General features: G+C 49.0%; 48 protein-coding genes (2 of these 48 cut by a window edge). 38 read left to right on the plus strand and 10 right to left on the minus strand.

Annotated features, from left to right (window positions below; genetic code table 11):
* From BM184_RS07730 to BM184_RS07785, 12 genes are all read left to right on the plus strand, one after another.
* A protein-coding gene (locus tag BM184_RS07730; RefSeq protein WP_409373510.1) for a CpsD/CapB family tyrosine-protein kinase crosses the window boundary here: on the plus strand, positions 1-351 show its end. It extends 381 nt beyond the left edge of the window; the window shows 351 of its 732 coding nt (coding positions 382-732); its start codon lies beyond the left edge, outside the window; it ends in the stop codon at positions 349-351.
* A gap of 372 nt (positions 352-723) precedes the next feature.
* A complete protein-coding gene (map, locus tag BM184_RS07735; RefSeq protein WP_086629612.1) occupies positions 724-1,473 on the plus strand; it encodes a type I methionyl aminopeptidase in 750 nt (249 codons plus the stop codon).
* 200 nt (positions 1,474-1,673) lie between these two features.
* Positions 1,674-2,414: a YveK family protein gene (locus BM184_RS07740; RefSeq protein ID WP_086942955.1), complete on the plus strand. Its 741-nt coding sequence runs from the start codon at positions 1,674-1,676 to the stop codon at positions 2,412-2,414.
* 13 nt (positions 2,415-2,427) lie between these two features.
* The gene (locus BM184_RS07745) at positions 2,428-3,165 is read left to right on the plus strand and encodes a CpsD/CapB family tyrosine-protein kinase (RefSeq protein ID WP_086629616.1); all 738 of its coding nucleotides are present in this window, start codon (positions 2,428-2,430) and stop codon (positions 3,163-3,165) included.
* Complete coding sequence (locus tag BM184_RS07750; RefSeq protein WP_220674371.1) at positions 3,162-3,962, plus strand: tyrosine-protein phosphatase; 801 nt, start codon at positions 3,162-3,164, stop codon at positions 3,960-3,962. The genes BM184_RS07745 and BM184_RS07750 overlap by 4 nt, the downstream gene beginning before the upstream one ends.
* Positions 3,963-4,413: 451 nt before the next feature.
* Positions 4,414-5,649, plus strand: coding sequence for an LCP family glycopolymer transferase (locus tag BM184_RS07755; protein WP_168173244.1), 1,236 nt, complete (start codon positions 4,414-4,416; stop codon positions 5,647-5,649).
* A 71-nt stretch (positions 5,650-5,720) separates the two neighbouring features.
* Positions 5,721-6,662, plus strand: coding sequence for an LCP family glycopolymer transferase (locus BM184_RS07760; RefSeq protein WP_245830698.1), 942 nt, complete (start codon positions 5,721-5,723; stop codon positions 6,660-6,662).
* Between the two features lie 170 nt (positions 6,663-6,832).
* The gene (tnpA, locus tag BM184_RS07765; protein ID WP_086988838.1) at positions 6,833-7,318 is read left to right on the plus strand and encodes an IS200/IS605 family transposase; all 486 of its coding nucleotides are present in this window, start codon (positions 6,833-6,835) and stop codon (positions 7,316-7,318) included.
* 369 nt (positions 7,319-7,687) lie between these two features.
* Entirely contained in the window at positions 7,688-8,737 is a 1,050-nt protein-coding gene (locus BM184_RS07770; RefSeq protein WP_177208590.1) for a glycosyltransferase family 2 protein, read from the plus strand.
* Between the two features lie 34 nt (positions 8,738-8,771).
* Positions 8,772-9,746, plus strand: coding sequence for a glycosyltransferase family 2 protein (locus tag BM184_RS07775; protein WP_086942959.1), 975 nt, complete (start codon positions 8,772-8,774; stop codon positions 9,744-9,746).
* Positions 9,747-9,823: 77 nt separating this feature from the next.
* Positions 9,824-11,347, plus strand: a complete 1,524-nt coding sequence (locus BM184_RS07780) for a lipopolysaccharide biosynthesis protein (protein WP_177208591.1) — start codon at positions 9,824-9,826, stop codon at positions 11,345-11,347.
* Complete coding sequence (locus tag BM184_RS07785) at positions 11,316-12,176, plus strand: glycosyltransferase family 32 protein (protein WP_256213074.1); 861 nt, start codon at positions 11,316-11,318, stop codon at positions 12,174-12,176. The genes BM184_RS07780 and BM184_RS07785 overlap by 32 nt, the downstream gene beginning before the upstream one ends.
* A gap of 108 nt (positions 12,177-12,284) precedes the next feature.
* Here the strand turns inward: BM184_RS07785 and BM184_RS07790 are convergent, their stop codons facing one another.
* The gene (locus BM184_RS07790) at positions 12,285-18,539 is read right to left on the minus strand and encodes a polysaccharide deacetylase family protein (protein WP_086942962.1); all 6,255 of its coding nucleotides are present in this window, start codon (positions 18,537-18,539) and stop codon (positions 12,285-12,287) included.
* 451 nt (positions 18,540-18,990) lie between these two features.
* Between BM184_RS07790 and BM184_RS07795 the strand changes: the two genes are divergently transcribed.
* The 13 genes from BM184_RS07795 to lacG all read left to right on the plus strand — a co-directional run bounded on the left by BM184_RS07795 (position 18,991) and on the right by lacG (position 35,899).
* Positions 18,991-20,088, plus strand: a complete 1,098-nt coding sequence (locus BM184_RS07795; protein ID WP_086942963.1) for an LCP family glycopolymer transferase — start codon at positions 18,991-18,993, stop codon at positions 20,086-20,088.
* Positions 20,089-20,147: 59 nt separating this feature from the next.
* A complete protein-coding gene (galE, locus tag BM184_RS07800) occupies positions 20,148-21,158 on the plus strand; it encodes a UDP-glucose 4-epimerase GalE (protein WP_086942964.1) in 1,011 nt (336 codons plus the stop codon).
* Positions 21,159-21,461: 303 nt separating this feature from the next.
* Positions 21,462-22,046: an SH3-like domain-containing protein gene (locus BM184_RS07805; RefSeq protein WP_086942965.1), complete on the plus strand. Its 585-nt coding sequence runs from the start codon at positions 21,462-21,464 to the stop codon at positions 22,044-22,046.
* Positions 22,047-22,067: 21 nt separating this feature from the next.
* A complete protein-coding gene (locus BM184_RS07810) occupies positions 22,068-23,645 on the plus strand; it encodes a GW dipeptide domain-containing protein (protein WP_256213075.1) in 1,578 nt (525 codons plus the stop codon).
* A gap of 412 nt (positions 23,646-24,057) precedes the next feature.
* Positions 24,058-24,942, plus strand: a complete 885-nt coding sequence (galU, locus tag BM184_RS07815) for a UTP--glucose-1-phosphate uridylyltransferase GalU (protein WP_086942967.1) — start codon at positions 24,058-24,060, stop codon at positions 24,940-24,942.
* A 91-nt stretch (positions 24,943-25,033) separates the two neighbouring features.
* The gene (locus BM184_RS07820) at positions 25,034-26,077 is read left to right on the plus strand and encodes a glycosyltransferase family 2 protein (protein ID WP_086942968.1); all 1,044 of its coding nucleotides are present in this window, start codon (positions 25,034-25,036) and stop codon (positions 26,075-26,077) included.
* 21 nt (positions 26,078-26,098) lie between these two features.
* Positions 26,099-27,205 (plus strand): glycosyltransferase family 1 protein, encoded by a 1,107-nt coding sequence (locus tag BM184_RS07825; RefSeq protein ID WP_245830701.1) that lies wholly within the window; start codon positions 26,099-26,101, stop codon positions 27,203-27,205.
* On the plus strand, positions 27,202-28,272 hold the full coding sequence (locus BM184_RS07830; RefSeq protein ID WP_086942969.1) for a hypothetical protein: 1,071 nt from the start codon (positions 27,202-27,204) through the stop codon (positions 28,270-28,272). Before BM184_RS07825 ends, BM184_RS07830 begins: the two co-directional genes overlap by 4 nt.
* Positions 28,273-28,292: 20 nt before the next feature.
* Entirely contained in the window at positions 28,293-29,345 is a 1,053-nt protein-coding gene (locus tag BM184_RS07835) for an EpsG family protein (RefSeq protein ID WP_086942970.1), read from the plus strand.
* A 186-nt stretch (positions 29,346-29,531) separates the two neighbouring features.
* Entirely contained in the window at positions 29,532-31,997 is a 2,466-nt protein-coding gene (locus BM184_RS07840) for a GW dipeptide domain-containing protein (RefSeq protein WP_086942971.1), read from the plus strand.
* A gap of 444 nt (positions 31,998-32,441) precedes the next feature.
* Positions 32,442-32,759, plus strand: coding sequence for a PTS lactose/cellobiose transporter subunit IIA (locus tag BM184_RS07850; RefSeq protein WP_016173973.1), 318 nt, complete (start codon positions 32,442-32,444; stop codon positions 32,757-32,759).
* Between the two features lie 5 nt (positions 32,760-32,764).
* Positions 32,765-34,480: a lactose-specific PTS transporter subunit EIIC gene (locus BM184_RS07855; protein ID WP_218151008.1), complete on the plus strand. Its 1,716-nt coding sequence runs from the start codon at positions 32,765-32,767 to the stop codon at positions 34,478-34,480.
* A 15-nt stretch (positions 34,481-34,495) separates the two neighbouring features.
* Positions 34,496-35,899, plus strand: a complete 1,404-nt coding sequence (lacG, locus tag BM184_RS07860) for a 6-phospho-beta-galactosidase (RefSeq protein ID WP_086942973.1) — start codon at positions 34,496-34,498, stop codon at positions 35,897-35,899.
* A gap of 331 nt (positions 35,900-36,230) precedes the next feature.
* Here the strand turns inward: lacG and BM184_RS07865 are convergent, their stop codons facing one another.
* Positions 36,231-36,917, minus strand: coding sequence for an HAD family hydrolase (locus tag BM184_RS07865; protein WP_177208596.1), 687 nt, complete (start codon positions 36,915-36,917; stop codon positions 36,231-36,233).
* Between the two features lie 2 nt (positions 36,918-36,919).
* A complete protein-coding gene (locus tag BM184_RS07870) occupies positions 36,920-37,699 on the minus strand; it encodes a DeoR/GlpR family DNA-binding transcription regulator (RefSeq protein WP_016173977.1) in 780 nt (259 codons plus the stop codon).
* 449 nt (positions 37,700-38,148) lie between these two features.
* Between BM184_RS07870 and BM184_RS07875 the strand changes: the two genes are divergently transcribed.
* Positions 38,149-41,097 (plus strand): GW dipeptide domain-containing protein, encoded by a 2,949-nt coding sequence (locus BM184_RS07875; protein ID WP_086942975.1) that lies wholly within the window; start codon positions 38,149-38,151, stop codon positions 41,095-41,097.
* A gap of 239 nt (positions 41,098-41,336) precedes the next feature.
* Here the strand turns inward: BM184_RS07875 and BM184_RS07880 are convergent, their stop codons facing one another.
* Positions 41,337-42,038, minus strand: coding sequence for a metal-binding protein ZinT (locus tag BM184_RS07880; protein ID WP_086942976.1), 702 nt, complete (start codon positions 42,036-42,038; stop codon positions 41,337-41,339).
* Between the two features lie 325 nt (positions 42,039-42,363).
* Positions 42,364-42,990: an FMN-dependent NADH-azoreductase gene (locus BM184_RS07885; RefSeq protein ID WP_086942977.1), complete on the minus strand. Its 627-nt coding sequence runs from the start codon at positions 42,988-42,990 to the stop codon at positions 42,364-42,366.
* A 194-nt stretch (positions 42,991-43,184) separates the two neighbouring features.
* Here BM184_RS07885 and BM184_RS07890 point away from each other — a divergent pair, with 194 nt between their 5' ends.
* From BM184_RS07890 to BM184_RS07900, 3 genes are all read left to right on the plus strand, one after another.
* Positions 43,185-44,342 carry an acyltransferase family protein gene (locus BM184_RS07890; RefSeq protein WP_177208592.1) on the plus strand — a complete coding sequence of 386 codons (1,158 nt, stop codon included), beginning with the start codon at positions 43,185-43,187 and terminating at the stop codon, positions 44,340-44,342.
* 74 nt (positions 44,343-44,416) lie between these two features.
* Positions 44,417-45,391, plus strand: coding sequence for a glycosyltransferase family 2 protein (locus BM184_RS07895; RefSeq protein WP_086942979.1), 975 nt, complete (start codon positions 44,417-44,419; stop codon positions 45,389-45,391).
* Positions 45,384-45,782 (plus strand): GtrA family protein, encoded by a 399-nt coding sequence (locus BM184_RS07900; protein WP_177208593.1) that lies wholly within the window; start codon positions 45,384-45,386, stop codon positions 45,780-45,782. The genes BM184_RS07895 and BM184_RS07900 overlap by 8 nt, the downstream gene beginning before the upstream one ends.
* 260 nt (positions 45,783-46,042) lie before the next feature.
* Here BM184_RS07900 and BM184_RS07905 read toward each other — a convergent pair whose 3' ends face one another.
* Complete coding sequence (locus BM184_RS07905) at positions 46,043-46,804, minus strand: SDR family oxidoreductase (RefSeq protein ID WP_086942981.1); 762 nt, start codon at positions 46,802-46,804, stop codon at positions 46,043-46,045.
* Between the two features lie 167 nt (positions 46,805-46,971).
* On the opposite strand from BM184_RS07905, the gene BM184_RS07910 reads away from it, so the two are divergent.
* The 4 genes from BM184_RS07910 to BM184_RS07925 all read left to right on the plus strand — a co-directional run bounded on the left by BM184_RS07910 (position 46,972) and on the right by BM184_RS07925 (position 50,191).
* Positions 46,972-47,622, plus strand: a complete 651-nt coding sequence (locus BM184_RS07910) for a YdcF family protein (RefSeq protein WP_086942982.1) — start codon at positions 46,972-46,974, stop codon at positions 47,620-47,622.
* 366 nt (positions 47,623-47,988) lie between these two features.
* Entirely contained in the window at positions 47,989-49,218 is a 1,230-nt protein-coding gene (locus BM184_RS07915) for an AAA family ATPase (RefSeq protein WP_086942983.1), read from the plus strand.
* Positions 49,208-49,822 (plus strand): RloB family protein, encoded by a 615-nt coding sequence (locus BM184_RS07920; RefSeq protein ID WP_086942984.1) that lies wholly within the window; start codon positions 49,208-49,210, stop codon positions 49,820-49,822. Before BM184_RS07915 ends, BM184_RS07920 begins: the two co-directional genes overlap by 11 nt.
* A 114-nt stretch (positions 49,823-49,936) precedes the next feature.
* Complete coding sequence (locus BM184_RS07925; RefSeq protein WP_086942985.1) at positions 49,937-50,191, plus strand: hypothetical protein; 255 nt, start codon at positions 49,937-49,939, stop codon at positions 50,189-50,191.
* 291 nt (positions 50,192-50,482) lie between these two features.
* Here BM184_RS07925 and BM184_RS15665 read toward each other — a convergent pair whose 3' ends face one another.
* The 4 genes from BM184_RS15665 to BM184_RS07945 form a co-directional block, all read right to left on the minus strand.
* The gene (locus BM184_RS15665; protein WP_086942986.1) at positions 50,483-51,196 is read right to left on the minus strand and encodes a LysM peptidoglycan-binding domain-containing protein; all 714 of its coding nucleotides are present in this window, start codon (positions 51,194-51,196) and stop codon (positions 50,483-50,485) included.
* A 369-nt stretch (positions 51,197-51,565) separates the two neighbouring features.
* Positions 51,566-51,799 carry a DUF2922 domain-containing protein gene (locus tag BM184_RS07935; protein ID WP_068622645.1) on the minus strand — a complete coding sequence of 78 codons (234 nt, stop codon included), beginning with the start codon at positions 51,797-51,799 and terminating at the stop codon, positions 51,566-51,568.
* 57 nt (positions 51,800-51,856) lie between these two features.
* A complete protein-coding gene (locus BM184_RS07940) occupies positions 51,857-52,063 on the minus strand; it encodes a DUF1659 domain-containing protein (protein ID WP_068561036.1) in 207 nt (68 codons plus the stop codon).
* Positions 52,064-52,154: 91 nt separating this feature from the next.
* The gene (locus BM184_RS07945) at positions 52,155-52,694 is read right to left on the minus strand and encodes a sigma-70 family RNA polymerase sigma factor (RefSeq protein ID WP_086942987.1); all 540 of its coding nucleotides are present in this window, start codon (positions 52,692-52,694) and stop codon (positions 52,155-52,157) included.
* 275 nt (positions 52,695-52,969) lie between these two features.
* Between BM184_RS07945 and BM184_RS07950 the strand changes: the two genes are divergently transcribed.
* From BM184_RS07950 to ntdP, 5 genes are all read left to right on the plus strand, one after another.
* The gene (locus tag BM184_RS07950; RefSeq protein ID WP_086942988.1) at positions 52,970-54,016 is read left to right on the plus strand and encodes a competence protein ComK; all 1,047 of its coding nucleotides are present in this window, start codon (positions 52,970-52,972) and stop codon (positions 54,014-54,016) included.
* Positions 54,017-54,133: 117 nt separating this feature from the next.
* On the plus strand, positions 54,134-54,946 hold the full coding sequence (locus BM184_RS07955; protein WP_177208594.1) for a general stress protein: 813 nt from the start codon (positions 54,134-54,136) through the stop codon (positions 54,944-54,946).
* A 163-nt stretch (positions 54,947-55,109) separates the two neighbouring features.
* The gene (gene recX / locus BM184_RS07960; RefSeq protein ID WP_086942990.1) at positions 55,110-55,946 is read left to right on the plus strand and encodes a recombination regulator RecX; all 837 of its coding nucleotides are present in this window, start codon (positions 55,110-55,112) and stop codon (positions 55,944-55,946) included.
* On the plus strand, positions 55,946-57,220 hold the full coding sequence (mutY, locus tag BM184_RS07965) for an A/G-specific adenine glycosylase (RefSeq protein WP_245830702.1): 1,275 nt from the start codon (positions 55,946-55,948) through the stop codon (positions 57,218-57,220). Before recX ends, mutY begins: the two co-directional genes overlap by 1 nt.
* 123 nt (positions 57,221-57,343) lie before the next feature.
* A protein-coding gene (ntdP, locus tag BM184_RS07970; RefSeq protein WP_068561041.1) for a nucleoside tri-diphosphate phosphatase crosses the window boundary here: on the plus strand, positions 57,344-57,671 show its 5' portion. It continues 218 nt past the right edge of the window; the window shows 328 of its 546 coding nt (coding positions 1-328); its start codon is at positions 57,344-57,346; its stop codon lies off the right edge, out of view.

The raw sequence follows: 57,671 nt of genomic DNA on the forward strand, positions 1-57,671 counted from the left end.
GAAGTCGAAGGTTTATCGATCCTGACTGGAGGACCGGTGCCACCGAATCCGGCTGAATTGCTTTCCAGCAATCGGATGAAGCAACTTGAAAAGGATGTAGCTGAGCGGTTCGACCTCGTGATATACGACACTCCGCCCTTGCTTGGATTCACCGATGCACAGATACTAGCCGGACGGGTGGACGGGACTGTCTTCGTCGTGCATTACGGTGAGAACACGAAGGAGGACGTCCTGAAGGCGGCTGATTCGTTGAAGATGGTCAACGCCAACGTGTTGGGTGTCGTTTATAACCGGGCTCCCGGCGGGCAAAAAGAACATAGCTATTATTATGGCTATCATGATGAAGAATGATTTGTATATATAGGTGCGTTTGGATGTTTTGAAGCAGGGCGGTCTCGGATGAGGTCGTCTTTTTTTGTGGGATAATCGTTACTTTCGGTTCGGCCGCCTCAGCTCCGGGGAGAGCGTCGCTCGTCGGAGTTCCCTCCCCGGAAAAGGCTCTCCTCCGGGGAGGGAACTTTCGCCGGAGGAGAGCCTCGTGACGGTGCCTTACCTCCGGCGAAACCGGCGCTGACCGGAGGAGCCGGTCCCTACGCATACTTCAGCTCCGGGGAAGCCATCAAACAGGCAGGAATTTCATCACTGGATGAAAATTATTTAGCCATCCCACTCATTTAATGTATAATAAGAAAGAATACTTTATAGGAAGAGGATAGAATACATATGATAACTTTAAAATCTGAACGCGAAATTCAAGCTATGGAAGAGTCAGGCGCTATCCTGGCGGGGATCCATGAAGAATTGCGCGGTTTCATCAAGCCGGGTTTGACGACTATGGAGATCAATAACTTTGTGCAGGCACGCATCGAGGCGGCTGGCGCCATCTGCGAACAAATCGGTTTCGAAGGGTACGAATATGCGACCTGCACGAGCGTCAACGACGAAATCTGCCACGGCTTCCCGGGCAAATATGTGCTGAAGGACGGCGATCTGATCAAGGTCGATACGGTCGTGAACTACAACGGCGCCATGTCCGATTCTTGCTGGAGCTATGCGGTCGGCGAGGCTACGCCGGTAGTCAAACATCTGATGGAAGTGACCGAGAAAGCATTGTATCTGGGCATCGAGCAGGCGAAAGCCGGCAACCGTGTCGGCGACATCGGCCATGCGATCCAGACTTATGTCGAAAGCGAAGGGTTCTCTGTCGTACGCGAATTCATCGGTCACGGCATCGGACCGACCATGCATGAGAGTCCATCCATTCCGCATTACGGCGAAGCCGGAAAAGGCCTGCGCCTGAAGGAAGGCATGACGATCACGATCGAGCCGATGGTCAACACAGGAGCTTGGAAGTCCAAAATGGACGATAACGGCTGGACAGCCCGCACCAAAGACGGCGGCTTGAGCTGCCAATTCGAGCACACAATCGCGATCACCAAGGAAGGCGCGAGAGTGTTGACACAGCAGAAATAAGGCAAGGGCTTTAGATGTGGAGGCCCTGAATAATAATTCAGGGCTTTTTTCACGCTTAATTTCAAAAAAATAATTATAGTTATTTCAAACATAATATAGTAAACTATTTTAAAGTGAGGAAATGTGGCTTCATCAGCCAAATTTACTTAATTACGGTGCTATCAGTAGCTATTCAAGAGATTTTTCGCAGGAGGGAAATTATGGAAGAAGAAATATCGTTAGGCGAAATTTTTGCAATATTAAAACAACGGATCGGGTCCATCATCACTTGGAGTTTAACTGGACTACTATTGGCTGCGCTGTATACATTCTTTTTTGTGACACCGTCATACCAATCCACATCCAAAATCGTCGTGAATCAGACCCAGAATGCTGAACAGGCGATTACGAACACGGACATCCAGACGAATCTGAGTTTGATCAATACCTACCAAGGAATCATCAAAGAACCGATCATATTGGAGGATGTCATCACCAATACGGGTTCCAAACTTACGATTGGAGAGTTGCGCAATAAATTGACAGTCCAGACGGAAGACAGTTCTTTGGTGTTCGGCATCACAGTTGCCGATGAGAATCCATTTACTGCCGCAGAACTGGCAAATGCAACGGCATCCTCTTTTGAACAAAAAATTGGTGAGATCCTGGATGTAAACAGCGTGACGATTTTATCCCAGGCTGTCGCAAATCCGGATCCGGTTTCCCCGAATACACCAATGAACCTTGTTTTGGGACTTTTGGTCGGGATGATGATTGGTGTGGGACTTGCGTTTCTGGCCGAATTTATGGATAAGACAGTCAAGGACGAAAAATTCCTTGAGCAATTAGGCTGGTCTAACCTAGGATCCGTTTTACAAATGACGGAAGAGGAATTATCCTCAACAAGATTTGTTCAAGTTACATCCGAAGTAAAATCGCGTAAAGCGAAACGACGCGTATAGGAGACGATAGGATATGTTTGGAGATAGTAAAAAAAAGATAAAGAGATTGGATAGCCAACAACGAAAAGGCCTGAGTTTGATTTCAAGGTTGCGCCCTAAGTCGGTGATCGCTGAGCAATATCGTACCATCCGTACGAATATCCAATTCTCCATGATTGACCGCGATGTGAAATCCATCGTAATGACTTCTTCAGGTCCTTGGGAAGGGAAATCAACGACTTCTGCGAATCTGGCTTCAGTCTTTTCCGACCAAGGAAAGCGCGTGCTGCTGGTGGATGCTGATTTGCGTAAGCCGACGGTACAACGAACATTCGGCTTGAGTAACGTGGAAGGGTTGACTACCTTATTGAGCAGCCCTGAGCAGCCTCCATCTGAAGTCATTCAACAAATTGTTGGAACAGAGTTGCACACATTGACAAGTGGACCGATTCCACCCAATCCATCGGAACTGTTGAACTCTAACCGCATGAACACCTTGATGAAACAATTTGAGGAAATGTACGATATTATCATTTATGATATGCCTCCAGTGACATCAGTGACTGATGCGCAAATTATGGCTTCTAAAGCTGATGGAGTTGTCTTTGTGGTCCGTTACGGTGTGTCGCAAAAAGACTCTGTTTTGAACGCAAAGGAATTGTTGGAAATGGTAAACGCCAATATTTTGGGTGTTGTTTTCAATGGCGTCGAGAAAAGAAATGACCAATCTTATTACGGATATGGTTATACAAGCGAGGAGGCTACGAATTGATAGACCTTCATTGTCATCTCCTGCCTGGTGTCGATGACGGAGCCCGAACGCTGGAAGATTCCCTTGCAATGGCACAAAAAGCTGTTGCAGAAGGGATCACTCATATCCTAGTGACACCGCATCATAACAATGGGAAATATTTGAATCCCAAAGCTGCTGTGGTGGCGGCTACGGAAGCTCTTCAAACCGAATTGGACAACCGAGGAATTAATCTCACACTATACCCGAGTCAAGAAGTCCGTATCAATGGTGATCTACTGAAAGACATTGAGAATGAGGACATTTTATTCGTCGATGAAGAAAGTCGCTATTTATTGATTGAATTTCCGACATTGTCGATTCCAGAGTATACTGAAGTACTATTCTTTCAACTAAGACAAAAAGGCATCACGCCAGTCATCGTTCATCCTGAGCGGAACCAGGCGATCATTGATGATCCAAATATATTGTTACCTTTCATTGAGAGGGGTGCGCTGGCACAAGTGACAGCCGCCAGCTATATGGGGGTATTCGGCAAGGATGTTGCACGCGTAAGTTGCCGCTTGATCGAAGCCAATTTAGTGCATATCATTGCGTCAGATGCGCATAATACCCGAGGAAGAGGCTTTTATTATCAAAAAGCTTTTGCCCAACTGGAAAAACAGTTTGGACCGGAAAAGGTTCGGTATTTCAAGGAAAATGCCAAACATCTGCTGAATGGTGATGCGATGCATACGGAAGCCCCGGTAGAGGTAAGTGCAAAAGGGAAATGCAGCCGTTTAAATAAAGTGAAGTTCAGCTTGTTTAACTTCAGATAGCATGCTGTTTTCAGAACAACAGCATGCGCAAGCTGGACAATCCATTTTAAATCTGCGATAAAAGTTTGTTTGATATCTAAACTATTGTTTTTCGCCCTCCATCCAGAATCAGTCTGAAGAACAGCTTTCCGCGTTCTTCAGACTGATTTCTTTTGTTTCAGAGGGAATTAGGTCATCCTGTTTGGCTTGTTTATTTCGGTTGTGTTACTAATGACGAAAGCGTCTTGAATGTTCTGTAGTTTATTGATAATATTATTAAGATTCTATGACAAGTGCCCGCGGAAGGACAAGTGGGTTGCTTTTGTGTAGAAAGAGACATTATTTAGATGTATGTTCAATAAAATACTTAATGAAAGACTATTGCTGGCAAGTACGAATGGATCAGGGATTATCCTGCTGGACGATTGTAGTGAGCACTAATTTTCTTTCAAGAGAAAGAGGAACGACACAAATGAATGAAACCAGAAAAAGCAGACAGGGGAAAAAACGAATCTTGAAGACCGTCTTATCCATTCTGATGATTGCGATGATCGGCGTTATCGCCTACATGTTCAAAGCATATTCCGATATCGGCAGCACCGCTGAATCGATTTACAATGAGGTGAGTGTTGTAGAGATGCGAGAAGAGTCGATTGAAGTCGAAACAGCCACTCAGCCGATCTCCTTCGTATTATTGGGGGTTGACACCGGTACCGCTGAAGAGGAGCGGACGGAGACTGGACGGAGCGACACGATCATCGTCTGTACTGTGAATCCCAACACAAAGACAACTACTCTCTTGAGTATCCCGCGTGATACCTATTCGGAAATTATGGGATATGGCGATCTCTATGATTATTATGGCGACTATTATGACAAAATGAACCATGCCTATGCTTTCGGAGGCACGGAAATGTCGATCAATACGGTTCAAGAGTTCCTGAATATCCCAATCGATTATTACGTTGAAGTGAATTTTGATGGGTTGGTGGATATCGTCGATGCAGTCGGGGGAATCGAAATCACGAGCCCGTTGACTTTTGATTTCTACGGACCACAGTTTATTGAAGGTGAAACACGTATTCTCACAGGATTCGAAGCCCTTCAGTTTGCACGCATGCGCAAGCAAGACCCGGATGGTGATCTTGGGAGACAAAAGAGACAACAGATGGTCATCAAAGCCATACTGGACAAGGTTCTGACAATGGGGACAGTCGTGAATTACAAAAACATCCTGACAACTTTGGAAGATAATGTCCAATTGAACATGTCCTTGGATGAAATCATTTCGATCGCCAGTGGCTACCGCAAATCGATGGAGACTTTCCAGCAGTTTTATGTAGAAGGACAGGAAGTCTACATCGACGAGATTTATTATTATTATGTAGATCCTGAAGAACGCTTGCGCCTTTCGAATATCCTGCGGACGGAACTGGAATTGCCTGAAGTTTCACTGGAAGATATCTCAACTTCTGCCAACGAACTTGATTTTGAAACGCAGCAATATGAAACGGACTCATCCAGCACAGATACAACGTATGATTCTTCAACTTATGGTCAAAGCGATGTTTATACGCCGAACTATTCCGACCCGTATTCTGAAGAAACAGTTACGGAGGAGACCTATACCGAAGAGTACTATTATGATGAAACGGATACTTATTACGAAGAAGATCCTTACGCATCAACTTATGATTCAAGTTATTGATCACTAAAATCAGCGAACACAGTTTCAATGGAGACTGTGTTTTCTTGTGAGGAAAGAGAAGGGGAATGCAAATGTCTGAAAAAAGAAAACGTAAGCGCAAAAAAAGATGGGGTTTAAGAATATTTTTCAGTGTGCTGGCTGTATTATTATTGACCGCGGGTGGATATGTTTATTCCGTCTATAGGAATCTGAACAAAACAACCGACACGATTTATGCCCCAGTAGAAACCCAAGCGGTTAGGGAAGCGGGGGTTGATTTGACGCAACAGACGCCGATTTCGATTTTGCTGATGGGGATCGATAATGGTGCCGAGGGGAGAACCGAGGCCGGAAGATCAGATTCCATGATTGTGGTTACAATCAATCCTAAAACGCAAACAACAACGATGGTAAGTATCCCAAGAGACACTTTTTCGGAAATAGTCGGCAATGACTCTTACGACAAAATCAACCATGCCTACTGGTTCGGTGGAGCCGAAATGGCAATCAATACGGTCCAGAAATTATTGGGTATACCGATCGATTATTACGCATCCATCAATATGGAAGGTTTAAAACAGATGGTTGATGCAGTAGGCGGAATAACGGTCGATAGTCCACTTGGATTTACATCAAGAGGCTATACTTTCGTGGAAGGTTCAAATCAAATGGATGGCGATGCTGCACTGGCATTTTCCCGCATGCGGGAAGAAGACCCGACGCAAGACACTGGCCGACAAGACCGCCAGCGCTTGATCATCGAAGCAATCATCCAGAACCTCATTCAGACAGACATGCTGTTGAGTTATCAAGATATTTTGCATTCCTTGTCCGCTAATGTAGAAACCAACCTGCAGATGAGCGATTTTCTGGCGTTGCAACAAAATGGATATGTTTCTGCTGCAGCGAACATTAAACAAGACCATTTAGGCGGCGTGGGCGGTTTGCGGAATGACGTCTATTACAGTTTCGTGGATGGTGCTGAACTGAACCGCGTCCAAGAGGTATTGAAAACGGAACTGGAATTGCAATAAGAGCTGAAAGACGAGATGAGCTGTCTCGTCTTTTTTGTTGTGGAAATGAAAACCATGGGCTAGGCCCATGGTTCCGGAGAGCTTCCAGCGGTGTATTAAAAAATCCTCGCTAAGTGCTAGAATATATTTGGTTCGCCAACCAATATTCATGACTTAGGAGGATTCTTTATATGTCTCAAGACAAAAATAGTTTAGCACATACCACTTGGAATTGTAAGTATCACATAGTTTTTGCGCCCAAATACCGGAGGCAAGCAATTTACGGAAAGATAAAACAAGATATAGGAGTCATACTTCGGCAGTTATGCGAAAGAAAAGGTGTAGAAATAATCGAAGCGACCGCCTGTGTGGATCACATCCATATGTTGGTAAGCATACCGCCCAAGATAAGCGTTTCATCGTTTGTAGGCTATCTAAAAGGGAAAAGTAGCCTTATGATATTTGATAGGCACTCCAATCTAAAATATCGATATGGAAATCGCAAATTCTGGTGCACAGGATATTATGTCGATACGGTGGGGAGAAACAAGAAGGTCATTCAAGAATATATACGCAACCAAATTCAAGATGATATAGTGGCAGAACAATTAAGCCTATTAGAGTACACGGATCCATTTACAGGCGAAGAAGTTCGTAAGAGTAAAAAGAAAAAATAAGAGCCAGACCTTTAGGTCTAGCCCGTGACAGTAGTACAATTGGCGAACCATTCAGAGCCCCTTTAGGGGTTGGTTAGTAACAAAGGCTTTCAGCCGTAGAGCAAACCACCCGTTCACACGGGTGGTTTTGATTGCAATCAAACTGAATTAATCCTGCGACGCCGTTCGATGAGCGCATTGATTTCCGAAAGCAATCCTCAAAAGATACGCAACTTGCTTTTACAATTTCGTTAAGATTGTTATTTTTCCTTTTTCATTCTTAGTAATTACCTTATACTAGAAGGTAATGGGCTTGTTGCGCGCACCACAGGTGAAAGTGCGGCGCTAGCCAATACATCCTGCACAGCAGGATCGGGAGGAGGACCTAGGTTGAAACCAAGGGTCAGCATCATCGTGCCGGTCTATAATGCGGCACCTTATTTAAATCAATGCGTCAGCAGTCTGACAAATCAGACGCTGAAGGAAATCGAAATCATACTGATAAACGACGGTTCTACCGATGACAGCCTAGCTGTCTGCGTGGCGCTCGCCGCCACAGACGATCGGATCCGCCTGATCGATAAGCCGAATGGCGGCGTTTCGGAAGCACGAAACGACGGTCTGCGCGCAGCGGTCGGAGATTATGTGGGCTTCGTCGATCCCGATGACTGGGTGGATACAGAAATGTATGAACGCATGCTTTCGGCGCTGACGACGGCACAAGCGGACATCTGTATGTGCAACTATGTCAAGGAGTCGAAAGAAGGCACTGTGCCCGTCCTAATGAAACAGACAGGCGCCATCGAAAAGGCAGCTATACTCGATGATATCGTCGCAAACGTCATCGCCAAGCCAAGCTTCCGAAGCGGTGAAACGGACATCATGGGCAGCGTCTGCCGGCTTTTGGTCAGCCGCGCGCTGCTCGAAAAGGAGAATATCTGGTTCGACAAGGAGGTCGCCTTCATGGAAGACTTGCTTGTCTGCGTCGAAACTTTCTTGAAATGCGAGCGCATCGCCATCGATGCTGGTGCCTATTACCATTACCGTGTCCACGATAGTTCTACAGTGATGGCCTATAAACCGCATTTCCATCAACGGCAGAAACAGGCTTTCGCGAAACTGCAGGAGCTGCTGGTGCGCGAAGGCAAAGCTGCCGAATTGGCAACGCGTCTTGCCAACCGCTACATCATCATTGCTTTGCTGTCGTTGGCGAACGAGGCGCACAAAGACAATCCGGTGTCGTTCCGCGAGAAAATCCGCAACATCGATAAGATTCTGGCAGATGACGAATTAGCCGCCACACTTGGAAAAATCGATTTGGATGCAGTGGAGTCCCGCAAAAAGCTGGAACTGAACCTGATGAAGCGAAAAGCGAGCGTGACACTTTATTTCTATTACAGTGTATTCAACAAAATAAAGGCCGCCTTGGGCAAAGGCTGATTAGCCACCAAGGGCAATAAGAAAGGGTATTGAGATGAGTGAATTGATCAGCATCATCGTGCCGGTCTACAAAGTCGAGGCTTATTTGCCCCGCTGCGTGGATTCGATTTTGGCACAAACATACAAAAATCTGGACATCATCCTGGTGGACGATGGATCTCCGGACAACAGCGGCAAAATCTGCGATGCCTATGCCGAAAAGGACAGCCGCATCACGGTCATCCATCAAGCGAACGGCGGGCTGTCGGACGCCCGCAACGCCGGCATCGCTGTAGCGAAGGGGGCTTACCTGACCTTCCTGGACAGTGATGATTGGGTTCCGAAAGAGTACATTGCCTATCTGTACGATCTGTTGAAGGAAACCGGCAGCGCCATTTCGCTCTGCAATTTCCTTAAGACAACAACAGAGGCGTTGCCAACGGCGACCGAACCGGAAATGGTCACGGTCATGAAGAACGACGCTATTCTGGCGAAATACATCGACTTGGGCGATGACTTCCATCCACAACTGGTCATGGCCTGCGGGAAACTGTTCGAGGCAAGCCTATTCAAGACAATCCGTTTCCCAGTGGGCAGACTGCATGAAGACGAGTTCACGACCTACAAGCTGTTCCATTTTGCGCCGCAGACAGTGATTTCGAAAAAGCCGCTCTACTATTATTGGCAACGCGAGGACAGCATCATGGGAGAAGCTGGCTTCCGGCTGCAGAACAAACTCGATTATATGGACGCGTTGGTTGAACGGGCAGCCTTTTTCCACGAGGTGGGCAGGCCGGAACTGAGTGACCACACCTACAAGTCGCTGTTTTCCGAAGCTTTATCCGTCAATCTGCAATTGGATGCACGCAAGGAGACCGAGGCGAAAAAAACGGTCAGGGGCATCCTCAAACAGGCACGCAATGCTTTGAAACGCACTGGCCGTTCGAAATTGGCCTTTTTGTACAATACCTACCTGTCCTATGAAAGGCCGATCGCTTTGGCTTACCGCACTTATAAAAAAATGAAGTAATCAGGAGAATGCTTTCGGCGGCTCCCGATTATTCCGGTGCCGCTGCAGCTTTTTTCCTGAATGAAAAGAGGGTTACAGTGGATAAAAACAAACAATTCGCCATCAATATGATTGCCCAGGTCGTCGGCTTCGTCGTGATGATGGGGATCAGCTTCCTGTTGACCCCGTTCGTTGTGGAGCATGTCGGCAGTGAGGCGTATGGGTTCGTCGGTTTGGCGAACAACTTCGTCAGCTACGCGCAGGTCATCACCGTTGCGTTGAACTCGATGGCCAGCCGCTTCATCACAATCAAAATCACCGAAAATGATGTGGAAGGGTCGAACCGCTATTTCACTTCGGTTGTCGTCGCAAATATCTTTACGGCCTTGGTATTGAGCGTTCCGTCGGCCATCATCATCCTGAATCTGAACAAGATCGTGAACGTTTCCGATGCAATTCTGATCGACGTGCAATGGTTGTGGGCATTCATTTTCCTTAATTTCCTGGTCAGCATCATCTCGTCGACATACAGTGTGGCGACATTCGTCCGCAACAAACTGTACTTGACTTCGCTGCAGGGCATCATCTCCAATATCCTGCGGGTAGCGGTGCTGATCGCAGCATTCAGCTTTTTCGTTCCATCAGTCTGGTATGTCGGCCTGGCCGCATTTGTGGCCACCGTCTACGTATACATCTGGAATGTCTATTACACGCGCAAATTGACTCCCGAAATCAAGGTTCGGAAGCGATACTTTGATATGAAAGTCATCAGAGTGCTGCTGTCCTCCGGTATCTGGAACAGTTTCACGCGGTTGAGTTCGATCCTGTCGACCGGTCTCGATCTGTTGGTGACGAACCTGTACGTCAGTTCGGCCGCAATGGGTGTGCTCTCGGTCGCCAAGACGGTTCCGAGTGCAATCCTGACTTTGTTCGGGACTTTGGCAAGCGTCTACGCGCCTCAGCTGACGATCAGCTATGCAGAGAATAATTACAAGGAAATGAAGAACCAATTGATGTCTTCAATCAAATTCCTCGGCCTGTTCGCCTGCATCCCGGTAGCAGCGCTGTTCGCTTACGGGGAAATCTTTTACAAATTATGGGTGCCAACCCAGGATGCGCATCTCTTGTACATGCTGACGATTTTGTCCTGCATCGAGTTTATGTTCGTCTTGCCGTTGGAAGGGCTGTGGAACCTCTTTACAGCCACAAATAAGGTCAAACAGACTTCCATTTACATGTTCGCCAACTCGATCGTTACGATCAGCATTGTCTTGGTGGCATTGCAGTTCACAACCGATGACACATTGAAGCTGTATATCATTGCTGGGACGAGCACAGCCTTTGCAGTGATCCGCTCCCTGTTCTTCCTGCCGATTTACGGGGCGCATTGCCTCAACATCAAATGGACAGCCTTCTATCCATCCATCTTGAAGAACACCTTGTCGGTCATCGTGGCTTCGGTCTTCTCGCTGTTGGTCCGGAACTTCCTGATCATCGACGGCTGGATGATGCTGATATTTGCCGGTATCCTGACGAGCATCTTTGCAATCGGCTTCAACTTCATCGTCCTTTTGAATAAAGAGGAACGGTCTGCGGTCGTCAAAAAAGTGTTGCGCAAATAAAAGAGAACGGAAGGGGAAACTCATGACGAAGATACCAAAAATCATCCATTACTGCTGGTTCGGCGGCGCGCCGATTCCGGAAAAAGACAAAGCCTGCATCGAAAGCTGGAGGAAATTCTGTCCGGATTATGAAATCATCGAATGGAACGAAAGCAATTATGACATAGCCAAAAACCGCTACATGAAGGAAGCATACGACGTGAAGAAGTGGGGATTCGTGCCGGACTATGCCCGTTTGGATATCGTCTATACGCATGGCGGCATCTACTTGGACACGGATGTGGAAATCATCCGCAATATGGATCCGCTGCTGGAGGATGAAGCTTTCATGGGCTTCGAGGACGGCAAATTCGTGGCTTTGGGATTAGGGTTCGGTGCCGCAAAAGGCAATCAGCACATCAAAACTATGCGCGATGTCTATGAAGGTGTCTCCTTCATCAATCCGGACGGCAGCTTCAACACTTTGCCGAGTCCGCATTACACGACTGAATATCTGTTGGAGAAGGGCCTGAAACAGAATGATGCGTTCCAGCAGATAGAAGGCATCAGCATCTATCCGAAAGCCTATTTCTGCCCGCGTGATTATTATACTGGGGCGATGAACCTGACTGAAAATTCCTACACAATCCATCACTACAATGCTTCCTGGCTTTCAGACAAGGAAAAGCAGAATTACGAACGCAAACTGCGCCTGATCGAACGCTATGGCAAGACTGTCGGAACCGGCCTGCATTACGTCCTGTCGGTTCCGGATATCCTGAAAAGGAACGATATCGGCGGTTTGATCGGGAAAGCTCTGAAGAAAATCGGCGGCATTTTCCGGAAATAACCCACCGAGCAGCTGATACAAACAAAAACACCATCCTTACCGCGATTCATGTCGCTGCAAGGGTGGTGTTTTGCGTTTTCGGTCAGCTATTCAGGAATCAAGCTATCATCAAGCAATTTCTGTGTAGAGCCCGATTGTGTATTCGGCTTGCCCAGTTCCGCTTGCATAATAAGCAAATCCGTCGACAACATAGATGTAGCCGTCACCGTAAGGGGCATGCGCGATATGGTGCATCGCGAGATCGTTCCATTGTCCATTATCCTGTGCGCCGACCGCCTCGCCGAGGTATTCGACGGTTACGGTTGTCGTTGACAGGTCGGACAGTTTGTACCAACTCGTGTATTCGCCATAGACATTGGTTGCGACAGGTGTGACTTGCACCGGCATCACGACATAATCCTCAAACACGAATGGATTGCCGGCACCGCGGTAACCTTTTTCCGTCCAGTCCTCTTCAATGATGAGACCGGCTGGATGGAGTTCCCATTGGTCATTGCGCCAGTCACCTGAAGTGTTGTAGTACAAGGAGATGCTGTTGTACGGTTGTTCAGATGTCGTCAAATACCAAGTGCCACCTACTTCGAAGACGTTCGTATCGACGAAATTACCTTCCAACAAAGTGGAGTGATAATCCCAATCGAGAGGGAAAGAAGTTGCAAAGTAGGCTTCAACATTGCCGGCTTGATCGGGAACCATGTAGTAGTTTTCATTGTACTCGAAAACGTTAGGATAGGCTGCCCGGATGCCATCGGTTTCCGGACCGAGGACAATTTGAGTATAGGTCCAGTTGACGAGGTCGCTGCTGTAGGCATGCGCAACGCCATCGGTAAAGCTTTGGGTCGCGATGTTATAAGTCTGCAGAACTTCGAAGAACATATGGTAGACGTCGTCAACGAGGATAATGAACGGATCGGCAGTGCCCAATGGATTGTAGACATCGGTCACGTCATTCCGGGTGATGACCGGATTGGTGACATTCCCGAAGTCATCGAGCACAGGGATAACGAATTCCGGTTCAGGTTCCACATAGCTGTAGTCGCCTTCATAGGCAAGCAACTCGCTGATGGTCGTGAATTGATAACCAAGAGCGCGAGCGGCTGTGATCATTTCCAGCAATGCAGTAGGGGTCGTACTGGCCGAACTGTTGCCGTGCAGCAGATAGATGGCACCAGCTGAAAGGTTGTTCAGTACAGCCGCGCTTACTTGGCTGGCCGAAAGCGTTCCCGACCAGTCGCGGGTGTCGACTGTCCAACCGATTGTGTAGCTGTAGCCTAGACTGCCGGCTGTTGCCAATACGGTTGCGTTCGTTTCACCCATCGGAGCGCGGAAGTAAGGAGTTGTGCTCTCACCGGTAGCGCTCTTAACCAGTTGTTCCAATTGATTCAGATCGGCCGTCAATTCGGCTGCCGTCATCTGAGTGGCATCGTCTTGGGTAAAGGTGTGGTTACCGATTTCATGGCCTTGGGCGATGATGTCGTCAATCAAGGTCGGGTCGGTCAAGCCATTCAGGAAGAAGGTCGCTTTGACGTCCAGCAGCGCCAGATTCGCCAATATCTGGCGGAGGTTGGCAGCACTGGAAACATCACTGATGGTCAAGGAAATGACTTGTTGATTGGTGTTGACTTGATTGACCAATTGCGAAGGTATCGTGATGACCGGCGGATCAGGGTCTACCGGATCAACCGGATCGACTGGGTCCACAGGGTCTACCGGATCAACCGGATCGACTGGGTCCACAGGGTCTACCGGATCAACCGGATCAGGATAGATGCCTTGGAGAGCCAACAAGCCTGTGACCGTAGTGAATTCATAACCAAGCGCACGTGCTGCTGCGACCATTTGCAACAAAGCTGCCGGTGTAGTGGCCGCTGAGCTGTTCCCGTGCAACAGGAAGATGGAGCCAGGAGTCAAGTTGTTCACAACGGCGGAACTGACTTGTGCTGCGGACAGTGTTCCGGACCAGTCGCGTGTGTCCACTGTCCAGCCAATCGTGTAGTCATATCCAAGCGAACCGGCTGTTGTGAGGACGGAAGTGCTCGTTGCCCCCATCGGAGCGCGGAAATAAGGTTTTGAACTTGTTCCGGAAGCATTTTGGACCAGTTGCTCAAGATTATTGAGGTCGTTGGTCAATTGGGCTTCGGTCATTTGGGTGGCATCGTCATGACTGAAGGTGTGGTTGCCGATTTCATGGCCTTGGGCGATGATGTCATCAATCAAGGTCGGATCGGTCAAACCATTCAGGAAGAAGGTGGCTTTGACATTCAGAGTGGCCAAGTTCGCCAATATTTCGCGGAGATTGTCTGCGTCCGAAGCATCGCTGATGGTAAGGGAAACGACTTTTTCGCCTGTCGTTACCTGATTGATCAGCTGTGAAAGGACGGTTTCGACCGGATCAACCGGATCGGTAGGGTCGGTAGGGTCTTCCAAGTAAACGCCATCCAATTCGATCAGATCACTGATTGTCGCGAACGAGTAACCAGCTTCACGGGCCGAAGCGATGATCTCGTACAAGGAACCTGGTGTGTTGGCGGATTCTGGCACGGCATGCATCAAATAGATGGAACCTGGTGATAATTGGTCCAACACGTTGAAGGCAATTTCTTCAGAAGATAATGTTCCAAGGTAATCCAAGGTATCGACCGACCAACCTACAGTGTAGGTATAGCCAAGGCTGCCGAGCGTTTCCAGAACAGACTGATCGTAGTCCCCGTATGGCGGACGGAAGAGCGGTCTGGATGTTGCCCCTGTCGCATTTACGACTTTGTTTTCCAATGCGTTCAGCTCAGCCGTAAATTCCGCAATGGTCAAGTAGGTAGAGAATTCATGAGAGTAACTGTGGTTCCCCAGTTCATGGCCTTGGGAAACGACTTGATACAGCATGTCCGGATCGGCTGTGCCGTCCGCGAAGAAAGTCGCTTTGACGTCCAATTCAGCCAGAGCATCGAGGATGCCTTGCAGAACTTCACTGTCTCCTAAATCGTCAAAAGTCAAGGAAATCACTTTTTGGTTCGTATCGATCTGTTCGATGAATTGGGATACGCCGTCAGAAATGTCGCCTGATCCGTCATCACTGCCGTCATCATAGACGCCTTCCAGCGCCATCAATTCATCGATCGTGACGAATTCATAGCCTTGATTGCGGGCTTCTGCGATTAGGTACCAAAGGGATTGTGGCGTGCCGACAGCAGTCGGATTCGCATGCAGCAAGTAGATTGAGCCTGCATCCAGATAATCAGTTACGCTGGCTGCGATCTGCGTTTCGGATAAACCTTCCCAGTCGCGTGTGTCCTGCGTCCAACCGATCGTGTAGGCATAACCGAGGCTGCCGAGTGTTTCGAGCACGGCATCGTTATAGACACCTGCTGGAGCACGGAAATACGGTTTGGAGGACACGCCTGTAGTTTGCAGAATGTAATCTTCCATCAGTTCCAAGTCATAAGCCAATTCATCGGCTGAAAGGGATGTGGAATCGTCATTGTGGGAATAAGTATGGTTCGACAATTGGTGTCCGGTTGCTACCAGTTCGGCCATCAATCCGGGGTCGGTTGTGCCGTTCAGGAAGAAGGTAGCTTTGACGCCGAGATAGTTGAGGTTGTAGATGATATCGGCCAGGTTGGTATAGTCGTCACCGTCATCAAACGTAAGGGCGATGACATTGCGGCCGGTATCGACATGGCTGACGAAGCGGGATGGTCCCGTCCCGTAATCAGGTTCTTCGACAACTGGATCGGTGACTACAGGTTCTTCACCGACATAGATGCCTTGATAAGCCAACAGGCCGGTGATGGTCTCGAAGCGGTAACCAAGTGCCTGTACTGCGGCCACCATCTGCAGGATTGCTGCAGGTGTCGCAACTGCATCGGCGCTTCCGTGCAAAAGAAGGATGGCTCCTGGAGACAAACTGTTCACGACAGCGGTACTGATTTGCGCTGCTGTCTGTGTTCCGCTCCAGTCGCGGGTTTCGATTGTCCAACCGATGGCGTATTGATAACCGAGACTGCCGGCTGTAGTCAAAACGGCCGCGTTGGTTTCGCCCATCGGTGCCCGGAAATAAGGTGTCGTGCTGGTTCCGGCTGCATTTTGTACGAGTTGCTCAAGGTTATTGAGGTCCGCCGTCAATTGAGCTTGGGTCATTTGCGTAGCATCTTCGTGGCTGTAGGTATGATTGCCGATTTCGTGGCCTTGGGCGATGATGTCATCGATCAGGCTCGGATCGGTCATGCCGTTCAGGAAGAAGGTGGCTTTGATTCCCAATAGCGCAAGGTTGCTGAGAATCTGCCTTACATTTTCGGTCCCAGATGCATCACTGATGGTCAAGGAGATGACCGGCACATCGGTGTTGACTTGGTTCACGATCTCTGCGGGTGAAGTAGTGCTCGGAGGCGTTGGATCAGGATCAGGTATTGTTTCACCAGGTTCCTCCCCGGGTGTTGTCGGGTAAGAGCCCTCCAAAGCGAGCAAACCGCTGATCGTAGCGAAGTTGTAGCCGAGTTGGCGGATGGTTGTGATCATCTGCAATAAAGCCGCAGGTGTTGTACTGGCGGAAGCATTTCCGTGCATAAGGAAGATGGCGCCTGGTGCCAAGTTGTTCACGACAGCAGAGCTGACTTGAGCTGCTGTCAATGTGCCGCTCCAGTCACGGGTATCGACTGTCCAGCCAATGGTGTACATGTAGCCCATACTGGCTGCGGTGGCAAGGACTGCATCATTTGTCGCGCCCATCGGTGCCCGGAAGTAAGGACGGGTAGTAGCTCCGCCTGTGCTGTCCTGCACCAATGTTTCCATGGCATTCAGTTCCCAGACGACTTCATCCACGGTCATTGCGGTGGCATCATCGTGGGTGTAGGTGTGGTTGCCGATTTCATGACCTTGTTGAATGATTTCGTTGATCACTGTGGGATCGGTCAAACCGTTCAGGAAGAAAGTGGCTTTCACATCCATGGTTGCCAGGTTCGCCAGAATTTCGCGGACATTATCGGCGTCCGACGCATCGCTGATGGTCAAGGAGATGGTTTTTTCGCCGGTGGAAACTTGGTTAATGACTTCTGATAGGATATCATCCGAATAATCCTCTTCGATTTGGGCTTCTTCTTCGGCTGTGAAATAACCACCCAATGCCAACAAATCGCTGACAGTGGAAAAACTGTAGCCGGCTTGTTTCAGCGCCGCAATCGAATACCATAAGGATTCGGGTGTATTGGCTGCACCTACGCTGGCATGCATCAGGACAATGGAACCGGGTCTGACATTATTGACGACTGCGTTGCTGACCGCAGTAGCAGAAATGCCGGTCCAATCGAGCGTATCGACGTCCCAACCGATCGTGTATTGGTAACCGAGGCTACCGACCGTATCCAAAACGGAACTGTTGTAGGAACCGTAAGGGAGGCGGAAGAAAGGCAAGGATGAAGTGCCGGTTGTTTCTTGGATGTAATCTTCCATCAGGTTGATATCGTTCGCCAAAGCGGATGACGAAAGTGTTGCAGAGTCTCCATGTGAGTAGGTGTGGTTAGCCAATTGATGGCCATCCGCTACAATCTGCTGCAGCAAGGAAGCGTCGGCATCGCCGTTCATGAAGAAAGTGGCCTTCACGCCTAAGTAGTTCAAATTATCCAGAATCTCGTAAAGGTTACCATAGGAATGGCCATCATCGAACGTCAGAGCGATCACATTATCTGCGATATTTACTGAATTGATGATTTGCGAAGTTCCCGAAAAATCGCTGACTGCCGCTGCAGCCATCAGTTGCATCGGTTCTTCGTAAGTGATTTCGGCTTCTTCAATCGACTCTAGTGGTGCAGTTTCTTCGGTCACTTCAATCGGTTCTGTCGGAGTTTCCGTTGGCTGTTCCGTTTCAATCGGAGTTTCTGTGCCGGAAGCAGGTTGTTCTACAGTTACATCCACTGGATTTTCTTCAGGAATGGGTGTTACCGGTGCTGTCGTATCTGGAGTAGTTGTTTCAGTTATGGGTGGTGTTGGGTCGGTTGCTTCCGGTGTGGTCGCGTCCTCAGTAGGCGTGGTCGCCGGTGTGGTTGTTTCTGTGGTGGTTGGTTGCGGATCGGCCGTTTCCGGCAGAGGCTGTTCTGTAGGTGGTGCAGGTGTTTCCGTCATCTGCTCATCTACCGCAGTCATTTCTGCGGGCGGAGATTCCGTGGTTGTTGTTGAGGGTGTGCTTGCGACATTGGTTTCCGTCACTGTTTCCGGCAGTTGAATACCTGGCGACTGTTCATAGAGAATGGGTTCTGAGAGTGTCATTTCAGTAATCTCTGCGGTCCCTTCCATTGCTGCAGATACATCTGTCAGCGCGCCGTAAATCGTAAATATGACTAAGAAAGGAGGCAGTATAATGAAACTTTTTTTCATAATTCAGCCCTCCTCAATCGCTAAATCTGAAAACAAGCATATTCAATTAAGTGTTTCTTTTTGCTGCGGTGGGGGTTATGCTACGTAACCATCAGGACCATCTCCTTCTTATTTTAAGTAAAGTGGAATGAGCCGGAAACAGTGTAAGAGGTCAAGTGCTGATAGGTTTATTCACCTGATTAACTTAACCACTTTATGTTATTATAACGCAAATGGAAGCGTTTTAAAAGAATTTGGGAGGGGGCGGTCAATTACAAAAAGCATCCGTAGAGGGATTTGTGAGGCTATGCTAAAGTTGGTGCATGATATTTTGCGATAGGTTTGCGTTTTTGTTAAGTTTTTGAATATCCCTTTTTCATTCGCCGGAATTGTTCTATACTTGATGAAGCGATATTAAGTAGGGTGATGGGCTGTTTATGCAGCCGCATTGCGCAGAAAGAGGCTCAAATCGATGAATGACACAAGAAGCAATTATTTTAAGAAGAAAAAAAGGAACCGAATCATTATTCTATCATTGGTGGGTTTTGCTTTCGTCGCTTTCGCGCTGTTCTGGACTGTCTACGACGATGTGGAGAGCACGCTGAAAACTGTTTTTGAAGATGTCGAAACGGAGAACATGCGGAAAGAGGAAGTTTCGGTCGATGCGACTCATCCGATTTCGTTCGCGCTGTTGGGGATCGACATGTATGGGGATGGGATCGCGGAAGGTAGCGGTCGTTCGGACACCATCATCGTTGCGACGGTCAATCCTAAGACCAAAAAGACCACGATCGTCAGTGTGCCGCGCGACAGTTATGCCGAGATGGTGGGTTACGAAACGAATAGCTATCCGGAGTACAACGACAAGATCACGCACGCCTACGCATTCGGCAGTACCCAGATGGCCATCAACTCCATCCAGGAATTCCTGAATGTGCCGATCGACTATTACGTCGAAATCAATATGCAGGGGCTGCATGACATTGTCGAAGCAATCGGCGGCATCGAATTGACGAGTCCGTTGACTTTTGAGTTTGAGGGTTCTTCCTTCGTTGAAGGCGAAACAGTCATAGCGGATGGATGGGATGCTTTGGCTTTCGCGCGGATGCGCAAAGAGGATCCAGAAGGCGATTTAGGTCGTCAGAACAGGCAACGGATGGTCATCAAAGCAATTTTGGATAAGCTGATCAGCATCGACAGCGTCACGAACTACAAAAAAATCCTCAGTGCCGTGGAAGTGAACATCCAAACCAATCTTTCCTTTGAGGATCTGTTGGACATCAAGTCAGGCTATGTGGATGCCTTGGACACTTTCACGCAACTTTCGATCGCTGGGGAAGAATTGTACTATGATGAAATCTACTATTATTATGTAGATCCTGAAGAGCGCTTGCGCATCGCCAACACGCTGCGTGATGAATTGGAAATTGATCAGGTGCAGTTTAGCGACATGAACCTATCGGATGCGGACTCATCCTTTGGCTTTGGCCAGATGACCAGCGCCGGATCAGTTACAGGAACTTCCGATTTCGATAGCATCGAAGAAACGGATGAAGCAGCAAACAATTAATCGCGGCACCAATGAAAAAGAAAATAAACGAATAACAGTCAATCGGAAAGAGGGATATTATGTCAGTATTAGTAACAGGCGGAGCCGGCTACATCGGCAGCCATACCGTAGTGGAATTATTGAACGCAGGCCAAGAAGTGGTCATCGTCGACAACTATTCGAACAGCAAGCCGGAAGTGTTGAACCGAATCAAAACGATCACCGGCAAAGCACCGACTTTCTATGAAGTGGACGTTTTGGACCGCGAAGCATTGGACGCAGTATTCGCAAAAGAGAAAATCGACTCCGTCATCCATTTCGCGGGCTACAAGGCAGTCGGCGAATCCGTCGCCAAACCGATCGAATATTACCACAACAACATCACGAGTTCTTTGGTATTGTGCGATGTGATGCGCAGTCATGGCGTCAAGAAGATCGTCTTCAGTTCTTCGGCTACGGTCTACGGCATGAACAACGTGTCACCGTTGACGGAGGATCTGCCGACCAGCGCAACGAACCCATACGGCTACACGAAGGTCATGATCGAACAGATCCTCCAGGACGTAGCGGTTTCCGATTCCGAGTGGAGCATCGCCTTGCTGCGCTACTTCAACCCGATCGGCGCGCATGAGTCAGGCCTGATCGGCGAAGACCCGACCGGCATCCCGAACAACCTGATGCCTTACATCACGCAAGTGGCGGTCGGCAAATTGCCGCGTCTGAGCGTTTTCGGGGATGATTACGACACACATGACGGCACAGGCGTACGTGACTATATCCACGTCGTCGACTTGGCGCTGGGCCACATCAAAGCCTTGGAAAAAATCAAAGAGACAAACGGCGTCGGCATCTACAACCTCGGGACGGGGATAGGATACAGCGTGCTGGACTTGACTTACAACTTCCAAAAAGCCACAGGCGTCGAGATTCCGTACACAATCATCGACAGACGCCCAGGGGATGTCGCGACTTGCTATGCGGATGCGACGAAGGCGAAAGAAGAACTGGGATGGACAGCCCAGAAGACATTGGCGGACATGTGCCGTGATTCCTGGAATTGGCAAAAGAATAATCCGAACGGTTACGAATAAGAAAAGCTTATACAGCCTGGTTGATTCAATACCGGAATTAAATATATGCTCAGAGATGGCCCGCCAAAAGCATTTTGGCGGGCTATTTCCGTTCAAATAACTGTCAGAAAACCCGCCGGAACCCCCTTGGCGGGGAAAAACTTCCGCGGACAACGTGAGATTGCCCGCCAAACCCATTTTGGCTGGCAACACTATAATATGAATGATAGGAAAGAATATTGAAGTATAATATATGATTTATTTGTATTTAATGTTATTGTTAATATTACAACATTTATAGCATTTGATTTTAGGAGGAATAGGATGAAGAAAGTTATGCGCAAGGTAAAGTGTCAATGGATAACAGCGGCAGTAATGGGTGCCACAATCGTTGCTTTGGGTGCAGTAGACGTACCTCAAATAGCAGCTGTGGAGGGAAATGACCCAGAAACGACAGTCCCAGTGGAGGATGAGAATTTTTCTGCAATAAGCACTGAACCGGGTTCTGTTACTGATAGCATCAGTGATGCGCCAATCGAAACTACGATAACAGCAACGTCCGTTGTAGCCAAAAGTTACGTGCAAATCCTTTCGACAGCAGACGTTTTCTATGAAGCAATCATCTCCCGGGGAACAGATGCCATCAACACCGCACCATGGGGTACCGAAGGGTATGAAACAGTCGGCCACAGTTCGGCTTATCTGAATACAGAAGTGAGCGTCAGCCAGGAACAACTGGCGGATAATGGCGTACTCTGGGCGCTGATTTCAGTGAATGGTCAGGAGTTGGGCTGGATCGCAAAAGATGCCTTGCAGGAACAGAAGTATGCCCAAAGCGTATCCGAAAAAGCAGTCGACTATTCTGCGACCGTCAACCGCGGAACGGACGCCATCAACACGGCGCCATGAGGAGCGAAAGGATTCCGTACAATCGGGAACAGTTCGGCTCATTTGGGAACGGAAGTGCGTGTGAGCCAAGAAAAAGTGATGGATTATGGCGTGACTTGGGCGCTGATTTCAGTGAATGGTCAAGAGTTGGGTTGGATAGCGAAGGATGCCTTGAAGGAAAAGGTTTATGCCCAAATCACAAAGGAGACTACGGTAAGCTATGATGCCATCGTCAACCGTGATTCGGACGCCATCAACACCGCGCCTTGGGGAACGAAAGGCTACCGGACAACAGCATCCAGTGCGGATTATCTGGGCCAAACGATTGAAGTCACGAAGGAACAAACGACCGATTACGGCGTGGTCTGGGCACTGCTTTCGGTGGACGGCCAGGAATTGGGCTGGATAGCAAAGGATGCTTTGAGAGAGGTAACCTATGCCCAAATCGTTTCCGAAACCGAGGTGGCCTATCCTGCATTGATCAGTCGCGGCTCAGATGCCATCAACACGGCACCATGGGGAACGAAAGGCTATCAGACAAAAGCATCCAGTGCGGATTATCTGAATCAAACGATAGAAGTCACAAAGGAGCAAACGACGGATTATGGCGTGACTTGGGCGCAAATTTCGGTGGGCGGCCAGGAGCTGGGTTGGATCGCGAAAGATGCCTTGACCGCATTGGAAAGAAAAACGGAAACAAAGACAGCGGAGATCGGCTACCCAACAATCGAAAAGGTAGACGCCACGATTCCTGCAGGCGAAAGATGGACTGTCCAATCGGGGAGCAAAGGGTACGATACGGTAACGTATGAAGTGGATTATGCAGACGGCATCGAAATGGGCCGTCGGGAAGTCGGCCGCACAACCAAAGCGGTGAGGGAAGAAATCGTCAAGGTCGGCACCCAGCAGGTAAATGGATCTGGTGAACCGGGTTCAGCCACCCGATATCACCGTGTGGCGAACGGCGACACGCTTTGGGGGCTATACTACAAGTACGGGCAAACACTGGATCGCCTGTTGGAATGGAATGACATTGTGGATCCGAATCACTTGTCCCTTGGGCAATTAATCAGCGTTGATGGATACAACCGTTACGATGCGATCCTCAAGGAACACCAAATTTTCGCATCGGAAGAAGAATTTTTGGCGTACATCATTCCGGTATCCCAAAGGCTGGCAGCTGAGAATGGCCTTTATGCCTCAGTGATGATCGCCCAAGCAATCCATGAATCCGATTGGGGGACGAGCGGCCTCACGACATTGAGTCACAATCTGTTCGGCATCAAAGGGGCGTTCGATGGCAATTCGGTCGAAATGCCCACAAATGAAGTGATCAATGGCGAACTGATCACGATCACAGCGGGTTTCCGGGCTTACTCAAGTTTGGATGAGTCAGCGCGCGATTATGTGCATTTACTTTTAAATCAACGGGGTGAAAACGGGAAATATTATGCCTCTGCCTGGATGGAAAACACCACTTCCTACAAAGATGCAACAGCGCACCTGCAGGGTAGGTATGCGACAGACCCAAATTATGCGGCGAGACTGGATAAGTATATAGTAACCTATGAATTGTACAAGTATGATAGCCCCGATGCGGGGACTCCAACTTCGAAATAGTAAGCGAAGGCATTAAATGCATGAATGACTGGAGGATGTCCGATAACTATGAAGAATCGGACAATCAAGCAGCGTGCTGTCTGGAGGATGTCCGATAACTATGAAGGATCGGACAATCAAGCAGCGTGTTGTCTGGAGGATGTCCGATAACTATGAAGAATCGGACAATCAAGCAGCGTGTTGTCTGGAGGATGTCCGATAACCGAGAAGAATCGGACAACCAAGCAGCGTGTTGCCAGGAGAATGTCTTATAACCGAGAAGAATCGGACAACCGAGTACCAAGAATGGCTGAAAAAACTCTTAAGTTATTCTAAACAATCGCGTACCGAAGGGAATTTCCCCCGAGGTGCGTTTTTTTTTGGCGGCATCTTTGTTATAATGAAACGGACTATTCATGAAAGAGGGAGACACATGACGAAAGTACGGAAAGCTGTAATACCTGCAGCAGGTTTGGGAACACGTTTTTTACCAGCAACAAAAGCGATGGCTAAAGAGATGATGCCGATCGTGGATACACCGAGTATCCAATATGTGGTGGAAGAAGCTATGGCTGCCGGCATCGAAGAGATCATCATCATCTCCGGGAAAGGCAAGAGTCCGATCGAAGACCATTTTGACGTAAATATCGCGTTGGAAGAAAACTTGAAAGACAAAGGCAAGACGGCGATGCTGGAATTGGTTCAGAAGACGAACATTCCGCACATCCATTATGTGCGTCAAGCCTACCCGCATGGACTCGGTGACGCTATTCTGCAGGCCGAGGCTTTCATCGGAAACGAACCATTTGTCGTGCTGTTGGGCGATGATATCATGCCGAGCGAAGTACCGTTGGCTAAAGCGTTGATGGATACCTACGACGAAACGAAGGGCGGCGTCGTGGCGACGATGCGCATCCCTGAAGACATGACGAACCGCTACGGCATCATTGACATCAAGGAGCAGGTCGGCGAACACATCTACAGCGTCAACCATTTCATCGAAAAACCAGCTCCGGAAGAAGCGCCGAGTAACCTTGCCATCATCGGCAGGTATCTTTTGACACCGGAAATATTCGACATTTTGCGCAACCAAGCGCCGGATGCCGGGAATGAAATCCAGCTGACTGATGCGATCGAATCTTTGAACGCGATCCATCCGCTTGTCGCTTATGAGTATACGGGCAAGCGCTATGACGTGGGCGATAAATACGGCCTGTTGATCGCGAACATCGAATTCGGTCTGGAGAACAAAGATACAGCCGACAAAATGCGCCCTTATCTGAAAGAATTGGCGAAGGAATTAAAGAACAAAGCGTAACGCGTTGCACTGACAGGAGCAAATTTCTGCATAGCCCCGGCCTTTTTTGGCCTGGGTGCTCTGTCATGCCCTACGTTAGGAAGGAAAACTAATGGAAAACAAACCTTTTTTCAGCATCGTGATCCCAGCCTACAACTGCGCCGGGACTATCCGTGCCACATTGGAGAGTATCGCCGCCCAGACGGTCAGCGATTTTGAAGTCATCATCGTGAATGACGGTTCGAAGGATGCGTCAGCGGATGTTCTGCAAGGATTCGCAAACATGGACAGCCGCTTTTCTTTCATCACCATTCCGAACAACGGACCGGGAAATGCCCGCAACCAAGGCATCGCCCGCGCACAAGGGCGGTATCTGTTTTTGATGGATGCGGACGATGAAATTGAGCAACATACTTTGGAACGCTACCAAACGATCCTAACCGGCGAAGCCCCGGATCTGATTGTGGCTTCCTATAATCTGCGGGTGCTTGACAACCAGGAGATCGTTTCGGAAAAACAAGTCATCGCCGAAGATCGAACCTACGCTTCGAACACGGCGTTCCTGGAGAATCTGTATCCTTTGATGAACAAGCAGCTGATGTATGTCATCTGGAACAAGATTTACCGTCTGGACATCATCCGTGAGCATCAGATCGCCTTTCCGAGCTACAGCAGCTGTGAGGACCGCTTGTTCAACATCGCTTACTACCGACATGCCCAAAAAGTCGTGACGACCAGCGAAGTGCTCTACCAGTATGCTTTCGAAGGCAAGAGCAGCTTGACAAACAAGTATTTCGACAATAAATTCGAGACGTTCCTGGAATTCTACAATGAATTGCTGGACCTGACCGACAAGGACCTGGGCGGTTTCAGCGCGCTTTTCCTGAAAGGTACGATGTCCTGCATCATCCCGTTGCACGGCTCCAGCTGCCCGTTGGATTGGGCAGGCAAAAAGACCTACATCAAAAAAATACTGCAGCACCCGCGCGTGCAGTATGCAACGGCCAAGAGTCTGACCGATACGCCGATCCGGAAAATCATGAAACTATTATTCCGATCGAAATCGATCTACCTGAATTACATCGCTTCCGGCATGATGCATCTTTTGAGCAATGCATCGCCGAAACTGATCGAAAAACTCAAAGGAAATTTCTAGAAAGATGGGAGAACTATACCAATGACTCAGCTTAAACGTGTCCTGCATTTCCAGGGCAGAATGGGAAAGGGCGGGGCGGAGACGTTCATGATGAATGCTTACCGCAACATCGACCGTTCCAAGTACCAATTCGATTTCGTCATCTATGAAGAATTTGCCGACGTGCGTCCCTACCATGATGAAATCGCCGCATTGGGGGGCAAGATTTTTGTCGTGCCGAACCCGAACAAGCACCCGCTGCGCTACATCAACACCGTCAGTAAGCTTCTGCAGGAGAACCAAGTCGATGTCGTCCACAACGAAATCTTCTTCGGCGGCGGCCTGAACCTGTGGCTGGCTGCAAGAGCCGGCGTCAAAAAACGCATCGCCCATAGCCATGCGACTTCCGACGGCAAAGGCAATCGCTTCCCATACAGCGTCGTGCGTCCGATTTTCAACAATCTGATGATGAAATATGCGACTGATTTCATTGGCTGCTCGGATGAAGCCGGCATCGGCCTATTCGGCAAGGAACAACCTTTCGTCATGCTTCCGAACGGCATCGATCTCGACCGTTACCGCAACGTACCGGTGACGAAAGCAGAAATGCATGCGCAGTTGGGCATTCCGACAGATGCCTTTGTGATCGGTCACATCGGCCGTTTCGAAGAACAAAAAAATCACCGGCTGTTGTTGAAGATTGTCCAACACATCCTTAAGAAACATCCGAATACGTACCTCTTGTCGGTCGGAGCCGGCAGTCTTGAAGCAGAAATCCATGGCTTGGCCAAGGAACTGAAAATCGAAGACCATGTGCTCTTTTTGGGCGAACGCGAAGATATCGCCGAACTGCTGAAAGCGATGGACGTCTTCCTGTTGCCTTCGTTGTATGAGGGCTTGCCGATCGTGGCGGTGGAGGCTCAGGCTGCCAACGTCAAATTGGTACTGTCAACAGAAGTGTCAAAAGACACCGTGTTGTCCGAAAATGTCCGTTTTGTGCCGTTGGATGCGGAGCTGGACCGATGGGAAGCAGAAATCATGGGCGATCCGCAAGGCAACCGTCCGAAACCAGAAATGGAAGCATTTGATATGCTGAAGACCGCAAAAGCGCTGGAAAAAATCTACGATGCAACGGAGGGTACAGCATGAAAAACTTACCGACCATGAAGGAAACGAAGGCATTTATGCAGGACAACAAAAAGACGATCGTCGGGACAGCTTTAGCCATTGTCATCCTGTACGCTCTGGCGATCGCTTATACGCTGTTCAGCGATGATAAAGTCGAAGAAATCAAGGAAATCAATCCAGCTACCGGCTTGGAGCTGCAGTTGATCACGGATGCTGAATACAAAGCTTTACTGGAAGATGCCGTACGGTTTGATTTCTATGTAGAGAATACGGAAGGCTATGCCTTTACGAACTTCAACCTTTTAGAAGCTGTACTGTTGTCTCCGGAAGTCTACGAGCTGATCCATTCCGTGGAACCGATCGTCGCGACCGAAGAAATCGAAGCGATGGAGGAGGGCAATATCCCGGCAAATTACATGATCGATGTGGATACGGATTATGATACTAGCGAATTGCATATTACGGTAGGGACTGGTGATGAAGCGAAAAACACAGCAATCGCTACGTTGCTCTATCAAGCCATCCAGGATGAGACACTGCCGTTCTTTGCAAACAAGAGCGTCTACTTGCTGTCTGAACCGCACGTGGTCCAACTTGAGAAAGGGCCTGAGCCAACGGATGAAACCGGAAGTGCCAGCTTGCCACTGTATCTCATCATGGGAGCTGGCTTGTTCATCGGCGGCTTGCTTCTCGGCATGTTGTTAGCCTTCTTCCGTCTCTTCTTCAAAAAGGAAATCACAGACGTGTTCAACTATCGCATGAGCGATGACGATACTGTATTGGACTTGTCGCATACGACTGCCGCTGAGCAGGAAACGGCTTTGGCGCACGGCATCCAGCATCCGGCTGCGGCACGTAAACTGATCCTGTCCGAGGAACCTTTGGCGCCAGCTGTGCAAAAACGCTTGGAGCAGATGACAGGCGCGCCGTACGTGTTCGCGCAATCCGTACTCGCGGCAGATCCCTTATTGCATTTCGATGAAGTTATCCTCGTTTCCCGTAAGAACGGCACAACAAAGGATTGGTACAAGAAACAACGCACGCTATTGGAAAATTACGCGACTCCAATCAAAATTATCTTAATCTAGCATTGGAGGAGGAATAATGGATGGCTCTCTATGTCTTTACATTCATCACCCTGTTGCTGCTCAGCATTGCTGAAGTGTTCTACGACAACAAAAAAATCGTTCTGATCGGTGGCGGCTTCCTGGCTATTCTGGCTGGGTTACGCTATTACTCGGGATACGATTTCGTTTCTTATTATTACTTTTTCTACGATTTGACCGGGTTGTCCGATGTCTTCAATGGCAGCATCGATGCCGAGCCCGGCTACCTGTTCTTGAATTATTTGTTCCTAAAGCTAGGTTTGAATTACTATGCGTTCATTCTCTTTTTTGCATTCCTGAGCATGGGGTTGTTGGTCAATTATCTTTACAAAAACAATCCGTACCCATCCTTGGTCCTGTTCTACTATTTTTCGCGTTTCTTTTTGGCGAGGGATATGGGGCAGATCCGTGGTTCGATCGCGAGCATCATCCTGCTCTATTCGGTGAAATACATGCAACAGAAACAGCTGTTCCGCTTTCTGTTGGTGGTCGGGATTGCCTCGCTATTCCACATCACAGCGCTCATTTTCATCGTCGGCTACGTCTATGAAAACTATCTCCATAACGGCAGCTGGCTGCAGGTGATGGTGCTGTTCGGACTGGCGGTCGCTGCGGGAATTGTCGTGCAAATGCCTCAGTTGTATCTGTGGGCGGTGCCGGATCGCTACGCTCCGTACTTCACGAATCCGGCCTACACTGGTGGGCAATGGCTGCTGAATCCGGTCTTGCTGATGCAATTGTTGATTTTCTTCGGCACCTTGCTGTTCACGAATATCCGCAAAGATGAAAAATACCGCACGTACCACAACCTCTACTTCCTGGCTTCGTTGATCCTGATTGCTTTCGGAAATCTGGCGACGGTAGGGGGACGTTTGAGTTCACCGTTCGCGACCTATGAGATGTTCGTGGCGCCCTATTTCATCCTGAATTTTACGAAGAACAAAATGGTCAATCTGATTTTCTGCCTGGGATTTACGGTAGTCATCTTCCTGCTGATTTTCATCCTGTCAGGAGATTACGCCTACTTTATCCCTTACGACACGCTTTTGAAATAGAATATGTAGCAACCTCTGGCTGATCTGTAGATTTTACGGATAGGCCAGAGGTTTTTTTGCAGGCTGATATTTTGACAGTCCCAAAAATGCGGATGCGATTCGGGTTGAAAAGTGGTAAGATGAAAATGCATTCACAAATTTTATGTTTTTTGATGCAAGGATTGTTTGAAGGAGGAATTTAAAAGGATGTTTCATGGAAATAGAGGGCATGGGCGCAGAGCCGCGTTGGCAAGTGCAGTCCTGCTGACTTTAGGGCTGGCAAGTGCACCTGCGACTTTTGCCGAAGAGCTGAACGAAATAACCACCATTGTGACGCAAGCCAGTGTGCAGATCCTGTCGACTACGGTTGTTGATTATGAGGCGCGCGTGCTGTCGGCAACGGATGCGATCAATACGCAGCCTTGGGGAACGCCGGGATTCGAAACGATTGGCTGGAGTGCTGACTACACAGGCAAGACGGTCGCGGTGACGCAAGAAAAACTGGCCGATAATGGCGTAACGTGGGCATATATCTCAGTGGACGGAACGGCTATTGGCTGGATTGCGAAAACCGCCTTATCCGCGCCGGTCGAGCCGGATTACCTTGAGGTCGTGTCGACGACCGCAGTCGAGTACACGGCAACGATTACCCGTGGCACGGATGCCATCAACGCAGCGCCATGGGGGACGCGGGGGTTCAAGATACTAGCCTACAGTGCCGACCATCTTGGTGAAACAGTCACAATCAGCGAAGAAAAAGTAGTTGAAAATGGTGTTACCTGGGCTTTTATTTCAGTGGACGGCACCCAACTCGGCTGGATCGCCAAGGACGCTTTGACCGAACCGGATTATTTGGAAGTGTTGGAGACGACCGATATCGATTACACCGCCACCATCACGCGCGGCACAGATGCGATCAACACTGTCCCATGGGGCATGCGCGGCTTCAAGACCGTGGCTCTCAGCTCTGCTTACCTAGGCAAGACCGCCACGGTGACGCAAGAGAAGTTGCTTGAAAACGGCGTAACCTGGGCGTTGATCACAGTGGATGGCAAACAATTGGGCTGGATCACCACAGGAGCTTTGACTGAACCGACTTATGTGCAGATTGTGTCGACGACAACCGTTGATTACGATGCCACAATTGTCCGCGCAGGCGATGCCATCAACACGCAACCTTGGGGGACCAGAGGCTACAAAACAATTGCGAACAGTACGTCCTATATGAATCAGCAAGTACTTGTCACGCAAGAAAAAGTGGCTGATAATGGCGTTACTTGGGCCTTGATCACCCAAAACGGCAGACAATTGGGTTGGATCGCCAAGGATGCATTGAGAAAGGTTATCTATGTTGAAATTTTGTCGACGATCGACGTGGATTATCCGGCTACAGTCACGCGCAGTGGGGATGGCATCAATACGCAGCCTTGGGGAACAAGAGGGTATCAAACCATCGGCTCTAGCTCCGACTATCTCGGTAAGCAAGTGACCGTCGTTCAAGAAAAAGTGGCGGACAATGGCGTGACCTGGGCCTTGATCTCGATAGATGGGAAACAGCTTGGCTGGATCGCAAAAGCCGCTTTGACGGAACCGACGTATGTTCAAGTTGTCTCTTCGAAGTCCGTTTCCTACCAAGCGACTGTTTTGCGGGCAACGGATGGCATCAACACCTCTCCATGGGGAACAAAAGGCTACAAAACAATCGGCTACAGTTATACGTATCTGGGGCAAAAAGTGACCGTCACGAAAGAGCAAGTAACGGATAATGGCGTGACGTGGGCTCTGATTTCCATCAATGGAAAGGAAATCGGTTGGATCGCCAAGGACGCACTTTTCAATAAGGTCATCTCAACGACCGACACATTCTATAAGGCGACAATCACACGCGGTACGGACGGCATCAACACCTTGCCATGGGGCATGGAAGGCTACCAAACAATCGGTTATACCTCGAGTTACCTCGGCAGTAGCGTAACGGTCAGCCAAGAAAAGTTGACTGCGGATGGAGTCCTCTGGGCATTGGCTTCCCTGAACGGAAAAGTATTGGGTTGGATCGCCAAGGATGCCTTGACGGTTGCGGATCTGAATCATACTGTGTTCCTTGATCCTGGACATGGCGGCTGGGAAGCGGGCGCGACCTACAGCAATGTGATGGAAAAAACGATCAATCTAGCCGTTTCGAACAAGGTGAAAGCGAATCTGGAAGCTTTGGGATTCACGGTCATCATGTCGCGCACAACCGATACATATGTTGGTTTGTTGGAGCGTTCGAAAGAAGCAAATGCTTCGGGAGCGGATATTTTCGTCAGCATCCACCACAATGCGATGCCTGCGAATGCAACCGTCACGGGAATTGAGACATATTACTATGAATACGACTCCGACTATCCACCGATCATCAATGAGGACATGCATAATGACCCGACACGGATTCTGGAAAGTGCAGATTTAGCATCGGCAATCCAGGGTTCCTTGGTTGAAAATACCGGTGCGATCGATCGTGGTGTGCGTCGGAATACTTTTGCTGTTCTACGCGAAACGGCAATTCCGGCTGTATTGCTGGAATTGGGATACATGAGCTCGCCGACCGAATTAGCGAAACTGACTACGTCCAGCTATCAGACGACTTTGGCGAAAGCCATTACGGCAGGGATTGTGGCCTATTTCGAGTAACTGAAAAAACGGGAGAAACTTCACTTAGAAGATTCTCCCGTTTTTTCACATAATTAAAAAACAAAAAAAAACATTTAATGAACAAAAACAAAAAATAAAACAAAAAAACGAACAAAATGATTGATTTTATGTTTGATTCTGTTTATAATGAGGGCATAAGGAAATAAAAACGCTTCCGGGAAAATGAGTTGTGATTTTCCAGACTGTCTTCGTAAAATCTTTAAAATATTTTTAGTAAGGAGAAATGAATAGGGCTATTGTACCGGGGACGGATTTAACGGGTGAGGAATTGAAATCAATCATTACAAATCAAAGAGGGTGAGCAAGCTGCAAGTAATTGGTGGCGTAAGACTGGCTTTAATACTATCGATACACTAATCAAGGTTCTTGGAACGACAGCAACATCTTGGTAAGAAAAAATCTGAACAAATTGGAGGAAATGAAATGAACAGGGAAGAAGCTACTTTATTAGGGTTTGAAATTGTTGCCTATGCAGGTGAAGCACGATCGTACCTTTTGGATGCTTTAAAAGCAGCGGAAAAAGGTGATTATGATAAAGCCGAAGCATTATGTGAAGAAGCAAATACCAGCATCAAAGAGGCTCATAAAGCTCAGACAAGTTTGCTTACTATGGAAGCTTCAGGTGATGATATTGCGTACAGCGTTACGATGATGCATGGACAGGATCACTTGATGACAACATTGCTGCTTAGGGATTTGATGAAACATATGATTGAATTGTATAAAAGAGGGAGCAACTAATTATGATGAATGCATTGATTGCACAAATTGAAAAAGCTAAACCTTTCTTTGAGAAAGTATCCCGTAATATCTATCTACGCGCAATACGTGATGGCTTTATCTCAGCGATGCCTGTTGTTCTGTTTTCAAGTATTTTCTTATTGATTGCATATGTTCCTAATATCTTCGGTTTCTCATGGAGTGCATCGACTGAAGCTTTGATTATGAAACCATACGGATATACAATGGGGATTTTAGGAGTTTTGGTTGCCGGCACAACAGCAAAAGCTTTAACAGATTCCTTTAACAGAAAGCTGGAAAACACAAATCAAATTAACTTTCTTTCTACCATGTTGGCTTCCATATCTGGTTTCTTACTCCTTGCTGCGGATGCAGTTGAGGGCGGTGGATTTGCAAACGGATTCTTAGGGACAAAAGGATTATTAACAGCGTTTCTTGTAGCGTTCATTACTGTGAATATCTATCATATCACTGTGAAAAATAACGTGACGATTCGGATGCCGGAAGAAGTACCACCAAACATTTCACAAGTATTTAAAGATATCATTCCTTTTACCTTAGTGATAGTCGTTCTTTATGGTTTGGATATAGTGACCAGGAATATTATGGGCACGAATGTGGCAGAGTCTATCATTAAGTTATTCGAGCCCCTATTCACAGCAGCTGATGGTTACTTGGGTATTACCATCATATTTGGTGCCTATGCACTATTCTGGTTTGTTGGTATACATGGACCGTCTATCGTTGAACCTGCTATTGCAGCGATTACTTATGCGAATATTGAAACAAATTTCCAACTTTTACAGGCTGGACAGCATGCAGATAAGATTCTGACATCCGGAACGCAGATGTTTATCGTTACAATGGGTGGTACAGGTGCAACTTTAGTTGTTCCATTCATGTTCATGTGGTTATCAAAATCAAAACGGAATAAGGCGATCGGCAGAGCGTCAGTTGTACCAACTTTCTTTGGGGTTAATGAACCCATCTTATTTGGAGCACCTATCGTTTTAAATCCAGTATTTTTTGTGCCTTTTATTTTTGCACCGATTGCCAACGTCTGGATTTTCAAATTCTTCGTTGATGTTCTTGGGATGAACAGCTTTAGCGTGAATTTGCCTTGGACAACACCAGGTCCTTTAGGGATCGTTATCGGAACAGGATTCGGGCTGATGTCACTTGTTCTTGCTCTTACATTGATTGTAGTGGACGTAGTGATTTACTACCCATTCTTTAAAGTCTACGATGCACAAATTCTTGAAGAAGAAAAAGCTGGAGTATCTTCTACGGATAGTTTGAAAGAAAAAGTTGAAGGCAGCTTTGATACTAAAAAAGCCAAAGCGGTCCTTGCAAGTGTTGATGCGAACGAGAATGATCCGAAAGTTTTTGAAAATAAAATAATAGAAGCTAAAAATGTTCTTGTCCTTTGTGCCGGCGGTGGAACAAGTGGCCTTCTTGCTAATGCTTTAAATAAAGCTGCGGCTGAATATGGGGCTCCTGTAAAAGCAGCAGCCGGCAGCTATGGTGCGCACATGGATATCATGAAAGACTATGATTTAGTCATCCTGGCACCTCAAGTGGCTTCGAATTACGAAGATATCAAACAGGATACTGATAGATTGGGCGTTAAACTTGCTAAAACGCAAGGAGGTCAATACATTAAATTGACCCGTGATGGCCAAGGAGCTCTTGCATTTGTTCAAGAACAATTCGAAGACTAGACGGGAGATTATAATATGAAGAAGTTACCAAAAGATTTTATTTTCGGCGGAGCAACAGCAGCCTATCAAGCTGAAGGGGCGACGCAAACAGATGGCAAAGGCCGTGTAGCTTGGGATACTTATCTTGAAGAAAACTATTGGTATACAGCAGAGCCAGCCAGTGATTTTTATCATCGTTATCCTGTGGACCTGGAGCTTAGTGAAAAATTCGGTGTAAACGGCATTCGCATTTCCATTGCATGGTCACGCATTTTTCCGACTGGTTTTGGTGAAGTAAATCCTAAAGGCGTTGCATACTATCATAAGCTCTTTTCAGAATGCCATAAACGTCATGTGGAGCCTTTTGTCACGCTGCATCATTTTGATACTCCTGAAGTGTTGCATTCAGATGGAGACTTCTTAAATCGTAAAAACATTGACCATTTTGTAGATTACGCTGCGTACTGTTTTAAAGAATTTTCAGAGGTTAACTATTGGACTACGTTCAATGAAATAGGCCCGATAGGTGATGGTCAGTACTTAGTCGGTAAATTCCCACCAGGGATCAAGTATGATTTTGAAAAATTATTCCAATCCCATCATAATATGATGCTCGCACATGCAAGAGCCGTCAAGCTTTATAAGGATAACGGCTATCCAGGAGAAATAGGTGTCGTTCATGCACTCCCAACGAAGTACCCTTATGATCCATCCAATCCAGGAGATGTTCGTGCAGCAGAATTGGAAGACATCATCCATAACAAATTCATTCTGGATGCCACTTACTTGGGTAGGTACTCTCAAAAAACGATGGAGGGTGTCAATCATATTCTCTCCGTAAATGGTGGCAAGTTGGATCTTCGTGAAGAGGATTTTGAAATGCTTGAGGCAGCGAAGGATTTAAACGATTTTCTGGGCATCAATTATTACATGAGCGATTGGATGCGTGCCTTTGATGGTGAATCAGAAATTACGCATAATTCAACCGGGGCTAAAGGCGGATCTAAATATCAGCTGAAAGGTGTCGGAAGAAGAGAGTTTGACGTAGATGTTCCACGAACGGATTGGGATTGGATGATCTACCCACAAGGCTTATATGATCAAATGATGCGGGTCAAAAATGATTATCCTAATTACAAAAAAATCTACATTACTGAAAATGGCCTAGGCTATAAAGATGAATTTGTAGATGGTACAGTCAAGGATGATGCACGTATCGATTATGTTAAAAAGCATTTAGAGATCATTTCAGATGCCATAACAGCAGGTGTGAACGTGAAAGGTTATTTCATCTGGTCATTGATGGATGTTTTCTCATGGTCAAATGGCTATGAGAAACGCTACGGATTATTCTACGTGGATTTTGAAACACAGGAACGTTATCCGAAGAAAAGTGCTTACTGGTACAAGAAGTTAGCAGAAACTCAGCTGATCGAATAGCACGGTTTATTCTTATAGAGCAGGAAAGTAAAAAATAATACAACTACACAAAACAGCATCGGGAAATTTTTTCCCGATGCTGTTTTTTCGGGGAATTGAGAGCCAGCTCCGGCGAAGGGACTGCTCGCCGGTGGAACCGATCCACGAACAGGGGCAACGCCGGCGAAGCCCCCCTCGCCGGAGCAGGACAGCGAAACCCAGCAGCCAACTACGGCGAAGCCGTCGTTCGCCGGAGCACAGCTCCCGTTGATACGGTAACCTTGGCAACACCGTAACTCCACAAAAAGAGAACGCACCATCGGCCGGGCCGAGGGTGCGTTCTCTTTAATTTTTATGCTTGTTCTGCGAAAAGGCGCTGGGTGAAGCCGTGGAAGTCCGTAATGACGCCGTCCTTACAGAGGTTTTCCTTTTGAAAGGTTTCCCGGTTCTTGAAGAACGGGTCGATTGCGATGATCATACCGATGTTCGCGCTGTTGGCCGCGCGGAGCCCGGAATAGGCGTCCTCAATGACCAGACATTCTTCGGGGGGAACCCCGAGTTTATTGGCGGCATGCAGGAAGATATCCGGCTCCGGCTTGCCGGGGAAGGAACCGTCATCGAAGACGACTTTTTCCGGATCGAACCAACGATCGAGCGCAAAGGTGTCGAAATAGAAGTCGACATTCTCTTTGATGGTCGCGGTGGCGATCGTCAGCGGCAACTTGCGCTCCTTCAGATCGTCCAGCACTTCGATCAAGCCGTCCGTCAATACGAGTTGCTCCGGTTTGCTCAGGCAGAGTCTGCGGTAATGTTCTTCCTTCTCCAAAGAAAGTTTCTGCACTTCCTCGTCCGTCAGTTCAGGGGATACAAAATGACGCAGGATTTTGTCGTTCGTGCGGCCGTGTACGTTTGTCAGAATCTCTGTTTCTGTGAGCCCGTTGCCTGGACTGTACTTTTGGATCATGTCGATCCAGGCCTGTTCGTGCAGATGAGAATCCTGGAACATTGTACCGTTGAAATCAAAAATGATGCCGTTCAGTTTCATAAGTTAGCTCCTTCTTCTGTTTGGGCTTGGGTCAGGGTGACGTATTGCGAGTAATGCGTGACCAGATCTGCGCTGATATGGTCATCGGTGACCAGGTGATCGATGTCGTGCAGGTTGTAGAAATTGTAGAAGTCGTCCCGGTTGAATTTCTTGTTGTCCGCCAGCAAGTATTTTGTGCGGGAGTTGTTCAGGGCGATGTTCTGGGTTTCACCTTCCGCCATGCTATAGGTAGAGATCGCTTCATTGTGGATGCCGTTGGCGCTGATGAAGCATTTGGAGAACTTCAATTTTTTCAGGTTGTCGTTCGCGATCGGGCCGAAGAAAGCACCCGTGTTTTTCCGGTAATCGCCACCGATCATAATGATATCCGCGGTGTCGTATTGGCGTAGATTTTCGAAAACCGGATAGCTGTTTGTGATGATGCGGATTTTTTTGCCGCCGAGATAGCTCGCCAGTATTTCGATCGTCGTGCCCGGCCCGAGGAAAATGGTGTCGCCATCCTCAACGTAGCTTGCCGCCAATTTGGCAATCGCTTTCTTTTCTTCTTTTTGGACTTCTTGTTTTTCCGTATGTGAGAGTTCCTGGTCCAATGCGTAGCTGATGCTTTGTGCTCCGCCGTGGATGCGCAGGATTTTTCCGGCCTTATCGAGTTCGTCCAGATCCCTGCGCACGGTCATGTCGGAAACGTTCAGTTGCTTGACGATATCGGCTACGGTGATGATGCCTTCCTGGTTGACGATTTCAGTGAGTATCAGCAGGCGTTCTTTTTTTAACATTTTCATTCACCTCTTTATGTTAACCATAATTTAGCACAATTTCACGATCTGGTCAACAGAGAACGAACAAAAATAAACAAAAACGCGACAATTTGATGGGTTTTCGAACAAAAATGTGTTTTTCAATGCAATTCAGGTGAAGTTAATTGCTGGAAAATCATTTGGATGCGGTTTCTGTAAAGACATAAAGAAACACAAACAATCATTAATGAACATGAATTGGGGAGAGGCAGCTGTTTCGATCACCTTCAATCGGCGAAACCGCCGCTCGCCGGAGCACCGAATCTCGTCCATCGTCAAGTCAATGAATTAGTTAAAAGGTGTGTCCTATTTTTTTGTAAGCGCTCGTAATCCAAATGAAACAATTAGTTCTCTGTGTAAAATGTTATAATGAATATAATATTTTAAAGTACTCTTAAGAAATCCGTCGGTAAACTAGGAGGACGACTATGAAGATTGTTCAAAGAAAATACACACGAGCGTATGTCGCTTTGTCAGGCTTGGCTGCGAGCTTGCTTGCAGGAAACAATATCGCTTTTGCGGACGAAACGGATGCAGCGACTGCAGGGGTAGCGCCAATCGAAACAACGATTCCGGCGTTTCCTGTGCAACCATCAGCAGATCTGATGCCAACAGCAGATTCTGCTCAAGAGGAGACGGCAGCTTATACGGATGCAAGCAAGGAGTCAATTGTGGTAACCGCTACGGTTTTGGATGCGGGCATATACGGAACCGATCAGATTTCAGGAACAACCCAACCGAATGCGTACGTGTTGGTTTGTGCAGGAGAGAGCAAAGTTGGCGAGCAAACCGCCGATGAAGCCGGACAGTTTACGGTTACTTTGGAGACAGTTCCGGAAGGGACAACGGTTTTGCAGGTGAAAGTCTATAAGGATGCTACCCAAACATTCCTTCTGACTGAATCGGAATGGCAGGTGCCTGTGGCTGAAGCAGTTGAAGCAGTGCCAACTGTGGACGCGGATGGGCCGCAAACAAGTCCGACAGATCCAACTCTGCCGATCCTTGAAAATGATGTCGCTTTACCAACTGTTGAAGAAAAACAGCCGGAATTGGTAACCGAAGACAACCAAGCTGAACAAATCCCAGATACTGAAAAGGAATCCTCTGATACCGAACAATCGGTTCAAGCACCTTTGATGACGTCAGCAACTCCCTCTGTGACCTTGGCGGCCGTCACCGAAGCGAAAGGCACTTGGTATTACTACGTCCAGTCCGGCGATACGCTGCAGAAAATCGCCACGCATTACAATACGGATGTCGCTAGTTTGACGCGCTGGAACAATTTGACGAGTACGCTCATCAATATCGGTCAACTCTTGAGCGTCAACGGCACGAATGCCTATGCGGAAATCGACAAAGAGACGCGGGCGTTCGCCACTAAAGCAGAATTTGTCAACTACCTCGGACAGTACGCTACGGAAATCGGCAACGACTACAATCTCTACGCTTCCGTCATGGTCGCCCAAGCCTCACTGGAGACCGCCTACGGAACCAGCAAACTCGGCACAGTCGGCAATAATCTCTTCGGCATCAAAGGTTCCTACGCCGGCAATTCGATTGTGATGCGTACGTGGGAGGAAGAAAGCGACGGGTCGATCATCTGGATCGATGCCTTTTTCAGGCTGTACCCTTCCTATTATGAATCGATGATCGATTACGCAGAGAAGCTGCGCAACGGGGTCAGCTGGGATGCGAATTACTACAAAGGGACCTGGAAGGAAAACACGACCAGTTATCAGGATGCCACGCTGTATTTGACGGGGCGTTACGCGACTGATTCTTCCTATTACGTCAAGCTGAATGCCATCATCAGCGCCTATGATCTGACCAAATTCGATGGACCGAAAACAGTGGCAGTGAATTACAACGCAATCGTATCGAGCACGAACTTTTCGATCGACAGTCTGCCTTGGGGCACGATCGGCTACAAATATTTGGAGCCTTGTTCGAACTATTACGGCAAGGAAATTGTGGTCACGAAGCAGACCGTTGATGGGCAGTTCGCGTTTATTTCCTGCGCCGGCAAGGAATTGGGTTGGGTCGACATGGATGCGCTGAAGACCTTTTCCACCGTTAAGGCCAGTTACACCTTACCGATCATGAACAGCGGTTACTCGATCGATTCGTTGCCATGGGGTGAACCGGGCTATGTCCATGTCGGTGATACAGCAAGCTATTATGGTAAACTGTCCAAGGTCGTCCGGGAAACGGCAAATGGTATCTATGCCGAAATTTCGGTCGACGGTGTCAAGCTTGGGTGGATCGACAAACGGGCTTTCAATGCGGCTTTTCCGAGCTACAACGCAGTCGTCCGCAAGGGGAATTACTCGATCGACAACTTGCCGTGGGGGACTTCCGGCTATCGGATGCTCGACACCAGCAGTTCTTATGTCGGCAAGACCGTCACTGTGATCGGCAAATCGGCGGACGGTGCATACTTGTGTTTGGCCTATAACGGCTTGCCTTTGGGATGGGTCGACTATCGCGCTTTCGAGAGTTTCGATGCAACTGTCGTTTCTTATACAGCGATCGTTTCTGACACTAATTTTTCGATCGATAGCCAGCCTTGGGGCGAAGCAGGTTATGTTTATCTGGATGCTTCATCGAATTATTACGGCAAAGAAGTGTTGGTGACCCGCAAAACGGCAAATGGTGCGTACGCATATATTTCTTTCGCTGGGAAACCATTGGGATGGATCGACAGCAGGGGCCTGCAGAACTTTTCAACAGTGGCCGTGAATTACAGCTTGCCGATCATGAACGGCGTTTATTCAATCGACAGTTTGCCGTGGGGTGAGCCAGGTTATACCAAAATTGCCGATGCAGCGGCTTATTTCGGGAAATTAGCTACTGTGCTGCGGGAAAGTGTGAACGGTGCCTATGCGGAGGTCGCCATCGACGGTCAACGGATTGGCTGGATCGACAAACGGGCCTTCAGCAATGCGCGTCAGGTTTCCTATTACGCCGGCGTCTCCGGTCAGAATTATTCGATCGACAGTCTGCCGTGGGGTACTGCTGGATACCAGTACCTGGAAAGCACGAACAATTATTTGGACAGCCTCGTGAAAGTCGTCGCGGAATCGATTGACGGGAATTACAAGCTGATCCAACTGAACGGCCGGAACTTGGGCTGGGTCGACTACCGCGCGTTGGCGGCTTTGAATACAAAAGCAGTGAATTACACCGCCACGATCCGCTCTGTCGGTTTTTCGATCGACAGTCTGCCGTGGGGCACGCCAGGATTCACGATGCTGGGACTGACCAGTTCCTATCTGAATACGACTGTGCAGGTCATCCAGGAATCTGTGGACGGCTACTATGCGCTTGTGACGCTGAACGGCAAAACGCTGGGCTGGGTCGACAAGCGGTGTCTCTGATGCTGCAATGAAAAAAATCTCCGGCAGGCGGGTGCTTGCCGGAGATTTTTTTGCTTGTATGCGTGACAGAGGACAGAGCGCCAGCTCCGGTGAAGGGATCGCTAACCGGAGCAGACAACAGAAAATAGCCGCCACCTGCGGCGAAGCCCCCCTAACCGGAGGAGGGCAAAAAAGTCAGTAGTCAACTCCGGCGAAGCCGTCGTTCACGGGAGCACAGCTCCCGGTGACCCACTATCAGATCAGTGATGCAGCATCTCCTCGACGATTTCGTTCCCGTCCATCCCGGCAGGGTAGAAAGTCGGCCATTTGTCCATCTCCTCAAGCAATGCTGCGTGGCTATCATCTCCCAGATAAATGTGGAAGTGCGCGGATGCGGTCGGTTCGATGATATGGTCGCTGAACTGGACGTACTTCGGCGTATCCTGGGTATCATCCGCCCGTTCGAACAGATAGCGGACGCCTTTTTTGCCGGATTCGTAGGTCAAAATCTGATAGCCGCTGTACGCGTAAGTGCCGGTGCGTGCGGTATCGCCTTCGTAGAACGTGATCGAATCGGCGGAGATCGTCAGGCCGGTAAAGGTCGACTCATAGCCGACCGTGTAGTACGCCTTGTATTCCTCGGCGGTCTTTTCGCCAAGGTCTTCGGCTTTTTCCGCGAAGACGCTGTCGAGTGTGCCGTCAAGCAGGTAAGGGTAGACGGATTGCCATTCGCCTTCCCAATCGCTCAATGGGCGGTCGGCAACTTGGCTGTCCTCAAAGATACCGTTGGCGGCATCGATGGTCGCTTGGTCCTGCAGGTTGACGGGCTCGATCGTGATCTCTGCGGCAGTGGTACTGGATTCTGTGGTCTCCTCGGTTTCCGGATCGGGCTGGCAAGCCGCCAAACTCAGCACGAGCAGACTGCCGATCATCCAGCGGGTTGTTCTATGTTTTTTATTCATGTGGTCCTCCTGAAAAATAAATGATTTATAAATCGAAATGATTACGTTTTGTATTATTGCATAGTTGTGCGAAGGCTGTCAACAATAAATAAAATGATTTTGTCTGCCAAAAGTCAGGATTATGATTGAAAAAGCACAAAAAAAGACGCGCACCAGTCCGATTACTGGGCGCGTCCGTATGATTTTGTATAAATAGACGGCTAGCTTCACGGGTAAGCCCTTCGGAAATTAGATAAATCGTACCTATTGCGCTCTGCGATGCTCAGTCGGCACGATTTCCTAAATTTCTTTCAGGGCTGAACGAACCCGTTTCGCTTTTCTATTTTTAAAGTGATTTTGCCAGTTCTGTAACTTTAGCAAGGCCTTCTTCGATGATTGCTGCTGCTTGATCAGGAACAGCTGCGTGTCCTTCGATGATGACTTCGCCGATGATTTCCATTCCGAATACGCCAGCAAATACGTTGCGCATGTAGTTCACGCCCATGTCCATTGGAGACATTTCAGGAGTTGAGTAAACGCCGCCGCGTGCGTTCAGAAGGATAACTTTCTTCTCAGGCATCAAAGCGACCATTTGGCCAGTTTCATCGTATTTGAAAGTGAAGCCGGCTGCAAAGATGTAGTCGATGAATGTTTGCAATTTAGCAGGGATCGTCAAGTTCCACAATGGGAAGGCGAAAACGATCACGTCAGCTGCAGTCACGGCATCCATAACTTTTTGTTTTGCTGCCAAAAGGCGTGTTTCGATGTCAGTCAATTCTTCGCCGACTGCCATTTTGCCGTAAGCGCCGAAAAGGTCTTGGCCCAAGTAAGGCATGTCTTCCGAAAAGACATTGTAAGTTGTGATGTTCAATTTTTCATTTTCTTTAGCCGCGGCCAAAAAAGTTTCGTACATTTTTGAAGAAATTGCTTCCTCTGCTGGTCTGTTGTTTCCTTTTACTACTAAAACGTCCATGTGTGTTCCTCCACTTATTGTATATTTGATGCGGTTTTCAGTTCACTTACCGCATGTAAGTACAGTATAACATCTCGGATTCGAAATAAAAAGTCGTAATGCTCAAAAAAATAAACAATTTGAAATTTTGTAACATTTGAACTACCATAGGAAGGAATATTTCGATAGTTTCGAAACAACGGGAGTGAATGATTATGCAAAAATCCGGCCAAAGCCAACGGATCGAAATCTTTGACGGCATGCGGGGATTGGCCTCCGTCATTGTCATGATTTTCCACATGGCGGTCTGGACAGTCTATGGCTACAGCGCCAACGAATACAAAATCTTTGCCAATACCTTTTGGAGGGTGGCGACGCAGACACCAGTGAAAATGATCTGGGGCGGCAATGAAGCGGTACTGGTCTTCTACATCATCGGCGGTTTCGTGCTGGCACGGCCCTATCTGAACGGGCGGAAGCTGGACTTCAAGTCGTTCATCATCAAACGCTGGATCAGGCTGATGCTGCCTTATATGCTTGTCATCGCGGTGACGGTCATCCTGATTGCGCTGTTTGGGGCCTGGAAGCATGATACGATCGACTTGAGCGGTTCGTTCAATGTGAAATGGAAAAGGGTGACTAACGCGGGCGAGATTTTGTTGTATATCCTTGGGTATGACTACAACTTGAACATCCTCAGCGGTGCTTTCTGGAGCATGGTCCAGGAATGGCGCTTGTCTTTCATCCTGCCTTTTGTGGCAGTGGCGCTGCACCGTAACCGGACAGGGAAGGTCCTTGGGTATTATGCCATCCTGCAAGTAGGGATTGATGCTTTGACGAACTGGGGCATGCGGAGCGATACGGTTTGGTTGGCGCACCTTTCGGAGTCGCTCAACCGGACCAATTATTATGCGATCTTTTTCGTGATGGGGGCGGTGCTGGCGAAGCATCTGCCGGCTATCCGGGCCTTTGTGCGGGAGCATCGCCGTTTCCGGATACTTTCTGCCTGGTCGATTCCGTTTATGATCCCGAGCCAGTGGATCCTCTCTGCGCTCGGGTTGTCGTTTCGGGTACGGAACGCGCTGTTGTTGACGGGGCTGGGCATCATTTTGTTCCTTGTGTTGTGTCTGGAGTCGCCGCGGTTTACCGCAATCTTCAAATCGAAACCGTTGCTGCTTTTGGGAAAGCTGTCCTTCAGCCTTTACCTGACGCACACGACTTCAATCATCCTGTTCGTGACATTTTGGGGTCAGGTCATCCCGCCGGAAACGGCGCTGTTGTTTTCTCCGCTGTTCGCTTTGCCGGTGGCGTATCTTTGGCAGCAGCATGTCGAAACCAGGTGCCTCGGTTTGCTCAATCATTTCAAGAAATAGACGGCCAACCCGCGTCAAGTATGATACGATAAAGGAAAGCTCAGAATTCTGAAAGAACTTGCAGGGGTGGACACATGTCAAAAGATATCATTTCCATCATCGTTCCTTGCCATAACGAGGAAGAGATGGTGCCGATTTTCCATAAAGAGATTGCGGCGGTCAGCGAACAGATTCCGGATGCCGCTTTCGAGCTGATTTTCGTGAATGACGGTTCGAAGGATGCCACATTGGCGGAATTGAAACGACTGGCCGCGCTTGATGAGCGCGTGCACTACCTTTCCTTTTCGCGCAACTTCGGCAAAGAAGCGGCGATGGTGGCGGGGCTGCGCCACGCGAACGGGAATTACGTCGCCGTGATGGATGCGGATCTCCAGGACCCGCCGGCTATGTTGGTGGAGATGGTTGCTTTGATCCGCATCGGCGAATATGATTGCATCGGGACGAAACGCCTTGACCGAAAAGGCGAACCGCCGATCCGATCCTTTTTCGCGAGGCAGTTCTACCATTTGATCAACCGAATCTCCGATACCGAAATCGTCGACGGCGCCCGGGATTTCCGGCTGATGACCCGCCAGATGGTCGACGCCGTCCTCGAGATGACCGAATACAACCGGTTTTCGAAAGGGATTTTCAGCTGGGTCGGCTTCGAGACGAAGTACCTGTCCTATGAAAATCAGGAGCGGGTCGCCGGCAAGACGACCTGGTCATTCTGGAGCCTGTTTAAATATTCGCTGGACGGGATTGTGGCCTTTTCCGAGGCACCGTTGGCGATCGCGGCTTTTACCGGGTTCCTCTCGTTCGCCGTTGCGATTTTGGCGGCCTTGATCCTGACCGTGCGGACACTGGTTTTCGGCAACGCAACATCCGGCTGGACCTCGCTCATCGTCATCATTTTGGGGATGGGCGGCTTGCAGCTGCTTTGCCTGGGAATCCTCGGTAAATACCTGGGGAAAACCTTCATGGAGACGAAACGGCGTCCGCTCTACATCCTGAAGGAGAAGGATGTGAATGTGCCGACTGATCGCAGGGAGGGGCAGGACAATGACTAAATTGTTGGGCCAAGTGGCAAAATTCGGAATCGTCGGTGTGGTGTCGACGGTGCTGGATTTTCTGATTCTTTATATTTTGGCCGATTTCATCGGCCTGCATTATTTGACGGCAGCCGCGCTGGCGTTTGTCGCGGCGACTTTATTCAATTACGCGGCGAGCATGCGCTACGTGTTCACGAGCCGCTTCGGCGAAGCCGAGAAGCGCCAGGAATTGCTGCTGTTCGTCACTTTAAGTGTCATCGGTTTGGGATTGAACCAAGTGCTGATGTGGCTGTTCGTTGATCAAGTGGCGTTGCATTACTTGGTGGCCAAGATCGCCGCGACTGTGTTCGTGATGGCCTGGAATTTCATTTCGCGGAAGATTTGGCTGGAGGATAAGAACGCAGGATAAAGAAAACCGTGGTTTTGGCCCGGAACTCCGGTGACAGCCTGCTTGCCCGGAGCTGGGGCTAAAATCAGATACTCTTCTCCGGTGAGCCGCTTTTCGTCGGAGCTGGGGGCTGAATCGCTTCCGCTCCTCCGGCGAAGGACTCCTTCGCCGGAGGAGCCACTTAGTTTTTCCAACAGGCATCAAGTATATATGAAAAAACGAATGCGGCTGCCTCCTTTTCGGAATAGCCGCATTCGTTTTTCTGTAACAGTAAGCAAAAATCAGTAACTGGTCCAGCCGCCGTCCGCGGTCACGACGGATCCGTTGACGAAACTGGAGTCGTCGGAAGCCAGAAAGAGCGCGACGGAAGCGATCTGGTCGGGCATTCCGAAAGCTGGATTGATCGCCATGCCGACGCCGGTCGTTTCCTGGCCGAAGGTGCTGACGGTACCCATCGATTGGGCGATATTGGTAGCGACAGCTCCAGGGGCGATCGCGTTGCAGCGGATGCCTTTTTTCGCGTACATGAAAGCCGTGTTTTTCGTCAGGCCGATGACAGCATGTTTGGAAGCGACATAGGCGACACCGGCCCGTCCGCCTTGCAGGCCGCCGATCGAAGCGATGTTGATGATATTGCCGCTGCCCTGTTCCAGAAAATATTGGATGGCTTTGCGGCTCGCATGCATCGGACCGTTGACGTTGACGGCGAAGACCTTTTCCCAACGTTCATTCGAGACTTCCCCGACCGGTTCGAAGCCATCCATGATGCCCGCGTTGTTGACGAGGATGTCCACTTTTCCGAAGAGGGCGATGGCGGTATCGATCATGGCGTCGGCATCGGCTTCGATGGAGATGTCGGTTTTTATGGCAGCGGCAGCGTCCAGGGTTTCGGCGTTGATTTCATTTGCGACTTTCAGTGCACCCTCGTAGTTGTAATCAGCAATAACTACTTTTGCGCCTTCTTTTGCGAATTTACGGCAGATGGCTTCGCCCATACCCGAAGCGCCTCCGGTTACAACAGCAACTTTGTTCAACAATCTCATGGTGATTTCCTCCTTATGCCTTGTTGGCTTAATCATAGCACGATAGCGCTTATAAATATTGGATGATGATCTGTGCAGAAGAAAAAATACAAAAAGCGATGGCTTATTTCCACATTTCGGATAAAATAGAGTGATAATAACGTGGGAAAGGATGTGGAAAGCGGAAGATGGCAAATTATCCATTCGACAAGGAGCGCAGCCTCCTGAAGACGGACGAATCGACCAGAATAACGATGCTGCTGCTGAATATATTTTTGATCGTGACTGGCGTATCTTTGGCGATCAGCTTCTACATCCTGGCCAATCTGGAAATCAACGAGGAACCTGTCGTATCCGACATCATCATCGTACCGGAAGGCGCGCCGGAGCGGGGCATCAAGGCATCCGAATTGCTGGATGAAGGCTATTCCGATTCCGGCAAGATCATCGTCTCGCCGCTGCTTGTGGATGCCGAACTGATGTATCTGCAGCCATACGGCGAACTGGGGATGATGGATGATGACATACTCGCGGATTACCAGGCGACCAGCACTTGGACCAATGCCCTTTACAGCATCGCGTTGATGGAGGAGAACGGCTACGACACAGCGATCGTTGTTTCGAGCGATTATCACATGAACCGGGTCAAATACAGCTTCGAGAAAGCGGCGGAGGGGAAGGACTTGACGTTCATCTACGTGTCCGCGGGCGGTCCGTATGGCTTGCCTTGGATCGAGACCCAGCTCGGCAGGAGATTGGCTCAGTATGAGATCTTTAAGACAGTCGGTTATTGGTTGGGGTTGTATAGTTTCATCGATATAGGGGAAGGCGGCTCCTGAATGGGGAGCGCGCCTTTTTTAGATTGTTCGAGTGTAGGTTCAACCGCTCAGCTCCGGCGAGGCAGGTCTCATCGGAGGACAGCGCCTGATCGCCTCCGCTTCTCCGGCGAGGCAGGTCTCATCGGAGAACAGCGCCTGATCGCCTCCCGCTCCTCCGGCGAGGCAATCGTTCCCCGGAGCTGGTGAGCCCCGGACTTTTTCGTTGGTTCACTGAGGATTTCGCAGATGCAAACACTATCGAAATGCCTACAAATCCGCACTCGTGTATACGTTTGCAAGAACATCCTTCGTTTTTGCAATCTTGACGGTTATTCTTAGAAGAAACGCCGCTATGGTGCTATACTTTTTGGTATAGGAGGTGCGGAAATGCTCGTGGAAATTGTGATGGAGAACTTTTTTTCCTTTAAAGATGAGGCTACTTTTTCGATGGTCGCCAGCCCAATCGCTGAACACCCTGAGTCCGTCTATGGCAAGGACAATATCGCCGTGACGAAATTGGCGACGATCTATGGGGCGAACGCCAGCGGGAAAAGCAATTTGCTGAAGGCCATGAAGATGATCCAGGAAGGCGTACTGCTGCAGAATTATACATCCACAGAATGGTTGGGCCACATCGAACCGTTCCATCTGGATGCGCGGACCGAGAAAAAGGACACAATGTTGGAAGCCAGTTTCCTTTTGGCCGGGAGGCTTTATCGCTATGGTTTTTTCGTCAATCGCAAACGGGTGACCGAGGAATTCCTTTATCTGGAGGGCGAAGCGCAGAAGGATCTGTTTTTCCGGAATGAGACAGGCAAAATCGTCGGTGGGGAATGGGCCGAACTTTTCAACCACATCATTTTGGATGATACACGTTTGGCCTTGTCATCCTTGCTTTCAGCACCTGAATCAGCCGAACATCCGGAGCTGAAACTGTTTCTCGAGTGGTTCACGGAGATGCGCATCATCCTGGATACGTCGAAAATCGGGCTGACTATTTCGATGGCGAAGATGCATCTGTCCAAATACAAACATAACCTCTTGGCCTTGATCCGCGTTGCCGATCCGTCCATCCAGGACATCGTTGTCCATGAACTTGGCAACCCGCGCAACGGCCGGTCGGAACTGGCATTTTTCGTCGTCAAGACCCGGCGCAACGAACAGGGGGAGTCGGAGCCGCATTGCGAAAATTTCCGTTTCCAGGATACGGAATCGGCCGGCACCGTCAAATTGTTGGCATTGGCCGGTCCGATCATTGAGGCGCTCGAAAAGGGTGGCCTGTTGATGGTCGACGAGATGGACACGCAATTCCACACCTTGATGACGCGCTATGTGCTGGAACTTTTTTCCGGGCCTGTCAACGATAAAGGCGCGCAGATGATCTATTCGACGCACGACATCACGAATCTGTCCAGCAGCCTTTTCCGGCGGGACCAGGTCTGGTTCGTGGAAAAGGACAGCTACAGCGCCAGCCACCTGACTTCCTTGGTGGAATATCGTTTTGATGACGAGGAAAGGAAGAACAGTTTTGAATTTTACCGCAACTACCTGAACGGCAAATACGGGGCGATCCCGTTCCCGCGGCCGTTGGATTGGTGGGTCGACAATGGAAAATAGAAGAAGGGAACACAAGAAAAAATTCGAACGGCCGGTCGGAACGAAACGGCCGGAAAAAACTTTCCTGATCCTTTGCGAAGGCACCAAGACCGAGCCGAACTACTTCCGCAGTTTTCACGTCATTTCGGCGCAGGTCGAAATCGTCGGGACGGCGATGAATACGATGTCCTTGGTCAACTATGCGCGCGAAGTCGTCGATACCCGGCCGGATGAATACGATGAAATTTGGCTGGTGTTCGACAAGGATTCCTTCGATCGCGACATCTTCAATGAAGCCGTCTTTTTCTGCGAAACTCATTACCGTCAAGGTTTCCGCGCCGCCTACAGCAACGAAGCTTTCGAAATCTGGTATCTGCTGCATTTCGAGCTGATCAAAAAATCGATCTCGCGCTTCCATTACCCCGACATGCTGTCGAAACGGCTGGGCTTTTTCTACAAAAAAAATCATCCGCACATGTATAACGTACTATTATCAAGGCAGCCGGCCGCCATCCAGAACGCCAAGACACTCTACAGTCAGCGCTCACCGTCGCCAGCGCGGGACAACCCGTCCACGACCGTCTTCATGCTGGTCGAGGAACTGAACAAACATCTGCGAAAATAATTTAAAAAATTTTAAAAATAAAAAAAGCTGGCGCGAATTATTGCGGATAATACCAGTGTAGGTCTTATCAAGCAGCAAAGGCCACTCAACAAGACGAGAAGGGATCGATTGCATATGTTCATGACACCGGTATTGGGGATGGATTTCACAGAGGACAAGAAAGGGATCGTCATTCATTTTGTTGAAGACGACGCAGTGGCGGAGGAGTATCTGTTCGAGACAACGGGTGAGGCGGCCGCGTTTTTCAGAAGCTGCCAAAACTTGTGCGATGAGGTCAAGGAGGAGCCGCTTGAGGTGCAATATGCCATCATCAGAGAGTTCTTGGATCTGGATATCGGCGAATTCAACTACGAACGCGCTTATTATTGATGGAAAACGCAAAAGAAGGCCAGCCCCGGTATGATTCGGGGTTGGCCTTCTTTTGTAGCTTCGGAATCGACGCGCAGCTCCGGCGAGAGTCCTGTTCGCCGGAGGATACCGGTAATAATCGGCCTCACCTACGGCGAAGCCGGCCTCGTCGGAGCAGGGAATCAAAAATGTGGTCTGAACTCCGGTGAAGCCTGCGTTAACCGGAGCAGAGAGTGTAATACAGCTTCAAAGGAATCAGCACCAGCAACAGGGGGCCGGGTGCTCTGCTTTTATTGGGGTTTCCGGTATCGTTCAGTATTGGCGTACCTTCAATTGTTGGCCAATCAAAATCAGGTCGCCCGACAGCTGATTCAACTGTTTTAGTGTTGCCGGGGTCGTGCCGTACTTGCGCGACAGCGCCCAGAGCGTGTCGCCTTTGACGACGCGGTGCAGCAGGAACGTGCCGGGCGCGCTCGCAAGGGGTGGCAGCGAGGACAGACCGGCTTCGATGTCCTGGCGGAACCGGGCTTGCGAGATCCCCCAGATCGCGAGGTAGCCGTCCGGATCGGTATGGTCAGTTCCGCCGACATTTTTTGAAACCCAGGAATGTGTTTTGATGCCTCTGTCCTGCACGCTCGCACCGCTGTTGAGCGTGCAGGGGATGCCGGCTTCCAGCGCCAGTTTCTGCAGCAACCAGACATAGGCTTTGTAGTCCTGTTCAAAAATGGGGCGGCTGTTCGTCCGCGCCAGCTCGACTTGGGCATAGGCATAACCGTTCGCTTTCGGGCCGACACCCCATTGGACTTTGCCGGTGTTGGCGATCTGGATTATTTTCCCGCCTCCGCCGACCCAATGGGAAACGAAGGCGTTTTGCCAGTTGCGCTGCATGTAGCTGACTTCGTTCTCGAGGCTGTTTTTGCCGACATTGTTCGGGTTGCCGGATTCGTGGGCGATGATCAGGTTGGCTGCGGTGAGTTGATTCTGATAGATGGAAAAAATCCGTTTTTCGATTGTGTGGTTCATCATGTTCCTCCTTGTGGTTGTTCTTGCTGTAGACTCTTGTGGCCGATGGGAAATCAAAAAGGGTGCCTCTGAATGAGACACCCCTGGGCGTTGTTGATGAATACTTAAGCTGTTCAGCAGTCCAAGCGGCTTGTACTGCTTTTCTGATATAACTAGGTAAATATAAAATTTTTTAAGTTCAAAAGTACATCACCGTAGGTGTTCCACAGGATTGCAAAATGTTTCATGCATCCAATGTAGATGGCTAGCTTCACGGGTTAGCCCTTCGGAAATTAGATAAATCTGACCCATTGCGCTCTGCGATGCTCATTCAGGGCCAGATTTCCTAAATTTCTTTCAGGGCTGAACGAACCCGTTCAGCTTTTCTTATTTTTATTCGGCTTCGGCGATCAGGTCAGTGATGGTGCGTTCCACGTAGCGGGCGCTGTTGACTGCCGTGAATGGGTTGATGCCTTTCACTTCGAACGCGTTCAGGCCGATGATGGCGTCCATTGCCGGTTGCAGTTCAGCCGATGTCAAGCCGCTTTTCGGGTTCTTGACACTCAAGTTGCGGGTTTTTCCGTCGGCCGTCAAAAATTTCAATTCCAAGGTTACAGTTGTCGTCATGTTCATTTCCTCCTAGATGTCTGATGGGTAGGGATTAAAAAGCTGCTTTCGGTTGGCTTAGGCGATGGAGTAGCGGTTCTTTTCGACAACAACTGCGTAGGCTGCAGGCAGGTCGACGAGACCGGATACGGCTGATTGGAAGGATTGGACCTGTTCAGCTGTGACGCCTGGTTTCAGGTTCGCGAATGACTGTTTGACTTCCTTCTCGTTTGCAAAATCATTGAAATAAAGTTCGATGTTTCCTTCTTCGTATTGTTTCACCATTTGGCATTCCTCCGTTTTCTTTTCTTGTAAGTGTCATGACTGCCTACACCTATAACGACGAAGGCGGACAGGCAATGTGTAACCCCGTCTGTCAGGACTTCAAAAAAGGGCTGGCTTTGGTTTGGATCTGCCGTCTTCTTTTGTAGATCGTTTTGCGCGAGATGCGTTGTTTTTTGGCGATTTCGGTGATGTTCAGTCCTTCCAGCGCATCCCGCAGATAGGCATTCTCCTCAGCGGTCAGACAGGCGCAAAGGCGTTGCAGCAGATCAGCCTGCTCCAGTCGGTCTTCATGGGAATAAGCATGGGGGATTTCCTCCAGCTCCTCGTCGGAAAGGTAGGCTTCGCGGCTTTCTTTTTTGCGGTCTTTGCGGATTTGGTCCAGGAAAGTCCAGTGAATTTTTTGTTTGGCATAGCTGACGAACAGAAAGCTGTTCTCGGTTGCGAGCGCGTCCTTCTGGCAAGTTTCGTAAGTGTCAAAAAGGGTGATCAGGCCTAATTGGTAGAAGTCGTCGTAGTCGTTGTGGTCCGGATACCGATTGATTTTTTTCAGACAATGATGGATGACGCCCGCGTACAGGTCGCTCAGTTGTGTGGCGGCTTCATCGGTGCAGATTCTTTTTTTGATATTCATGGTTTTGCCTCCGTAAGGTAGTGGATGGCGTGATGCAGGGGATGAACCCTGTGCATGCTCATCACGGCCTCGGCAAGCTTGCTGATGCCCATATTAGCGGTCCGGGGCCGGTAGGGTCAAAACGGCAAATGCGGCAAAAAACCTGACAAAAATGAAGCCAATCGCATAGTTGCATGCAAATTTTCAGAATACGCGACAAAATGTAAGCGTTTTAATATCATTCGGATGCAAAGTAGTATATATTTTTAATAAACATTCCTAATTGGGGGGACTTTATGGAAAATAAGACAAATAAACAATCGCGGAAAAGGGCAGAGCGGAAAGTGGACCATCAAACTGTCGAAACACATATCAAGCCAATTGCCGGGCATTCCTCGGCAGATTTGCTTGCCGAGCATAGCCTAAACGATTTGAAGGCAACCAAAAATGTAGGCAAAACACTTGATCCGGAAATGTTGGATACGATCATTTCGCATCTGCGCACCTCGTTGGAGGCATCGTTTGCGCATAAAAGCCAGAAAAAAGAGGAGCCGGAACCGTTTCAGGTGCTGCTTGATCCGGAGAGCATTCAGGCCTATTTGGAAAAAGCCTGGGATTTGGACCGTTTTGTGTTGGACAACAGTTTCCTCTACTTGCTTAGCTTGGATCCGCAGCTGCACCGGACCGATTTCCGTACGCTCATTTTTTTCAAGGACGGTCGCCTCATCAAGACGCGCGAAAGCAGCAACAACGTGATGCGTTCGCTTTTTGAATTGATCGGGTTCAACTATGATTTCATTCGGGGGATTTCGACGCGGGTCAACGGAAAAGAGGGCCATTGCGTACCCTATATTTTCGGGAGGTACAGTTTTTTGCCGTTGAGCGGCCCGACCCGCAAGCAGAGTTCCTGGATCAATCTTTCCAAAGTGCAGCATTATCGGGCGCTGAAAGGCGAAAAGGGGGTGGAAGTCCATTGTGAGAATCAGCATGTTTTCCAGCTTCCGGTGCGCCCGCAATTTTTTGCCGAAAAGGTCAAACAAGCCGGCCAGACCATCCATCGCCAAGAGCATTTCTTGCGCAACGTTTTAAAGAATTTCGATTATGTCGATGGAAGGAAAGAGGAGCGCGAGAACAATCTGTTGGGGAATGCTTTTCATGCGCACACCGATCGCATTTCGCTGATTTCGATGGAGGATTATATCCGCATTTTCCAGTTTTCCTTTGCCGAAACGGCTTTGCGCCATCCTTCCCTGCGTGACAATCCGGTGACGGACGAAGCGCTGCACCTGTTGCGGGAAAACCTCTACGCCGATCTGCCGCACCTGCGGAATGCAGTGCGCTAAAAAACCGCAGAGGCTGCTGCTTTACCGGTGGCTGAAAAAGGCTATCATTTGTGATTCACGTGGAAGTATCTTAAAATGAATGCAAAGAACAAATCTTCAGTAACGGGAGGAATCGAAATGGACAAGAGAATCGAAGGTACTTTTGCTAACCAAGAAATGCTGATCGATGAAATCACGCATCTGATCAAATATGAAGGCTATGCACCGGAGCAACTGCTGGTCATCACCCGCAACGGCAAAAGCAATTACATTACGGAAGAGACTGCGGTGCAGGTCATCATAACCGGTGAGGACCGCGAAGAAGATTCTTTATGGGACAAAATCGTAAAATTCTTTACGGTTGATTTGGAGGAAGAAGAGGAAGAAGCGATTTTCGAACGCTACGGCATCGACGAGGACACGTACGAGCGCTTTGAGGATGCTTTGGATGATGGGGAATTGCTGCTGCTGATCGATGATGCGGCTCCGATCAACGATGAGCATGCCGAATTTTTGGTGCGCGATGGCATACTGCCTGACGAGAAAGTCGTCCCTGTCGCAGCTGCCACTGCCACGAAACCGGATTGGACCCCCGCCGACAGCGATGAAGCCGGTGATGTGCCGGCTCATTCCATCGAAGCCGAGAAAAAACTGGAGGGCACCAAAGTTGCTGCTGCTTCGCCGACTCAGCCTGCTGATGTGACCGACGATATCACGGGACAACCGATCGAGGCGGAAACGGTAGCCGATCCTGCGATGGCGGAAGACAGTCACCATTTGCCTGAAATGCAGTTCGACAAAGATGATTCCTTGCCGGAACTGGACGAAGAGAAGGGACAGTTTTCCAAAGACCCATTCGGAGGCGATACGGTTGCTGCCGAAGCCGGTGAAGATGCGGAAGACATCGAGCCTGATTATGAAGAGACGGACAAACCGAAACCGGCTCTGTGATTGATAGAAACACCAAGAGCTGCCTCATTTTGAGGCAGCTCTTGGTGTTTCTGGCGGGCGGAAGCCATCACCAACTCATAGAAACGATTTCGAACATACGTTTTGTCCGTTTTGATTTTTGCGTGTATAATGACAAGTGAGATTCGCCGAAAGGATGTAGAACATGGATCATACCGAAGAACAGGCTGAAAAATTGCCTGTCGTAACAAAAATAACCGTCCAGAAAAAACGGAAGGACCGCTTCAATGTCTTCATTGACGGGGAGTACTCCTTTCCGATATCGGAAGCCGTGCTGATCAAGGTCGGCTTGCATAAAGGCATGACGCTCACGAAAGAGCGCAGTGCCGAGATCGAGAAGGAAAATTACGATTACATGGCTTACACGACGGCAGTCAATTATCTGTCCTACAGCCTGCGCAGCGAGAAAGAGGTCCGCAAAAAACTGCATGACGAAGAAATCAGCCCGGACGCGATCGAACGTGCGCTGACGCGGCTGATAGACCAGAATTATGTCAATGACCGCATCTATGGCGAAAGTTATACGCGCACCGCCGCGAACCTGAACCTGAAAGGACCACAGCTGATCGCAAACGAATTGAAAGGAAAAGGCTTGTCGGAAGACGATATCGCCATTTCGCTGCAACAATATCCGCATGAGCTGCAGCTTGAAAATGCCCAAACGATCGCCGAGAAGCAACTCCGCAAACAAAGCCGGGTCTCTTCGCATGAAGCGGCTTCAAAGATCCGTCTCCATCTGCATCAAAAAGGCTATCCTTCCGACATCGTCCTGGAAGTCATGGGAGAAATCGAAACAGAAAAAGAGGAAGAGGACGAAATGGCCGCACTGCGTATGCAAGGCGACAAGCTTTGGCGCCGTTACGAGCGTAAAGCGAAAGGCCGCGAGCTGCATCAAAAAGTGAGGTCGGGCCTTTACCAAAAAGGCTATCCGGGAGAGCTGATCTCCGCCTATATCGAAGAAAAGGAACAGGAAGCAGAATAATGACAAACTTAGAACACCAAAAAATATTCAAAGCAGCTGGCATCGAAATGTGGCCGGCCGAGAAGATACAGGCTTTCCGCAAAGCCCTGCTGGATTGGTACGACAAAGAAAAACGCGACCTGCCTTGGCGCCGGACGAGCGATCCCTACAGCATCTGGGTGTCGGAAATCATGCTGCAACAGACGCGGGTGGACACGGTGATTCCGTATTACCACAATTTCCTGGATAAATTCCCCGACATCGCAGCGTTGGCGGCAGCGCCGGAAGACGCGATCCTGAAGGCTTGGGAAGGGCTCGGGTATTATTCCCGCGTCAAGAACATGCAGAAGGCGGCGCAACAGATCGTCGCCGATTACAATGGTGTTTTCCCTAAGGATCCGCAGGAAATCGCGAAGCTGAAGGGCATCGGTCCGTATACCGCCGGCGCCGTTTCCAGCATCGCCTTCCAGATACCGGAGCCGGCAGTCGACGGAAACGTCATGCGGGTCATGAGCCGGTTGTTCGAAATCGATGCCGATATCGCCAAACCAGCCAGCCGGAAAATCTTTGAGGCGGTCGTGCGCGAACTGATCGACCCGGAGCGGCCGGGCGACTTCAATCAAGCATTGATGGACCTGGGCTCGAGCATCTGCTCTCCGCTGAATCCGCAGCCTGAAATCAGCCCGATCAAGGCCTTCAATGCCGCCTATAAAAATGGAACGATGCATCTTTATCCGGTCAAGAGCAAAGCGAAAAGGCCGGTGCCGATGAACCTGCAGGGCGTCATCCTGCAGAACAAAGAGAAGCAGTTCCTTTTGGAGAAACGCCCGAGCAGCGGCCTATTGGCGGATTTTTGGACGTTTCCCTTGATCCAGCTGGACCTCGATGCGGTACCCGGATCGGAGGATGCGACACTTGAACCGGCGATCATCCAGACAGAATTGTTGGTCGCGGAGGATTTCCCGAAGCTGACGGAAGCAGCAAGGAAGGCCGGCAAAAAGTTGCCGTCCTTTAACCAGATCGAAGCACAGCTTTCAGCGGTTGTGGCTGAAAAATACGGATTGAAGCCCGTCTGGCTGAAGGCGGAAACCGGATCGGTCAATCACATCTTCAGCCACATCAAATGGCACATCACTGGCTATTACGGACGCGTGTTGACGAACGATGACAGCCGATTGCCGGAACAATGCCGCTGGGTCAGCGAAAAAGATTTTGCAGATTATGCTTTCCCGGTGCCGCAGCAAAAAATGTGGCAACAATTCCAGCAGCAAACCCGAAAAGAATTTGGTCTATAATGGCTAAAGTTTCGCAATCTATTTCCATTCTATGATATACTGTTCAATGAACTGAAAGTTGAGAGTTCCGCCGAAATGATTTCCGGCGAGGGCTCAAATAGTTGAAGAAAGTTGGGCACCGTGATGCATAATCCTCGGGAGGGAGAATTCATCACCATAAAGAGTTATAAGCATGACGGCAGCCTGCATCGAACGTGGCGTGACACCATGGTATTAAAAACTAGTGACCAATCCATAATCGGCTGTAATGATCACACCTTAGTAACGGAAGCAGATGGGCGTCGCTGGGTCACCAGAGAGCCTGCATTGTTGTATTACCATAAACATTATTGGTTCAACATCGTCACCATGATCCGCCAAAAGGGTGTCTCCTACTATTGCAATCTGGCATCGCCTTATGTGATCGACCAGGAAGCACTGAAGTACATCGATTATGACCTGGACATTAAAG

The organism is Trichococcus pasteurii (genome assembly GCF_900112935.1).
Classification (GTDB): domain Bacteria; phylum Bacillota; class Bacilli; order Lactobacillales; family Aerococcaceae; genus Trichococcus; species Trichococcus pasteurii.

What these genes read in the sequence shown, in the direction of transcription:
- map (WP_086629612.1), top strand. Translation starts at nt 724, where the DNA reads ATGATAACTTTAAAATCTGAACGCGAAATTCAAGCTATGGAAGAGTCA.
- BM184_RS07740 (WP_086942955.1), top strand. Translation starts at nt 1,674, where the DNA reads ATGGAAGAAGAAATATCGTTAGGCGAAATTTTTGCAATATTAAAACAA.
- BM184_RS07745 (WP_086629616.1), top strand. Translation starts at nt 2,428, where the DNA reads ATGTTTGGAGATAGTAAAAAAAAGATAAAGAGATTGGATAGCCAACAA.
- BM184_RS07755 (WP_168173244.1), top strand. Translation starts at nt 4,414, where the DNA reads ATGAATGAAACCAGAAAAAGCAGACAGGGGAAAAAACGAATCTTGAAG.
- BM184_RS07760 (WP_245830698.1), top strand. Translation starts at nt 5,721, where the DNA reads ATGTCTGAAAAAAGAAAACGTAAGCGCAAAAAAAGATGGGGTTTAAGA.
- tnpA (WP_086988838.1), top strand. Translation starts at nt 6,833, where the DNA reads ATGTCTCAAGACAAAAATAGTTTAGCACATACCACTTGGAATTGTAAG.
- BM184_RS07775 (WP_086942959.1), top strand. Translation starts at nt 8,772, where the DNA reads ATGAGTGAATTGATCAGCATCATCGTGCCGGTCTACAAAGTCGAGGCT.
- BM184_RS07790 (WP_086942962.1), bottom strand. Translation starts at nt 18,539, where the DNA reads ATGAAAAAAAGTTTCATTATACTGCCTCCTTTCTTAGTCATATTTACG.
- BM184_RS07795 (WP_086942963.1), top strand. Translation starts at nt 18,991, where the DNA reads ATGAATGACACAAGAAGCAATTATTTTAAGAAGAAAAAAAGGAACCGA.
- galE (WP_086942964.1), top strand. Translation starts at nt 20,148, where the DNA reads ATGTCAGTATTAGTAACAGGCGGAGCCGGCTACATCGGCAGCCATACC.
- BM184_RS07805 (WP_086942965.1), top strand. Translation starts at nt 21,462, where the DNA reads ATGAAGAAAGTTATGCGCAAGGTAAAGTGTCAATGGATAACAGCGGCA.
- galU (WP_086942967.1), top strand. Translation starts at nt 24,058, where the DNA reads ATGACGAAAGTACGGAAAGCTGTAATACCTGCAGCAGGTTTGGGAACA.
- BM184_RS07820 (WP_086942968.1), top strand. Translation starts at nt 25,034, where the DNA reads ATGGAAAACAAACCTTTTTTCAGCATCGTGATCCCAGCCTACAACTGC.
- BM184_RS07825 (WP_245830701.1), top strand. Translation starts at nt 26,099, where the DNA reads ATGACTCAGCTTAAACGTGTCCTGCATTTCCAGGGCAGAATGGGAAAG.
- BM184_RS07830 (WP_086942969.1), top strand. Translation starts at nt 27,202, where the DNA reads ATGAAAAACTTACCGACCATGAAGGAAACGAAGGCATTTATGCAGGAC.
- BM184_RS07835 (WP_086942970.1), top strand. Translation starts at nt 28,293, where the DNA reads ATGGCTCTCTATGTCTTTACATTCATCACCCTGTTGCTGCTCAGCATT.
- BM184_RS07840 (WP_086942971.1), top strand. Translation starts at nt 29,532, where the DNA reads ATGTTTCATGGAAATAGAGGGCATGGGCGCAGAGCCGCGTTGGCAAGT.
- BM184_RS07850 (WP_016173973.1), top strand. Translation starts at nt 32,442, where the DNA reads ATGAACAGGGAAGAAGCTACTTTATTAGGGTTTGAAATTGTTGCCTAT.
- BM184_RS07855 (WP_218151008.1), top strand. Translation starts at nt 32,765, where the DNA reads ATGAATGCATTGATTGCACAAATTGAAAAAGCTAAACCTTTCTTTGAG.
- lacG (WP_086942973.1), top strand. Translation starts at nt 34,496, where the DNA reads ATGAAGAAGTTACCAAAAGATTTTATTTTCGGCGGAGCAACAGCAGCC.
- BM184_RS07870 (WP_016173977.1), bottom strand. Translation starts at nt 37,699, where the DNA reads ATGTTAAAAAAAGAACGCCTGCTGATACTCACTGAAATCGTCAACCAG.
- BM184_RS07875 (WP_086942975.1), top strand. Translation starts at nt 38,149, where the DNA reads ATGAAGATTGTTCAAAGAAAATACACACGAGCGTATGTCGCTTTGTCA.
- BM184_RS07880 (WP_086942976.1), bottom strand. Translation starts at nt 42,038, where the DNA reads ATGAATAAAAAACATAGAACAACCCGCTGGATGATCGGCAGTCTGCTC.
- BM184_RS07885 (WP_086942977.1), bottom strand. Translation starts at nt 42,990, where the DNA reads ATGGACGTTTTAGTAGTAAAAGGAAACAACAGACCAGCAGAGGAAGCA.
- BM184_RS07890 (WP_177208592.1), top strand. Translation starts at nt 43,185, where the DNA reads ATGCAAAAATCCGGCCAAAGCCAACGGATCGAAATCTTTGACGGCATG.
- BM184_RS07895 (WP_086942979.1), top strand. Translation starts at nt 44,417, where the DNA reads ATGTCAAAAGATATCATTTCCATCATCGTTCCTTGCCATAACGAGGAA.
- BM184_RS07900 (WP_177208593.1), top strand. Translation starts at nt 45,384, where the DNA reads ATGACTAAATTGTTGGGCCAAGTGGCAAAATTCGGAATCGTCGGTGTG.
- BM184_RS07905 (WP_086942981.1), bottom strand. Translation starts at nt 46,804, where the DNA reads ATGAGATTGTTGAACAAAGTTGCTGTTGTAACCGGAGGCGCTTCGGGT.
- BM184_RS07910 (WP_086942982.1), top strand. Translation starts at nt 46,972, where the DNA reads ATGGCAAATTATCCATTCGACAAGGAGCGCAGCCTCCTGAAGACGGAC.
- BM184_RS07915 (WP_086942983.1), top strand. Translation starts at nt 47,989, where the DNA reads ATGCTCGTGGAAATTGTGATGGAGAACTTTTTTTCCTTTAAAGATGAG.
- BM184_RS07920 (WP_086942984.1), top strand. Translation starts at nt 49,208, where the DNA reads ATGGAAAATAGAAGAAGGGAACACAAGAAAAAATTCGAACGGCCGGTC.
- BM184_RS07925 (WP_086942985.1), top strand. Translation starts at nt 49,937, where the DNA reads ATGTTCATGACACCGGTATTGGGGATGGATTTCACAGAGGACAAGAAA.
- BM184_RS15665 (WP_086942986.1), bottom strand. Translation starts at nt 51,196, where the DNA reads ATGATGAACCACACAATCGAAAAACGGATTTTTTCCATCTATCAGAAT.
- BM184_RS07935 (WP_068622645.1), bottom strand. Translation starts at nt 51,799, where the DNA reads ATGACGACAACTGTAACCTTGGAATTGAAATTTTTGACGGCCGACGGA.
- BM184_RS07940 (WP_068561036.1), bottom strand. Translation starts at nt 52,063, where the DNA reads ATGGTGAAACAATACGAAGAAGGAAACATCGAACTTTATTTCAATGAT.
- BM184_RS07945 (WP_086942987.1), bottom strand. Translation starts at nt 52,694, where the DNA reads ATGAATATCAAAAAAAGAATCTGCACCGATGAAGCCGCCACACAACTG.
- BM184_RS07950 (WP_086942988.1), top strand. Translation starts at nt 52,970, where the DNA reads ATGGAAAATAAGACAAATAAACAATCGCGGAAAAGGGCAGAGCGGAAA.
- BM184_RS07955 (WP_177208594.1), top strand. Translation starts at nt 54,134, where the DNA reads ATGGACAAGAGAATCGAAGGTACTTTTGCTAACCAAGAAATGCTGATC.
- recX (WP_086942990.1), top strand. Translation starts at nt 55,110, where the DNA reads ATGGATCATACCGAAGAACAGGCTGAAAAATTGCCTGTCGTAACAAAA.
- mutY (WP_245830702.1), top strand. Translation starts at nt 55,946, where the DNA reads ATGACAAACTTAGAACACCAAAAAATATTCAAAGCAGCTGGCATCGAA.